The organism is Rhodovulum adriaticum (assembly GCF_004345735.1).
Lineage (GTDB): Bacteria > Pseudomonadota > Alphaproteobacteria > Rhodobacterales > Rhodobacteraceae > Rhodovulum > Rhodovulum adriaticum.
Genome location: NZ_SLXL01000006.1, coordinates 1 through 57,671, shown reverse-complemented (window position 1 = coordinate 57,671; position 57,671 = coordinate 1). Strand labels below are relative to the sequence as shown.

Below are 57,671 nucleotides of genomic sequence, written 5' to 3'. Positions count from 1 at the left end.
TGTCGAACACGTCCTGCTGCTCGGCAAAGCTCATCTCCATGTCGAGCTGGTAGAAATCGGTGGGGCTGCGGTCGGCGCGGGGGTCTTCGTCGCGGAAACAGGGCGCGATCTGGAAGTAGCGGTCAAAGCCCGACACCATGATAAGCTGCTTGAAGATCTGCGGCGCCTGCGGCAGCGCATAGAACCGGCCCGGATGCAGGCGCGAGGGCACCAGAAAATCGCGCGCGCCCTCGGGGCTGGAGGCGGTGATGATCGGCGTCTGGTATTCGCGGAACCCCTTGTCCCACATGCGCCGGCGGATGCTGGCCACCACGTCGGAACGCAGTTTCATGTTGTCCTGCATCACCTCGCGGCGCAGGTCCAGGTAGCGATAGCGCAGGCGGGTTTCCTCGGGGTATTCCTGGTCGCCGAAGACCATCAGAGGCAGTTCCTCGGCCGCGCCCAGAACCTCGATCTCGCGAATGAAAACCTCGATCTCGCCGGTGGGCAGCTTGGGGTTGATCAGGCTTTCATCGCGGGCCTTCACCTCGCCGTCGATGCGGATGCACCATTCCGAACGCACCTTTTCAACCTCGGCAAAGGCGGGGCTGTCGGGGTCGGCCAGAACCTGCGTCATACCGTAATGGTCGCGCAGGTCGATGAACAGGATGCCGCCATGGTCGCGCACGCGGTGGACCCAGCCCGACAGGCGGACGGTGTCACCGACATGGGATTTGTTCAGATCGGCGCAGGTGTGGCTGCGGTAGGCATGCATCGGGCGATCCTCTGGCGCTTGGGTGGGTCCGGTCCGCGCCGATACACCCTTGATGGCCCCCGGTGTCAAGGGAGGGGGGCGCGGCGGATTTGAGAGAATCCCGATTCTGGGATAGGATGTCACGCGATCGAGGTCAGGCAACACGGCAATCCACGCGGGGTTTGCGATGTGGCAGGGACTGGTTCACGCGATGCTGGCCCGTTTCGTGCGGGTGGGCTGCCTGGAGGTCACGTTTCCCGACGGCACGATGCGGCGCTACGGTCGGGACGCGTCAGACCCCCTGTGCCTGCACCTGCGCGACACGGCGTTGCTGCGCGCATTGGTGCGCGATCCAGAGATGGCCCTGGGCGAGGGCTATATGGATGGGCGCCTGACCATCGGGGGCGACCGGCTGCACGATTTCCTGACGCTGGTGCTGCGCAACCGGCAGGCGGGCGGTTTGCCGGCCTGGGCGCGGGGGGCAGACGTGATACGCTTTGCCCTGCGCGACTGGGTGCAGCGCAACACGCCGGGCAAGGCGCGCATGAACGTCGCCCATCACTACGACCTGTCCAACGATCTTTATCGCCGCTTTCTGGATACGGACATGCAGTATAGCTGCGCCTATTTTGCGCGGCCCGACATGACCCTGGAACAGGCGCAGGCCGCGAAAAAGGCCCATATCGCGGCCAAGCTGCTGTTGCAGCCGGATATGCATGTTCTGGATATCGGCTGCGGCTGGGGCGGCATGGCGATCACGCTGGCGCGCGATTACGGGGTGCGGGTTACGGCCGTAACGCTGTCGGCCAACCAGTTGGAACTGGGCCGCGCGCGTGTGGCCCAGGCCGGGCTGTCGGACCGGGTGGACCTGCGGCTGATGGATTACCGCAAGCTGACCGGCCCGTATGACCGGATCGTCAGCATCGGCATGTTCGAGCATGTCGGCCTGCCGCAATATCAGACCTATTTCGGCAAGCTGCGCGACCTGCTGACGCCTGACGGCGTGGCGCTGATCCATACCATCGGGCGGGTGGATCGGCCTCACCGCCCCTCGGGCTGGCTGACGCGCTACATCTTTCCGGGGGGCTACGTGCCCTCGCTGGCCGAGGTGGCGGGGCCGGTCGAACGGTCCGGGCTGTGGCTGACCGACCTGGAGGTCTGGCGACTGCATTATGCGCGCACCCTGGCCGAATGGCTGAAACGGTTCGAGGCGGAGCTGGACGCGGTACGCGCCACCCATGACGAACGGTTCATCCGCATGTGGCGGTATTACCTGACCGCCTGCCAGGCCACGTTCGAGGTGGACCGGCAGGGCGTTTTTCAGGTGCAGCTTGCGCGGCGGGCCGATGCGGTGCCGCTGACCCGCGACTACATCGCCCGGCTATCGGCCACCGGACCGGTCGCCGCGCAATAGACGGGATCAGTCGCGCGTGATCTCGAACCGGCAGACGCCACTGCCGCTGGCCGTGCATTTGGTTTCGCGGGTGCGCAACCGCTTGTCCACCAGCGTCTGGAACAGCGTGTCGAACACTGCCTCGTGCCAGCCGCAAATCGGGTGCGGTGCGCTTTCGCCCCGGATCAGGGGGTTGTCTGTCAACTCGAACACCAGCGGGCGGGTAGAGATGACGCGGAATTCACCGGACCCGGCAAAGGTCCAACTGTTCTTTTCGATCGCCTTGGCCAGCACGGGCGCGGCCAGGGCGGGGGGCAGCAGTTTCAGCACCTTTTGCGCCGGGCCGGGGATGCGGTGGGCCAGGATATAGTCCCCGGTCCGCGCACCCGCCTCTCGCAAAAGGTCGGGCGCGCGGCCGGGTAGGCGGGCGCGCAGTGCGCGGTGCATGGCGGCGGCCGGTCCCTCGTCCATAAGGCCGGTGTCCGACGGGGGTTCGTTCAATCCCGCCGCCTGCAACAGCTCGTCGCGCAGCGCAGCCCCACCTGCCGCCTCCAGCACAGGGAGAAGCTGGAGAACGGCATTCGGTCCGATCCGGCCCGACTGGCCGGATTGGGTGTCTTTCATCAGGCGTCTTCCATCTGTTGGTCGCCCCCGCCGCAGACGCGCGCTGCGGCGGCCGCCTGTTTGCCAGCGGCCTCTTCAGGCGGCATCTTGAAGCTGTTGTCCTTCGACTGCCGCTTGGCCTTGGCCTGTGCGGCGCGGTCGGCTGCGGATTCCCAGTCCTCGATCACGGCCTGAGCGGGTTTGCGGTCCATGTCGAAGTCGAACTTGACCTTGTCCTTGGACTGCGGGCCCCAGTAGTTGTTCTTGCCCAGATCGTAGAAGGTCCGGCCGACACCGGCCTTGAGGAACGCCTTGAGGCAGCCCAGCAGATACCGGCGGCGGAACCCGGTGCCGCGCCAGGGGTAGTGGAAGAACGCCTTGCGCATGTAGAACCGGCGATAGTTGTGCATTACGCGGTCCAGCAACTCGGCGCGGTCCATCGCCTCGGGCTTCATGATCGGGTTCACGAAGTTGTAGCGGCTGTAGTCGAACACCTCGACCTTGTTGTGCAGCTCTTCGAAGAGCGGCGTGAACGGCCAGGGCGTGTACATGGCCCAGTTTGCCAGGTCAGGCTGCCAGTCCCAGCACAGCTGGAAGGTTTCTTCCAGCGTTTCGGGGGTTTCGTTGTCCAGACCCACGATGAACTGCGCCTCGGTCAGGATATCGGCGTCGCGCAGCAGCTGGATCGCGCGCTTGTTGTCGTCGACGCGGGTTTCCTTGTTGAACTGGTCCAGCTTCAGCTGCGCCGCGGCCTCGGTGCCCAGACTGATGTGGACAAGCCCCGCCTTGCGATAGAAGGGTAGCAACTCTTCGTCGCGCAGGATGTCGGTCACGCGGGTGTTGATACCCCATTTGACCTTTTTCGGCAGGTCGCGGTCGATCAGTTCCTGACAGAAGGCGATGAACTTCTTGCGGTTGATGGTCGGTTCCTCGTCCGCAAGGATGAAGAAGCCGACATCGTGCTTCTCGACCAGTTCCTCGATCTCGTCGACCACCAGCTTGGGGTCGCGGATGCGGTAGTCGCGCCAGAATTTCCACTGCGAGCAGAACGAGCAGGTGAAGGGACAGCCGCGGGCCATGTTGGGGATGGCGACCCGGCAGTTGAGCGGCTCGTAGATATACTTCTTCCACTCAAGGATGTCCCAGTCGGGCTTGATCTTGTCGATGTCGCGGATGGTGGGCGCGGCAGCGGTGGCGACGATTTCATCGCCATCCAGGAAGGCCAGGCCCTTGATGTCGCGGCGGTTTTCCGGCCATTTGCCGTCGCGGATCGCGTCCATCAGCTCGACGATGATCTCTTCGCCTTCGCCGCGGCAGATCACGTCGACCCAGGGGGCCTCGCTCAGCACCTGCTTGAACATAAAGGTGGCGTGGATGCCGCCCAGGACGCGCACCGCGTTCGGCACCTCTTCCTTGGCGATCTCCAGCAGGCGTTCGGCGGCGTAGATCGACGGCGTGATCGAGGTCGAGGCCACGACATCGGGTTGCAGCGCCTTGAGCTGCTTGCGCAGATCGTCCTCGGACAGGTTGTCCGTCATCGCGTCGATGAAGGTGATGTCCTCATAGCCGGCCTGGCGCAGCGCGCCGGTCAGGTAGGCAACCCAAGCCGGCGGCCAGGTGCCGGCAATCTCGGCCCCGCCAGAGCGGTAGTTGGGATGGATGAAGCAAATTCGCATGGATCGACTCCCCGTGTTTCGTCGGCGAACATGGCACATCGTCTGTCAATCAGAATTGACACATGTCAAATCGGTGTCAGGTTGTTTTGCGGCTGACGCGCCGGGGGTCAGAACGGGCGCTGGATATTGCCCGAATAGAAGAACATCCCAAGCCCCAGCGTGAAAACGATCCAGCCGGCAAGGGCATGCAGAACCACGGCCATTGGGAAATTTCCCCTGGAATCATAGGCCCACGCAAAGGCCAGCCCGCCGCAGAAGGTCATCGCGGCGACAAGGCCGTTCCAGTAGAACAGGTGGGCCAGCGAAAACAGCGCCGCGTTCAGCACCAGCGCCCAGGGCCGCCCCGGCAACAGCCTGCCATAGCGCCGGAAGAACAGCGGACGGAACACGATCTCTTGCGGCAGGGCCGACAGCGGCGGGTAAAGCAGCAGGATTGCCAGCCACAGAATCGGCTGTTCGCGCGGCAGCACCAGAAACGCCCCCGGCGCAGTGACCAGCACCGCGCAGGTGGCCACCGTCAGCGTCGCGACGGTGAACAGCGCGACGGGGCGCCATGCAATCCGCCGCGTCCCCCGTCCCAGTTCGGCCCAGTCGAAACCGGGCGTAAGGTGCAAGAGCACAAGACCAAGCGCCGTCAGGGCAAAAAGCCCCGGAAACAGCGCGTCGGGTGGCAGGACAAAGGCCATCGCCAGCGGCGTGATCAGGTAGAAGGCCAGGAATTCGCCCCACAGCCGCAGCGCGGATGTCGGTCGGATCTCGCCCTGAAATTCCTTCGCCTGCATTTGGTGCCCCATGTCGTTGGCGCTATCGGCCCCTGCCGTACCCAGTTTCACCTAGTCGTGCGGCGAAGATCGGCCAGCTTTGCGCCCCCGCTGGCCCGGTGTGTTTCACTAGGTCTTGCGCCTGCAACTTGCTTGTCTATAACCCCCATCAATTTGCCAATCCGGGGGACGGGCCATGCCGAAAAGAACCGATATCAAGTCCATCATGATCATCGGCGCGGGGCCCATCGTCATCGGGCAAGCCTGCGAATTCGACTATTCCGGCGCCCAGGCGTGCAAGGCCCTGCGCGAAGAGGGGTACCGGGTGATCCTGGTGAACTCCAACCCCGCCACGATCATGACCGATCCGGGGCTGGCCGATGCCACTTATATCGAGCCGATCACCCCCGAGATCGTCGCCAAGATCATCGAGAAGGAGCGCCCCGACGCGCTGCTGCCCACCATGGGCGGGCAAACGGGGCTGAACACCTCGCTGAAACTGGCGGACATGGGGGTGCTGCACAAATACGGCGTGGAACTGATCGGCGCCAACCGCGCCGCCATCGAGATGGCTGAGGACCGCAAGCTGTTCCGCGAGGCGATGGACCGGATCGGGCTGGAAAACCCCAAGGCCACCATCGCCAACAACATGGAAGAGTGCATGGCCGCACTGGAACATGTGGGCCTGCCCGCGATCATCCGCCCGGCCTTTACCCTGGGCGGCACCGGCGGCGGCGTTGCCTATAACCGTGAAGAGTTCGAGCATTATTGCAAGACCGGGCTCGATGCCTCTCCGGTCAACCAGATCCTGATCGACGAAAGCCTGCTGGGCTGGAAGGAATACGAGATGGAGGTTGTCCGCGACAAGGCGGACAACGCGATCATCGTCTGTTCGATCGAGAACGTGGACCCGATGGGCGTACACACCGGCGATTCCATCACCGTGGCGCCTGCGCTGACGCTGACCGACAAGGAATACCAGATCATGCGCAACGGCAGTATTGCCGTGCTGCGCGAGATCGGGGTCGAAACCGGCGGCTCCAACGTGCAATGGGCGGTCAACCCCGAGGACGGCCGCATGGTCGTGATCGAGATGAACCCGCGGGTCTCGCGCTCCTCGGCGCTGGCGTCCAAGGCGACGGGCTTCCCCATCGCCAAGATCGCCGCAAAACTGGCCGTGGGATATACGCTGGACGAGCTGGACAACGACATCACCAAGGTCACGCCGGCCAGCTTTGAGCCCACCATCGATTATGTCGTGACCAAAATCCCGCGCTTTGCCTTTGAAAAGTTCCCGGGCGCCAAGCCGGAACTGACCACCGCGATGAAATCCGTGGGCGAGGCGATGGCTATCGGCCGCACGATCCATGAATCCCTGCAAAAGGCGCTGGCCTCGATGGAAACCGGCCTGACCGGGTTTGACGAAATTGCCATCGAGGGCGCCCCCGACCACGCCCAGATCGTTGCCGCGCTGTCGAAACAGACCCCCGACCGCCTGCGGATCATCGCCCAGGCGATGCGCCACGGGCTGACCGATGACGACATTCAGGCCGTTACCCAGTTCGATCCCTGGTTCCTGGCCCGCATCCGCGAAATCGTCGAGGCCGAGGAAGAGGTGCGCAAATCCGGCCTGCCGATGACCGAGGACGGCCTGCGCGAGTTGAAGATGCTGGGCTTTACCGATGCCCGACTGGCCAACCTGACCGGCCGGGACGAGGCACAGGTGCGGCGCGCGCGCCAAAACCTGGGCGTCACCGCGGTTTTCAAGCGGATCGATACCTGCGCGGCCGAGTTCGAGGCCCAGACGCCGTACATGTATTCCACCTACGAAACCCCCGTGATGGGCGACGTGGAATGCGAGGCGCGCGCCAGCGACCGCAAGAAGGTGGTGATCCTGGGCGGCGGTCCGAACCGGATCGGGCAGGGGATCGAGTTCGATTATTGCTGCTGTCACGCCTGTTTCGCGCTAACCGATGCGGGCTATGAAACGGTGATGATCAACTGCAACCCCGAGACCGTGTCGACCGACTATGACACCTCGGACCGGCTGTATTTCGAACCGCTGACCTTTGAACATGTGATGGAAATCCTGCGGGTCGAACAGTCCCGCGGCACCCTGCACGGCGTCATCGTGCAGTTCGGCGGTCAGACGCCGCTGAAACTGGCCAACGACCTAGAGGCCGAGGGCATCCCGATCCTGGGCACCTCGCCCGATGCCATCGACCTGGCCGAGGACCGCGAGCGGTTCCAGGCGCTGGTGCACAAGCTGGACCTGAAACAGCCCAAGAACGCGATTGCCGCCTCGGATGCCGCCGCGATGCAGGCGGCCGAGGAAATCGGCTATCCGCTGGTTATCCGCCCCTCTTACGTGCTGGGTGGCCGCGCGATGGAAATCGTGCGCGATACCGCACATCTGGAACGCTACATTTCCGAGGCGGTGGTCGTGTCGGGCAAGTCGCCCGTCCTGCTGGACAGCTACCTGTCGGGCGCCACGGAAATCGACGTTGACGCGCTGTGCGATGGCACCGATGTGCATGTCGCCGGTATCATGCAGCATATCGAGGAGGCGGGCGTGCATTCCGGCGACAGCGCCTGTTCGCTGCCGCCCTATTCGCTGCCCGCCGACATCATCGATGAGCTGAAGACCCAGACCCGCGCGCTGGCGCTGGAGCTGGGCGTCGTCGGTCTGATGAACGTGCAATTCGCGGTCAAGGACGGCGAGGTTTACCTGATCGAGGTGAACCCGCGCGCCTCGCGCACCGTGCCCTTCGTTGCCAAGGCGGTGAATTCGCCCATCGCCTCGATCGCCGCGCGTGTCATGGCGGGTGAAAAACTGGCCGCGTTCGACCTTGTCGATCCGCAGATCGAGGGGTTCGCGGTGAAAGAGGCGGTGCTGCCCTTTGCCCGCTTCCCCGGCGTCGATACGTTGCTGGGGCCTGAAATGCGCTCCACCGGCGAGGTGATGGGCTTTGACCACAGCTTCCCCCGTGCCTTCCTGAAGGCGCAGATGGGTGCGGGCAGCGATCTGCCGCATGAGGGGACGGTCTTCTTCTCGATCAAGGACGCGGACAAAACCCCGCAACTGGTGGAAACCGCGCAAATCCTGATCGGGCTGGGCTTTGACATTCTCGCCACGCGCGGCACGGCAAAATTCCTGGCCGAAAACGGGATCGAGGCGCAGACGGTGAACAAGGCCTATGAGGGCGGGCGCACCATCGTCGACGTGATGAAGGACGGGCTGGTGCATCTGGTGATGAACACCACCGAGGGCAAGCAAGCGGTGTCCGACTCGCGCTCGATGCGGACGGTCGCGCTGATGGATCGCATCCCCTATTTCACCACCGCCGCCGCCAGCCATGCGGCCGCGCTGGCCATGAAGTCGCGAGAGGCGGGGGAATTGCAGGTGCGGCGATTGCAGGACTGAGGCCGGCTCAGCCCTCGCGTTCGCGCGGGGGGCGGGCCAGCCCGCCATAGACGCGCGCGGCCATCTCTCGCGTCAGCTTGCGGCGCATGGCCCGTTCGAAATCGGTGAAATCCCGGGCGGTTTCGACAAAGGCGCCGGGGCCGCGGATCACCTGTTCCCGGTAAAAGCGAAAGACCTGGGCGTCATCCTCTGTTGCGCCGCCGATGGCCAGCCCGTTCACCGTGATCCCGGCCAGCGGAAAGTTGCGGTAGGCCAGGTCGGGACCGAAGCCGTCGTTGTTGATCCCGTCGCCCGAGATATCCAGCGTTTGAAACAGGCAGGGCGGGGCGCGCTGGAACACGCCCGCCGCATAACCGATGCCAAAGCCCATCGCTGTCGGAAACTCCGCGTAGCGACGGCGCGAGTTGGCGATGTCCGCCGCGGCGCCGGCGATGGCGGCAGGGCTGTCCAGCAGGCGCCAGTCCAGCACCATGTCCTGCTGGTATCGGCCGCTCCATTCATAGACGGCCAGGGCCACCGGGGCGCCGGGCACCGACAGGATTTCCTGTTGCACCTCTGGCGCGGTCAGGGCTGCCGCCAGCCCGGCGCGTTGCAGCCTGTCCTCTTCCGCGTTGACCGAAGAGGAGATGTCCAGCGCCACGACCAGGGCCAGCCGACAGGCCGCTTGGGCCTGTGTGGCTAGCGCAATCAGGCCGGCGGCAAGGGGGGCGAGGGCGGCAAGGCGGCGCATGGGGCCGCTTACCAATGCCCGGTATTGCCCATGCTGGCCCAGGGCTCGGCCGGGGGCAGGGGATCGCCCATTTGCAGCAATTCGACGGAAATGTTGTCGGGGCTGCGCACGAAGGCCATGCGCCCGTCACGCGGCGGGCGGTTGATGGTCACGCCGTTGCGCATCAGATGAGCGCAGAGGTCATAGATGTTTTCCACCGCATAGGCCAGGTGGCCGAAATGTCGGCTGTCCGAGGGCAGGCCGTCATCCCCGTCCCAGTTCCAGGTCAGTTCTACCGGGCATTCTTCCTGCCCCTCGGGCGCCATGAAAACCAGCGTAAAACGGCCCTTGTCGCTCTCGGTCCGGCGCGTTTCCTTCAGGCCCAGCAGTTCGTAAAAGGCAATGGATTTTTCCAGATCCGCGACGCGGACCATGGTGTGCAGATAGCGGATTTGCATGGTCACCCTCCTTTCCCTTTCACCTAATGCGCACGTGCGCGATGGCGAGGGGCGCGCGTTCAGAAGGTCGAGCGGAACCCAAGCGTAAGACCCAGCTCCTCGCTGCGGTAAAGCGGCTGGTTGGAATTGACGCGCTGTGCCTGCAGGCCGACTTCCGGGGCAAAGCCGTAATAGGACACCTCCGGCAGGAAGACCGACGCGCCCAAACTGATGCGGTCGTCGGTACGGGGGGCGGCGCCGAACAGGCCCCGATCGTAATCGCGGTGCTCATACGCGGCGCTCAGGCTCAGCCTTGCGCCCAGGACTGGTTTGGCAAGCTGATAATCCACGCCGAACGCTGCCGCCTCATGGGCGATTGTGGCGCTGTCGCTGGTCGTGTCGCTGAGTTCCAGTGACAGGTTGACCATGTCGCCGTTTTCGCGCCGCCGGATGATCTCGGCCGTGCCGCCGGTCACGGTCGCGTCGTTGATCGTCGCATCGTGGCGCCACTGTTCCTCCAGCGCGCCGGACAGGCGCAGGATCGTGCCGGGCGCCAGCGCAAAGCGTTTGGACAGGTCCAGCCGTGCGTAGTCGGCCAGCGGATCGCCGCCGTAATAGCTCTTGCCGAAGGTCAGCTCGGCGCCGAAGGGCCCCGCGCCCGGGGACGCGGCCCAGTACCCGCCAACCGCCACCTCTGCGGCCTGCCAGGCCAGATCGCCGTTTTGCAGCCCCGGCGCGCGGGCGCGTGCCCCGTCCGACAGCCGGTAGGCGCGCGCCTCCATGTGGCCCTCGACATGCAGTTGCAGTGTCTCGCTGGGGCGCAGGCGATAGCGCAATTCCGCCTCGCCGGTTATCTCGGTGCCCGACAGGGCGCGCGCCGAGGGCGACAGCACGAAGGGCAGGCCGCCGATGTTGATGCGGTCGGCGCTGGACCCGCCATTGACGTTAGAGGACGGCGTGACCCCGAACCCCAGATGCGCCGACCACGGGTTGCGGCTGCGGACATATCGGAAATCGCGGGCGGCGCGGGCGCGCGCCGCGGGTGTGGGGGCGTTCTGCCCCGCGCGGCGCAACCAGAACTGTGCCGAGGTATGCCGCCCCATCGACGACAGCGCCTGTGCCGTCAGCAGGGCCGCCGCATAGCGTTCCGCATCGGTATCCGCCTGCGCCCAGGCCGTTCGCGCTGCGGCGCGGGCCTCATCCGGGCGGCCAAGATTGCGCAGCGCCCGCGCCCGCGCGGCAAGGGCCTGCCCGTCCTGGGGATCGCGCACCAGCAGGGCCTCGGCCAGGCGCAGCGCCATCTGGTGGTCCCCGACGGTCAATGCGTGGGCCGTGGCCGCGTGCATTTCAGCCGGTGTCAGCGTGACCTTTTCGCCGGCCCAGCCAGCGATTCCAGCCATCAGGCCGGTGGCTAGCGCCCCGGCCCCTGCAAGATGCCGCATGGCCCCCGCACGGCGCATGGATCAGGGCGCCGGGCGGTGCAGGATGAAGCCGCCGGTTTCACGCACTGTGACGCCTTCGATTGCGGGGTGGCTTGATTCCACCGTCAGCACGCCGACAATTTCGTTCGCGGGCTCGCCCGAAACAATCGCGTAGTAGGTGCCGGATTCCACCTGCTGTATCTCGCCCGCCCCGGTCAGGATGTTGCTGTCCACCTGGCCGATGATCTCGCCATTGGCGTCGGCCACCCCGTCCGAGATCACGAAGCGCAGCACCTGCAGGGCCTCGTAGGTGCCCTCGTATTGGGTCTGGAAGGCGTTGATATACTCGACCGTCAGGTCGTTGCCGTCCTGGTCGAAGATGCGCCGGTTCTCGACATAGCCCGCCACGCCCGAGCCGGTGTTGAAATCCTCGAAGTCGATGGAAACCGACATGTCGCCGATGACGTATTCCAGCCCGCCCTTGCCCTCGAAATCGCGCAGGCCGGCATATTCCCCGTTGAAATTGGCCTGCCCGGTTTCGGGCAAGGTGACGCTGCCGTTGCGCTGGTAGATGAAGCCGCCATAGCCGTAGCCGACGTAAGACCCGGTGCGCACGATCGCGAATTCCGTGGTCGGGCGGCCGTCTTCCATCTGGTTGTGGGACACGCCGTAAAGCGCCCGGTAGTTGAACTGGCCGATGGGGTCGCCCGTTACCGGGTCGCTGACCTCGCTGTCGCCCTCATACAGGGCATAGCGCGTCGCGCCGGTGGACAGGGTGCCGACCACGTCGTCGCGGGAATAGGTGTTGTCCCCGTCGAAGGCCAGGTTGTCCACGGTGAACTCGTCCGTGTCGGAATTGTAGGCGAACCCGGTGGCAAAGCCGTTGGTGTCGTCCTCTGGCTCGCGCCGGACGATGGCCCGGTTCGGCTTGGGCAGGGGGGTGCCGGGGGGCATCTCGTCGACCGAGGTGATCCCGCCCTCATTCCCGGTGTCGGACCCGTCCTCGACGCCGCCAGAGTTGTTGATCGGATTGGTTCCGTCGCCGCCAGAACATGCGGCTACCGCCAGCAGTGCTGCCAGCAGAATTCGATTATGCGCCATGGACCTGCTCGATCATGTGTTTTTGTGGCTATTTCGGTCAGGGTCCGGAAAAAGCGCCGGAAAGTCAATTTCTTTCGCGACGCGCGAACAACTTCGGCGCGACCGTTGCAGCTGGGTCGTTTGGCGGATGCGGCCGGATTTCACAGTATCTGGGTGTTCCACGCGCGCGGGCGCATAGATATAGTGCGGGTGACTCGTATTCATCCGACAGGAGCGCCCGAATGCCGCTTTCCCCCGACCAAGCCGCAGAGATCACCGCCCAACGTGCCCAGACCACGCCCACCCGTCGCGTCACCTCGCCCGGGATGGAAGAGCGGCTGTATACCGCCCACCCGGTGCTGGATCACGGTTTCGTCCGGGTGATCGACTACATGGGCGACGATGCCGCCATCTGCCAGGCGGCCCGCGTCAGCTATGGCAAGGGCACCAAATCGGTCAGCAACGACGAGGGGTTGATCCGCTACCTGATGCGGCACTGGCACTCTACCCCGTTCGAGATGTGCGAGATCAAGCTGCACGTCAAACTGCCCGTCTTCGTCGCGCGCCAGTGGATCCGCCACCGCACCGCTAACGTGAACGAATACTCGGCCCGCTATTCGATCCTGGACCGCGAATTCTACATCCCCGCGCCCGACGCGCTGGCCGCGCAATCCACCGTCAACAATCAGGGCCGGGGCGAGCTGCTGGAGGGCGAAGAGGCCGCGCGCGTGCTGGAAATGCTGAAATCGGATGCCATGCGCGCCTATGACCATTACGAGGCGATGCTGTCCACCGAGGGGCAAAAGGGTCTGGCCCGCGAACTGGCCCGCATGAACCTGCCCGCCAATATCTACACCCAATGGTACTGGAAGGTTGATCTGCACAACCTCTTCCACTTCCTGCGGCTGCGCGCGGACGTGCACGCCCAGTACGAAATCCGCGTCTACGCCGAAACCATCTGCGAGATCGTGGCCGACTGGGTGCCGGCGGCGTTCAAGGCGTTCGAGGATTACCGGATGGGGGGTGTCAATCTGTCAGCGACCGCCCTGGATTGTATCCGTCGCATGCTGAAGGGCGAAGAGGTGACGCAGGAAAACTCTGGCATGTCCAAGGGGGAATGGCGGGAGTTTGAGGGAGTTTTGGGAGGGTAATTATGAGGATTTATGGAGAGGAGGCAATTTCACGCTATACGAGCGCCTCCTCTCGCAACCTTCTCCTGTTTTCTGGGGCACTCATCGTCGTAACGCGATTCAATCTGACTGTTGACACGGCGAATGTTCTGGGTGTCGGAATCAAAGGATTGACCGAGAAGGATTTTTTCATAGTCTCGCTTGTTGTTTTGCTTGTTCTATTGGTTTCGCATGTCGTGCATTGGTGGGCTGACTATGTGAGTTATTCAAAATGGTTTGGTCAGCGTGTTGTGCCAAGGGGAACATTGATGGGAATGAGCAGCCCTGCCGATAATGAGCATGTTGTCGAAAGGTTGAACGACATCACTCAGAAACTCCAGGCGGCATATGAAGAAGCATCCACGCATCTTCTGCACTGCGATAATACATCGTCAAATAAAAAATCGCAGCTGGAGGAAAATTTAAGAGAAATCTCGTCAACGATTGGAAAAATAGACCGGGAATTAGTGCGATCAGGTGAGATCTTTGACTTGATCGGCCCGGGTTTTTCAAAAATGAAATGGACTTCCCGGTTTGTTGTTTTTTTCTGGTATCTTTCTTTTCCTGTTGCCGCATCTGGGATTGCAGCATTTTCCGTTCTTGAGAAGATCTGCCTATCTTGACCAAGCACCCGTAGGGTGGGTGCCAACCCACCACTCCGCTAACCGCTCTTCCTCCCTCACACGCCCCCGTCCCGGCCGCCCGCTGGGGCAGCTTTCTTGGCGCGATCACGTCCTCTCCGGCGCCTTGACCCGGAATACGGCCAGATACAGCGCGGGCACGAACAGCAGGGTAATCAGCGTGCCCGCGATGATGCCGCCCATCATCGCATAGGCCATCGGCCCCCAGAAGATTTGCCGTGATATCGGGATCAGCGCCAGGCTGGCCGCCGCCGCCGTCAGCAGGATCGGCCGGGCGCGGCTGTCGCTGGCCTGATAGACGGCCTCCCACGCGGCGACGCCGCGGTTGCGCAGCACCTCGATCTCGCTGACCAGGATGATGGAATTGCGGATCAGGATGCCGGCCAGCGCCAGCACGCCCAGGATCGCGACAAATCCCAGCGGCGCCCCCGAGGGCACCAGCGCGGCCACCACCCCGATCAGGCCCAGGGGCGCGGCGCACAGCACCACAAAGGACAGCCGGAACCCCTGCATCTGGATCATGATCAGCGTCAGCATCACCAGCAGCATGATCGGCACCACCGCCGCGATGGGGCCTTGGCTGGCGGCGCTTTCCTCGACCGCGCCGCCCAGGTCCACCGAATATCCGGGCGGCAACTGCCGGGCAAAGGCGTCGATGTCGTCGGCCAGCGCAGCCACCACCGTCGCGGGTTGGTCGTCGGTGACCACGGCGGCCTCTACCGTGATGGTGGGCATGCGGTCGCGCTGGTGCACCTCGGGCTGCTCGGTGCCGTAATCGAAGGTTGCCACCGCGCGCAGCGGGATCGTGACGCCAGAGGCGGTGCCGATCTGCAGGTTTTCCAGCTTTTCGACGGACTGCCGCGCCTCGGCGTCGCCACGGGCAAGGATGTCGATCAGGTAGTCCGCATCGCGCAGTTCGGTGACCTGCGCGCCGTCATAGATCTGGTCCAGCGCGGTGGCGATGTCACTGGAGGTGACGCCCAACTGCCGCGCCTTGTCCTGCAACAGGTTCACGCGGATCACGCGGGCGGGCTCGTTCCAGTTCAGCACCATATAGTCCAGCCGGGGATCGGTTGCGACCACGGCGGCCAGTTGGCGGCCCAGCTCGGGCAGGCGGTCGATGTCGGGCCCGGACAGGCGGTATTGCACGGGCCGGCCCACGGGCGGGCCGATTTCCAGCAGTTTCACATAGGCGTCCACGCCGGGGAATTCGGTGTGTACCAGTGCCTCCAGCTCGCGCCGCAGGGCGTCGCGCGCCTGGACCGAGGGCGTCTGGATCACGATTTGCCCGACATTCGGCCCCGGTGTCGTGATGTCATAGGACAGGATAAAGCGCGGCGCGCCACGGCCCACGTAAGAGGACCAGAACAGCACGTTTTCATGGTCTTGCAGGTGCGCCTCCAGCCGGTCCATCTCGGCCCGCGTCGCCTGGATAGAGGCATTGCGCGGCATGGCGATGTCCACGATCAGTTCCGGCCGGTCCGAATTGGGGAAGAACTGCTGTTCGACGAAGCGCATCCCCCAGATCGAGGTGGCGAACACCGCCAGCGTCACCGCGATGGTCAGCCAGCGCGCCCGCATCGCGGCCCGCAGGACGATGCGAAAGGCCCGGCGCGGCAGGCCGCCGGCCTCGTCATGGGGCTTCATCCGCTTGGGCAGCAGCGTGACCCCGATCAGGGGCGTGAACAGCACCGCGACGATCCAGGACACGGTCAGCGACACCGCGATCACCACGAACAGCGAAAAGGTGAATTCCCCCGCCGCCGAACTGTTGAACCCGATGGGAATGAACCCCGCCACCGTGACCAGGGTGCCCGACAGCATCGGAAAGGCGATAGAGGTCCAGGCAAACGATGCCGCCTTGGGCAGGTCGTCGCCCCGTTCCAGCCGCGAGATCATGGTTTCGATGGCGATCATCGCGTCATCGACCAACAGCCCCAGCGAGATGATAAGCGCCCCCAGAGAGATGCGTTGCAGCGTGATCCCGTAGAGGTGCATCACCAGGAACGTGATCGCCAGCACCAGCGGGACCGCCAGCGTGACCACCATCCCCGCGCGCAGACCAAGGCTGACGAAGCTGACGGCCAGCACGATCAAGATCGCCTCGACCAGGGCCTTGATGAAATGGCCGACGGCATCCTCTACCGCGTAGGGCTGGTCGGCGACCTGATGGATTTCCAGCCCCACGGGCAGGTCGGCTTGCACTCGCTCCATCAGTGCGGCCAGCTCTTCACCGAACTCCAGGATGTTGGCGCCCTGGCGCATGCCGATGGCCATGCCCACGGCCTCTTGCGCGTTGTAACGGAAGATGCTGGTCGGCGGGTCGACATAGGCGCGGCGGATTTCAGCCAGGTCGCTGAGCCGGAAGAACCGGTCGCCGACGCGCAGGTTGATCTGTTGCAGGCTGCCCGTCCCGGTAAAGGCGCCACCCACGCGGACCAGCACCCGTTCGGGGCCGGCCTGGATCTCGCCCGAGGGCAGGATGGCGTTTTGCGCGGCCAGGGTGGCCTGCACCTGCTGCTGGTTCAGGCCCAGGGCCGCCAGCCGGTCGGTGTCGAATTCCAGATAGATCGCTTCGTCCCGGGTGCCGAACAGGTCGACCTTGCCGGCATCCTCCAGCCGTTGCACCAGGCGGCGGACCTCTTCGGCGGTATCGCGCAGCTCGCGCGGGGTGAACCCGTCGGCGGTAAAGGCATAGATGTTGCCGAACACGTCGCCGAAATCATCGTTGAAGGTGAAGCCCGCAAATTCCTGCGGGAAATCCCCGCGAATGTCGGACATCATGTTGCGCACATCCTGCCAGATGCGCGGCAGTTGATCGGGGTCGGTGTTGTCGCGCAGCTCGACATAGACGATCGACTCGCCCGGCCGTGTGATGGATCGGGTGAAATCTATTTCCGGCAGTTCGGCCAGCTTTTTCTCGATCCGGTCGGTGACCTGTTCCAGCGTCTGTTCCACGTCGGCGCCGGGCAGGGCGGCGGAGACGATCATCGTCTTGATGGAAAAGCTGGGGTCTTCTTCGCGGCCGAGGTCCAGATAGGCCAGCGCGCCCGCGATTAGCGACACGATCATCAGGAACCAGACAAAGGACCGGTGCCGGAGCGCCCAGTCGGACAGGTTGAAACGGCTCATGGCTGCACCTGCGGGCCGACGCGCTGCCCGTCCTTGAGTGAATGAATACCTTTCAGCACGACTTCCTCACCGGGGGCCAGGCCGCCGGTGATCTGCACCTGTGCCCCCAGCCGCGCGCCCAGTGTCACCGCGCGGCGCGCGACCGTATCGGTTTCACGATCCACCACCCAGACCGCGGGCGCGCTGTCGGGCGACAGGACCGCCGTATAGGGCAGGCTGACACCCGAGGCCGCGTCGCGGGCCGGGCGGACACCGACAAGGGCGCCCAGGCGAAAGCCGCCGGGCGGGGTGTCCAGCGCCAGGTGAACCCGCCGGGTGCGGGTGCTGCGGTCGGCCTCGGGATCAATGCGGTCCAGGGTGGCGCGCGCGGTCAGGTCGGGTTGGGCGATCAGGGACACCTCGAAGGGCGTGCCGGGGCTGAGTCGGGCAAGATCGCGTTCGGTCACGTCAATCTCGACCTCCAGCCGGTCGGTCGCGGCCAGATGCAAGACGGGTTCGCCCGCCGAGATGGTCGCGCCTGGTTCGGCATAGACCTCGGTGATGACGCCCTCATGGGGCGCGGTCAGGGTGGTGTCCTTCAGCCGGTCGCGGGCCTGGGCCAATGCGGCGCGGGCCTGTTCCATCTGCGCCTCTGCCCCGGCCAACGTGCGTTCGGCATCCTCCAGCCGGCTTTCGCTGTCCACGTCGCGGGCGACCAGCGCCTGCGCGCGGTCGCGGGCATCGCGGGCGGAACGCAACTGTGCCTCGGCAACGATGATCCCGGCCTCTGCGGCGCGCAGGTCGGCCTCCATGTCCTCGGGGTCCAGCCGGGCCAGCATGTCGCCAGCGGCGACCAGATCGCCCTGGTCCACCGGGCGGGTGGCGATCGTGCCCAGCAGGGGAAAGCCAAGATCGGCTTCGATACGCGCGGTCACGGTGCCGACATAGCCGGTCGCATCGCCGCGCCGCAGGTCGACCACCTCGGACACGACGGGGCGCGGCGCCGGGGCGTCGGTGTTCGCCCAGGCGGGCGCCGCAGCCAGCAGCAGGATATACAGCAGATGTTTCATCGGGGTGCCTCCGCCGGCTGCACGATACGGCCCGGAAACAGCAGATGCGCGCCCCGCGCGACAACCTGCGTCCCCGGGTCCAGCCCGTTGTCCAGCACGATACGTCCGGTTTCGAACCGCGCGACGGTGATCGGGGTCAGCGATACCGCCATCGTATCGGGGTCCACGACCCAGACGGCGGGGCCGGTTTCGGTGGCCGTGATGGCGCTGTGGGGCAGCACGATCTGCGCGTCGCCGGGAAAGCGGACCGTGCCCACCACCGCATCGCCGAACCCGGCCACATCCGGCGGGTCCAGAACCGAGACCGTGACGGCAACCGTTCCCCGCGCGGTATCGACCAGGGGCGAGATTTCGCGCACCGCGCCGGTAAAGGCCCGGTCGGGGTGGTCGATCAGTTTCAAATGAACTTTCGACGGGGGCGCGTTGGACACCAGCATCGCCTCGGGCACGTCGAACAGGGCATCCAGCGCGTCGCCCACCGCCAGCCGGATCACGGGCTGCGCGGCGCCGATCACTTCGCCCGGTTCGCCCAGCCGCTCGACCACGGTGGCCGCGTCCGTGGCTGTCAGCACCGTGTCGGCGACGGCCTTGCGCGCCAGGTCCAGTTCGGCCTGGGCCTGGGCGAGGCTGCCTTGCGCGATGTTCAGCGCATCCTCGGCGTTATCCCGGGCGATCCGGGTGGTGGCACCGCGTTCCAGCAGCCGTTCCTGCCGCTCGAAATCCTCTTTCGCCTGGCGGAAATCGGCCTGGGCGCTGGCCAGTGCGGCCTGTGCCGCGCGCAGCGCCTGTTCCTGCTGGACGGCCTCAAGCCGCGCCAGCACCGTGCCCGCCGCGATGCGGTCCCCGGCCTGCACCGGCACCGCGGCCAGCCGACCACCCGTGGAAAAGGCCATGTCGACCGCGTCGCGTGCCACGATTTCCCCGGTCAGCGAGAATTCGCGCGGCTCTGTCTGCCGCTCGACCGTGACGATTTCAACGCTCAGCGGCGGGGCAGCCCATGCGGGCAGCGCAAGGCATAGCAGTATCGGGATCAGGCGGATCATGCGGAACCTCCGTCCACGCCGGGCAGGGCATCGATCAGCGCGTCGATCCGGTCGGCGATAACCAGACGCTCGGCCGGCGGCACCGGGCAGATGTCGAACAAGGTAAAGAACTGCAACCCCTCTATGGCGCACCAGATGGTCAGCGCCCCGGCGGGGTCGGTGGTTTCGGCCGCCACCGTTTCCCATTCCCGGGCAAACACCTCGCGCAGCTTGGCGTTCTCGGTGGGGTGTTCGGCATGGGCGGCGGTCAGGGCGATGCGTAACTGGTCGGGGCCCTGTAGCCGGGCGCGCATCGTCGCGTTCAACGCGCGCAGGGTCGGGTTCGCCTGGCCGCGAAAGCGGTCGAGATGGCCGTCGATCTCTGCCCGCACCATGTCGATGAACCGTTGCAGCATGCCGTCTAGCAGCGCCTGTTTCGATGGAAAATGATACAGCACACCCCCCTTGCTGAGCCCGGCCTCGCGCGCGGCGGCATCCAGCGTCAGGTGGCGCGCGCCCTCGCGCAGGGCCACCGCCTCGGCGGCGTCCAGAATCCGGCTGCGTGCGTTTCGTTCGGGGAGGGGCGCCATGGATTGCCTCATTTACTTTACCGTCCGGTCGGTATAGCTATCGGGCGAGCGAGTCAAGCCGCCCTGACGCGGATGCCCCGCTGTCGCATGGCGGGTTTCGCTGATGTGCAGGGGTGGGTTTCTTGCGGCTGCAGCATGGCGCTGCGATGAAGGTGGGGCGGCCCGGACCCGGGCGGAACGGATGGAATGGAGCGCGACATGCGGAAAAAGACGATTCTGGCGCTGGTGTTGGTTGTCCTGGCGGCGGGGGCCGGTCTGGTCACACTCTCCGGCGGGGGCAGCGACCTGCCCGACGGCCTGGCCTCGGGCAATGGGCGGATCGAGGCCGCGCAGGTCGATGTCGCCACCAAGATCGCCGGGCGCCTGTCCGAGGTCTTTGTCGCCGAGGGTGATCTGGTCCAGCCCGGCCAGGAACTGGCCCGCATCGATACCGCGCAACTGAACGCGCAACTGATGCGTGCCCAGGCCGATATCGCCAGCGCCGAAAGCCAGGTCGCCGCGGCCAAGGCCCAGGTCGAAGAGGCCAGGGCACGGCTGATCCTTGCCGAAAAGGAACTGGCCCGGGCCGAAAGCCTGGTGGATCAGGGCCACACCAGCGCCGAGGTCTACGATACGCGCCTGAGCGCGACCGCCGTTGCCCGCGCCAACCTGGCCGCCGCCGAGGCCAATCAGATCTCTGCCGAGCGTGCGGTAGACGCGGCCCGCGCTGCCGCGCAAGAGGTGCAGAGCACGATCGACGATGCGGTGCTGAACGCGCCTGCGGTGGGGCGGGTGCTGTACCAGCTGGCCGAACCGGGCGAGGTGCTGGGCAGCGGCGGCAAGGTGCTGACGTTGGTCGATCTGTCCGATGTCTACATGGAGATTTTCCTGCCCTCGTCACAGGCGCACCGGGTCGGCATCGGCACCGAGGCCCGCGTGGTTCTGGATATTCTGGACGACATCGCCATTCCGGCGACGGTCAGCTTCGTTTCACCGGAATCCCAGTTCACCCCGAAAGAGGTCGAGACACGCGAAGAGCGCGACAAGCTGATGTTCCGGGTCAAGCTGCGCATCCCGCAAGCGCTGGTCATGGACTATGTCGAGCAGGTAAAGACCGGCATTCGCGGCGTAGGCTATGTGCGGCTGGCTGGCGAAACGCAGCCCGACTGGCCCGACGCGTTGCAGGCCCTGCCGCCCCAGGCGTTGAACTGATCGGCGCAGGAAAGCGATATGTCCGATACCCCCGAACCGATCGCCCGGGCTGTGGGCCTCTCGCACGGCTACGGCGATGTGCGGGCGCTTGACGCCGTCACCCTGGACATTCCGGCGGGCCGCATGGTGGGCGTGCTGGGCCCGGATGGCGTGGGCAAATCCACCCTGCTGGCGCTGGTTTCGGGGGCGCGCAAGCTGCAGACCGGCAGCTTGACCGTTCTGGGTGGCGACATGGCCGACGCCCGCCACCGCACTGCGGTCGGGCCGCGCATCGCCTACATGCCCCAGGGGCTGGGCAAGAACCTTTATACCGATCTCAGCGTGCGCGAGAATCTGGATTTCTTCGGCCGGTTGTTCGGACAGGGCAGGGCGGAACGGGCGGCGCGCATCGCGCGGCTGACCCAGGCGACGGCGCTGGATGCCTTTCTGAACCGCCCGGCGGGCAAGCTGTCGGGCGGGATGAAGCAGAAACTGGGCCTGTGCTGCGCGCTGATCCATGACCCCGACCTGTTGATCCTGGATGAACCCACCACCGGCGTCGATCCGTTGTCGCGCCGTCAGTTCTGGCAACTGATCGACGCGATCCGCGCCGAGCGGCCGGGGATGAGCGTTCTGGTCTCCACCGCTTATATGGACGAGGCCGAGCGCTTTGACTGGCTGGTGGCGATGGATGGGGGCCGGGTGCTGGACACCGGCACCCCGGCCGACCTGAAGGCCAGGACCGTCAGCGATAACCTGGAGGCCGCCTTCGTCCGGCTGTTGCCCGAGGATCGGCGCGGCAGCGGGGGCGAACTGACCATTCCGCCCCGCCCGCAGGATGGCGACGACGGCCCTGCCATCGTGGCACGGGGCCTGACCCGGCGTTTTGGCGATTTCACCGCGGTCGATCATGTCAGTTTTGAAATCCAGCGGGGCGAGATATTCGGCTTTCTCGGCTCCAACGGCTGCGGCAAGACCACCACGATGAAGATGCTGACCGGGCTGCTGGAGGCCACCGAGGGGGAGGCGTTCCTGTTCGGCCACCCCGTCGATGCGGACGATCTGGCGACACGCAAGCGCGTGGGCTTCATGAGTCAGGCTTTCTCGCTTTATGGCGAGTTGACGGTCATGCAGAACCTGAAATTGCACGCGCGCCTGTTCCACCTGTCGCCGGAAAGGACCGCGTCCCGGATTTCGGAATTGCTGATCCGGTTCGGCCTGACCGACCAGGCCGATGCGCGCGCAGGCGCCCTGCCGCTGGGCATCCGACAGCGCCTGTCGCTGGCCGTGGCGGTGTTGCACGAACCGGATATGCTGATCCTGGACGAACCGACCTCGGGCGTCGATCCAGTGGCGCGGGACGAATTTTGGGAACTGTTGGTCGAACTGTCGCGCCGCGACCGGGTGACGATCTTCATTTCCACCCATTTCATGAACGAGGCGCTGCGCTGCGATCGCATCTCGCTGATGCATGCGGGGCAGGTGCTGGTCTATGACGCGCCCGACGCGCTGGTTGCCGCCAAGGGGGCGGCGACGCTGGAAGAGGCGTTCATTTCCTATATCGAGGACGCTGTCGGAACAGACGGCGATGCCGCGCCGGACCGCAAGGCTCTGGCCGATACCCCACCGGGGGCGGCCGGGGGCAAACCCCTGTCGCGTTTCAGCCCCGGCCGACTGCTGGCCTACAGCATGCGCGAGTTCATGGAGGTCATGCGCGACCCGGTGCGGCTGGCCTTTGCCTTTCTCGGCAGTTCGATCCTGCTGCTGGTGATTGCCTATGGCGTTTCGCTGGATGTCGAGGACATGCGCTATGCCGCGCTGGACCTGGACCAGACGCCGCAAAGCCGGGCCTACCTGCGCAATTTCGAAGGGTCGCGTTATTTTCTGGAAACCGAACCCCTGGGCAGCGTGGCAGAGATGGAGCGGCGCCTGCGCGCGGGCGACATCACCCTGGCGATCGAGATACCCCCGGGGTTCGGCCGCGATCTGCTGAAGGGCAACACGCCCGGCGTTTCGGCCTGGATCGACGGGGCGAACACCATCCGCGCGGGCACGATCGAGGGCTACGTGGCGGGCGCGCATTACAGCTATCTGGCCGATCTTGCCCGCGGCGCGGGCATCGACCCAGAAGCCCAGCAGGCCGCTACCGTCGAGCCGCGCTATCGCTTCAATCCCAGTTTCGAGAGCATCTATGCCATCGGCCCCAAGGCCCCTGCGATGCTGTTGCTGTTCTTTCCGGCGGTGCTGATGGCGGTCAGCATGGCGCGCGAAAAGGAAATCGGCACGATTACCAATTTCTACGTTACGCCGACCAACCGTCTGGAATTCCTGGTGGGCAAGCAGTTGCCCTATATCGCCATCGGCTTCGTGAATTTCATACTGCTGACATTCCTGGTGGTCGTGGTGATGGGTGTCCCGCTGAAGGGCAGCCTGCTGGCCCTGTCGCTGGGCGCGGTCCTTTATGCGGTGGCGGCCAGCGGGTTCGGCCTGATGATCTCGTCCATGACCCGCACGCAGGTTGCTGCGGTCTTTGCCACCACGATCCTGGCGATGCTGCCCACGCAACAGTTCTCGGGGATGTTGCAGCCGGTTTCCACGCTAGAGGGCGGCGGCCGCTTCATCGGACAGGTCTGGCCCGCGACCTATTACATGCATCTCAGCGTCGGCGCCTTCACCAAGGGGCTGGAGTTTCGCGACCTGACCCGCGACCTGATCGCGCTGGCCTGGTTCAGCCCCGTCTTCGTCGCCGTCGCCGCGCTGTTCCTGAAAAAGCAGGAGAAGTAGATGCAAAGCCTGCTGAACATATTCTGGTTGGGCATCAAGGAATTGCGCAGCGTCTTTAGCGACATGCTGCTGGTTGCGCTGATCGTCTATTCCTTCAGCTTTGCCATCTACTCGCAGGCCAACGCCGTGTCCGAGACCGTGCATAATGCCTCTGTCGGGGTGGTTGACGAGGACGACTCGACCCTGTCGCGCAGCATCCGCAGTGCGTTGATGCCGCCCTATTTCCAGACCCCGGAACAGATCGCGGCGCGCGAGGTCGACCGGGCGATGGAACAGGACCGGTTCATGTTCGTCCTGTCGATCCCGCCGGGGTTCGAAGAGGACGTGCGCGCCGGCCGTCAGCCCGCCTTGCAGATCGACATCGACGCGACCGCCGTGTCCCAGGCCAGCCTGGGTGCAGGCTATATCCAAAGCATCGCGCTGGCCGAGGTGAACCGCTACGCCGCGCGGGCGGATGTGGAAACCGAGTATCCGGTGGTGCTGGTCAATCGCCGCGCCTTCAACCCCAACGGCACCCAAAGCTGGTTCGCCGCCATCGTGTCGCTGCTGGACCAGCTGTCGATGCTGACCATCATCCTGACCGGCGCAGCGCTGTTGCGCGAGCGCGAGCACGGCACGATCGAACACCTGCTGGTCATGCCGCTGCGCGCGGTCGAGATTGCGCTGGCCAAGGTCTGGGCGAACGGATTGATCATCCTGGTCGCCTTCACGCTGTCGGTGCTGATCGTGGTCGAGGGGCTGATGCAGGTGCCGGTCGCAGGCTCGCACCTGCTGCTGATCGCGGGGACCACCGTGTACCTGTTCGCCGCGGCGGCCATAGGCATCTTTCTGGGCACCGTCGCACGGACCATGGCGCAGTTTTCCCTGCTGATCATGATGACGATCATCCCGATGATGATGCTGTCAGGCGGCATGACCCCGATCGAGAGCCAGCCCGCCGCGATCCAGCCCTTCACCTGGTTCCTGCCCTCGCGCCACTACATGGCATTCGCCCAGGCGGTGGTGTTTCGCGGCGCCGGGTTTGAAATCGTCTGGCCGCAATTCCTGACCGTCGCGGGGCTGGGCTGGGTGTTCCTGGCCGCAAGCCTTGCGCTGTTCCGGCGCTCTGTTTCGACCAGTCGCTAGGGCGTCCCACCGGGGCGCCATGGGCAAGTGCGCGTCTTATAGCGGCCCGGGCTTGCCCAAAAGGTACCCCTGCGCCAGGTCGCATCCGGTCTTGTGCAGGAAGTCCAGCTGGCCCTGGGTTTCGACCCCCTCGGCGACAACTTGCATGTCCAATGCATGCGCCAGATCGATCATGCTGCGAAAGATCGTGTCCCAGCGGGCGCTTCCGCAATGCCGTAGGAATTCGGCATCGATCTTGAGGTAGTCCGCCGGAATACGGGCCAGGTAGTCCATGTTGGCGAAGTTCTTTCCAAAGTCGTCGATGGCAAGGCGAAAGCCGTTGGCGCGCAACTCTTCCAGCCGCTCGAACTGGCGCATGTCGCGAAACCTGGTGTGCTCGGTGACCTCCAGGACGATGGACGCACGTCTTTCCCGCGTATCGAAAGCAGCAAGCAATCCGTCGACGGCGGAATCCGTCGCGACCTGTTCCGGTGACAGGTTGAGCGAGATCGGCGCAAGATCCGCGCCGTGACGGGCCTGGATGTCCCGTATGGCCTGCACCACGAAGCGATGAAGCCTGTCGCTTGCGAGGTTCTTTTCGGCCAGACGCACGAACGTTGCGGTGTCGGGCGTTGCCGCGTTGGGGCGGCGCCATCGAAGCAACGCTTCTTGAAACTCTACCTGGCCGGTGTCCAGCCGTTGCACCGGCTGAAAGTGAACCGTCAGCTCATCGCGTGCCGCGGCTGCGTGAAGATCGGATAGCAGCCGGTCATGCTGCCTGGAGATCGCGTCGAGCGTCGGGGCGAACTTGACCAGGCCGCCGCCCATGTCCTGCGCATAATCCAGCGCCTGCTGCGCTGCGGTCAGCAATGCCTTGGCCGTGACGCCATCGTTCGGGGAAAGGGAGACGCCGATGCTGGGGCTGGCGGTCGGTTTTTCGTCCGCGGCGCTGAGCCCCCGTTCGATATCGGCGTTCACGTCGCGCGCCACAAGCTTGGCGGCGCGGGGGCTGGGAAGCTGGCGACAGAGGATTGCAAAAAGATCGTCGCCGATTGGAAACAAGGCCTCTCCCCGGGGGAAATGCCGGGCCAACTCTCCTTGAACCATCCCAAGGGAGGCGGGCTGCGCGGGAATGGAGATCAGCAACAGCGCATCGATCGGGCCGGCCAGGGGGCTGGCGTCGATTGCGGCCTGTATGGTGCCAATAGCACAGTCGAGGGAGTTTGTAGAATTCATGGTTTCTCGTCTAAGCTTTGGGCCGTAAGCTGATACTATACGTCACTTTTCCGCCGTTATCGTATGCAAGTAAATGATTAACGGAAAAATATGCGATAACGGACGTGGCGTCAGGCAAGGCAGGCAAGAGCGAAGATCCGAATTATGAGGGACAGGCTTTTCTCCAATTCCATCGGCAGGCATGTGGTTTTGGCGTGCCTTGCGGCACTTTGTGCAAGCGTTTCGGCATGCAACCTACCCGCCGAAAATGGCGGGACCGTGGCCGCAAGCGGTTCGCTTGCGCATGTGCCCTACGTTCAACGCCCGCTGTCAGAGTCCTGGGTATATGCCAAGGATGCACGGTTGTTGGTCGAGCGTGCCACGACCCGCGTGCGCGAGCAACGTATCCTGTTGCGGAACCGAACCTCTCTGCGCGGGGACAACTTCATTTTCCTGCGCACCGTCGATCTGCCGAGATACGGGGTGGCGCCGCGGCTTGCGCAGGATGATCTGATTGCACATGCGGGCGGGCGTCCGCCGCCCTTTGACCGGGTGGACGCCAAGCTGGTGAACAGCCTGAACGATAGTATCGGGGCGGTCACCTGGGCCGAATGGACGGACGGGGCAGGAACATTCTGCGTTCTCGCTGTTCGCCGTCTGGACGACACAGCAAGAGTTCTGACGTACGGAGCCGACGTTATGGACGTGTTGATGCGGAATTGCAGCGGCGGCAGCTTCGATGCCGCGCTTGCCCCGATCATGGACGCGGCAATCGCCTTCCCGCCGGCCAGCGGGGCACGGGGCGCCGGGCCGCGTAATCTTTCACCCCTTGCTGCACCGATGCCATGATGGTGACAAAACGCTGGGAAAGAGCCTCGACCAAGCCGGGCGTTGCCGCACTCTTTGGGCTGTGGATCGTCATTTTCGTGCCGATCGCGGTGCTGGCCACCACCCCGACATCGACCAACGTTCAGGCGCTGCTGGGGATTGTCGCGGTCGCGCTGATCTGGGGGCTGAAGCCCTTTGCCGACAAGCTGGTGCCACGCGTCGCCCTGTTGGCCGTGGCCAGCGTCGTGGTGCTGCGCTACTGGGTCTGGCGCCTGGCCGAAACCCTGCCGGGGCCCGAAGATCCCTTTTCGTTGGCTGCGGCCCTTGTCCTGTTCGGGGTGGAAACCTATGCAATTGCGGTTTTTTTCCTGAACAGCCTGATCACGGCTGACCCGTGCCGCCGTGGCTTGCCCCCGCGCGTGGCCGAGGACGATCTACCCACCGTGGATGTGCTTGTCCCATCCTATAACGAACCCACCGAGATGCTGAGCGCGACACTGTCGGCGGCGAAGCACATCATCTACCCGCAGGACAAGCTGACCGTGGTCCTGTGCGATGATGGCGGGACCGACCAGCGCTGCAATCATGCCGACCTGGAACTGGCCAAGGCATCGCGCCAGAGGCGGGCGGACCTGCAGAAACTGTGCGCCGATCTTGGTGTCGTCTATTCCACCCGCGCCCGGAACGAGCATGCCAAGGCCGGCAACATGAGCGCCGCGCTGGAAAAACTGGACGGCGACCTGGTTGTCGTCTTCGATGCCGACCACGTGCCCAGCCGCGATTTCCTGGCCCGCACCGTGGGCTACTTCGTTCAGAACCCCCGACTGTTTCTGGTGCAGACCCCGCATTTCTTCATCAACAAGGATCCCATCGAACGGAATCTGGGCTTCCATGAGAAATGCCCGCCCGAGAACGAGATGTTCTACAGCGTCATCCACCGTGGCCTGGACCGCTGGGGCGGTGCGTTCTTCTGCGGTTCTGCGGCCGTTCTGCGCCGCGAGGCATTGGACGAGGCTGGCGGCTTTTCGGGTGAAACGATCACCGAGGACGCCGAGACAGCGCTGGATATCCATGCGCGCGGGTGGGAAAGCCTGTATCTAGACCATGCGATGATCGCCGGGCTTCAGCCCGAAACCTTCGCCAGCTTCATCCTGCAGCGCGGCCGCTGGGCGACCGGGATGCTGCAGATGCTGCTGCTCAAGAACCCGATCTTCCGCCCCGGTCTCACCCTGTTTCAGCGGTTTTGTTACCTCAACTCGATGAGTTTCTGGCTGTTCCCGGTGATCCGCTTGTCGTTCCTGCTGATCCCGCTGATCTACCTGTTCTTCGGGCTGGAAATCTTCGTCGCGACCTACCAAGAGGTGCTGGCGTTTGCGATCACCTATCTTCTGACCAGCTACCTGGTGCAGAATGCCCTGTATTCCAGGGTTCGATGGCCCATGCTGTCCGAGGTCTATGAGGTTGCCCAAACGCCATATCTGGTGATGTCCATCATCCAGACCCTGCTGCGCCCGCGCGCGGCGACCTTCAAGGTCACGGCCAAGGACGAAACCCTCGACACGGATTATATTTCGCCGATCTTCCGACCGCTGTTCTACCTGTTCCTGTTGATGGCGGCCGGTGTGGTCGCGTTCATCGCCCGGTGGTTTGCCTTTCCCGGCGACCGAGAGGTGCTGATGGTTGTCGGCGGGTGGGGGATCTTCAATTTCCTTCTCGTCGGGATTTCGTTGCGCGCGGTCTCGGAGAAGCAGCAGCGCCGGGGGGCGCCCCGCGTGAACATGGCCAAGCAGGCGGTGGTGCGCCTGGGCGGACGGCTGGATCCGTCGGACAGCGCGCCCGTTCTGGCGGCGACGATCACCGATGCCTCGACCAGCGGGGTCAGGCTGGAGATCAAGCGACCGCCTGCCGGCTCTCCGGCGCAACAGGATCTTGCCGCGATGACGCAGGGCGCGCGCATCTGTTTCCGCCCCCGTTTTCCCGAGGCCCAGCATCTGGAAACCTTCGTCGAGGCCGAGGTGCAGGCCGCGTTTTCCAGCGGACCGGACGCGGTGCTGGGTGTCCGCCTGGTGCCCGATCAGCCGCTGTCCACGCGCGAGGCCGTCGCCTATCTGATCTTCGGAGACAGCGAAAACTGGCGCAGGATGCGGCGAGACGAAAAGCAACCCCGCGGTTTCCTGCGCGGAATGGCGTATTTCCTGGGCCTCTGCATCACGGGTATCCCGCGCACGATCGTGGATCTGGCCCGCGAACCCGCAAGATTGCGCCGTGAACGTCTGAGCGGGCGCGTCCACGAGGCGCCCGTGCATCTGCTGGCCTTCGGGGCGGATTTCAGCTCCAGTGCCTCGCCCGCGCGCGACCGGGATCCCGACACGCTAGACGGGCTGGATTTCATCGCGGAGAAGCGAAGATGATCCGGCGCCTGGCTTTCCAGATCCGCGTGCTTGTGGTCGCGCTGCTGGCGGTTCTGCCGGTCTGTAGCATCGCGGTGGCGCAGGTGATCGAGCTGGAGCCGATCACGCCTGCGCCGGACAGCGGCAGCCAGGTGCTGCCCGTCCTGCCCGCGCAGCGCGGCCATGACGTGCCGTCGGTGCCCGAGGCCGCGCCGGCAACGGCTGAATTGCTGGCGCCCCTCAGGCCGTTGCAGATGAACGCCGCGGTCGATGGCGTGGCCCGGCTGCGGGGCGAAGAGGATGTGATCCGCTTTTCCTTGCTGGTGCCGGAAGAGGCGACACGGCAACCGGCGCTGTTCAGGCTGCTGTATCGGACGGGTATCGATGCCCTGCCGGAGCGGTCGTTCATTCAGGTGTCCCTGAACGGAACCGACATCGCGCGCATTTCCGCGGACAGTTTCGACAGTTTCGCGGCGGAAGAGATCGAATTGCCAGCCGGCCTGCTGGTCGCGGGGCAGAACATCGTGACCGTGCATGCGGTTCACACGCATCGTGTGTTCTGCGGCCCCGAGGCGACCTTCGCGCTGTGGAGCGAGGTTGACATCCGCCGCAGCGGTGTCGTCCTCCCTTCGTCCGGGTTCCCCACCTCGTCCGAGGGGTTTCTGGCCGCGCTGGCCGCCCAGGCCGCACTGGGCCGCAGCGTGACCGTAAGCAGCCAGGAGGGCGGCCCCGAAAGCCTGCGACCGCTTTCCGATGTCTTCGGTCAGATTGTCCGTTTCCTGGGGGGATTGCCCCCGGTTTTCGATGCGCAAAGCTATTGGCGGATCGCCGAGCAGCCCGAACTTGCCCGGATCGTGATCCTGCCCGAGACCGCACCGGCCCGCCAGGGGCCGCAATTCGTGCGGGGCGGTGACGGCGCGGTTGTCCTGCTGCTGGATCGCGGCGCCACGTCCGCTGACCTGCTGGCAGAATTCGACACGGGCAGCGTGTCCCCCACGGCCAGCCATTCGCCCGCCGTTGTCCCCGGGCAGCCGGCGGCGCTTGGTGCACTTGGCTGGGACGGGATTGATCTGTCGGGCCGCTACGCGCTGCGGGCGGTGCCGTTCCGCCTGCCCGAAGACTGGCTGCTGCTTGCCTCGCAAAAGGCGCGTATCGACCTGGACTATTCTTTTGCGCCCGATGTGCCCCAGGGGGCGCTTTTGGTGGTCAAGGTCAATGACCAGGCCGTTCGCCTGCTGCCGCTGGACCGGGGCGACGGGTCCGCGCTGCCGACCCTGCCGGTCAAGTTCGAGGCCCGGCTGCTGCGACCTGGCGAAAACAGGATCGCGTTCGAAACGATCATTCCCAGCAGCCGGCCCGATAGCGCCTGCCCCGAGCACGAGGGCCCCTTTGCGCAGATCGCCGCTACGACGGTGTTGAACGTGCCGGAATCGCCCAGGATGCTGTTGCCCAGTATCGCCTCGGCCTTTGCGAATATCGGCCCCGACGACGTTCAGCTGTCTGAAAGCGGTGAACGGTTGCTGCCGGCGGCGCTGTCGCCGCTGATCAAGGGGGCTTTTGCCCAACAGCCGCAGGACAGCCCCCCCGCACGCCTGATGATCGGAACGGTTGCCGATATCGAACTTTTGCTTGGTTCTCCGCTGTCGGAGGCCGCGCCGCTGTTGGAGCAGGCCTTGCTGGGCCGCGCGCAGGGCGAGGCGGCCGGGCAAGAGGGCGCGCCGGCCCAACCGACCCCGCGTGATGTTCAATGGATCCGCCTGCCCGACGTTTCGGGCGCGCTCGACCGGGTCAGGGCGCAGCTGGCCGGGTTGGCCGGTCTGGATGCGCCGACGGCCGCGGCCTGGTTGCAGGGGAAAAGCGCAGAAGCTGTGATCCTGCAACCGGATCCTGCGGACCCAGACAAGATCCTGTTCCTGATGCGGCCGTCCCTGGAACCCGTGCGCGCCGCCGTGGCGCTGAGCCATGTCCTGCAAGGGGCCAGCGCGGCGCGGGGGCAGATTGCCCTGCTGACGCCCGAGGGCGAATGGCAGGGATGGGAAAACCCGGATCGGCCGCTGATGCTGCTTGAACCCATGCGGTTTGAAACGATCCGCCCCGTTCTGGGCAACTACGCGACACATCGGCCGCTGCGATTTGTTGCCATCTTTCTGGGCCTGACCTTGTTGTCGGCCAGTGTGGCGATCCTGATATTGCTCATGACGCGGAGGGATTGATGAACAGGAGGGAAGCCCTGCACGGCATGGCCGCACTGGCCGGTGGTCTCTTCGCCGGGCAATCGGTCGCGCACGCCTCTACCCCGGCGCTGATGCCCGCCTGGCGTGCCTGGGCGCAGCAATACATCGAATATTCCGGGCGGGTCGTGGACACGCTGCAACTGGGGGCAAGCCATTCCGAAAGCCAGGGCTACGGCCTTTTGCTTGCGGCCAGTATGGGGGATCGTGTCCGCTTCGATGCCATCGACGGCTGGACGCAGCGCAACCTGGCAATTCGCGACGATGCGCTGCTTGCCTGGCGGTGGCTGCCGAACCAGAGGGTGCATGTTCCGGACATCAACAATGCCAGCGACGGCGATCTGTTCTACGCTTGGGCCTTGTTGCGCGCATCGCGTCGTTTCGACGATGGCGCCTTGGCGCACAGGGCCGCGCGGATTGTCGAGGATCTGGTCGGCACATGTTGTGCCGAACGGCCGGATCGCCCCGGTCAATTGCTTCTTCTGCCCGCGGAAAAGGGGTTTTCCGGCCCGGGTCGCGTCGTCTTTAACGCCTCTTATGTGATGCCGCTTGCGATGCGCGAACTGGCGGCTGCAACGGGCAATGCACGCCTTGCCCAGGCTGCGACGGACAGCCTTTCCCTGATGGCCGAAATCGCCCGCAACGGGCCAGTCCCCGATTGGGTGGATGTCAGCACCCGCGGTGTCACCCCCCCGCGTGAGTTCGAACACAAGGTCGGATACGAAGCGTTGCGGGTGCCGCTGTTCCTGATCTGGTCGTCGCTTGCCGATCACCCGGCGGCACGGCAGGCCCGCGCGCTGCACGCGGGAACGGATGGGCGCGGGACGGTCTTTGCCGCGGCAGGGGGCGCACGCCTGCAATCGAGCCACGATCCCGGCTACCGTGCGATTTCCGCCCTGCTGGAGTGCAGCGGCACGGCCGATTGGGGGGCTGCCATCCCGCCCTTTTCGACCTCTCAGCCGTATTACCCCGCCACGCTGCATCTTTTTGCAATGCTGGCCCAGATGGAGGCGCTTCCGCGATGTGTGCCGCTTTGATCCCGAGGACAACCATTCTTGCTGCGCTGCTTGCGGTCGCGCTGCCTGCGGTCGCACAGGAAAACGTGGCGGTTCCAAGCGACGACGACCTGCGTGCCTTGCGGTTCTACCAGGCCCAGGGGCAAGAGGCGGCCGCCGAACTGGAGTTGCGCAGGCTGCAGAGGGAATTCCCCGGCTGGGCGCCGCCCGAAGACATCGCTGCGCAGGATCGCGAACGGGCACAGACCGAGGATGAAATCTACCGGATGATCGCGACGGGCGAACTGGACGCGGCGCGCCGGTTGATCGCCCAAAGGCAAGCGCAGGATCGCGACTGGTTTCCGGAACCGGACATGATGCGCCTGTTGGAACTGGCCGAAGCGCAGCGCGAGTTGGACGCCGCGTTTTCCGAGGACCGCCTTTCGGATGCGATCGCGATTGCCAGGATCACACCGGACCTGCTGACCTGTCAGCGCATCAACAATGCCTGGCGCCTGGCAGACGCGTATCAGGCAACCGGAGAGGCGGACCGGGCGCTGTCGATCTACAAGGGGGTGCTGGCCAAGTGCACGGCCCTGGATCAGGTGACGGCCACAATGGAAAAGGCGGATGCACTCGCATCGCCCGAACAGTTGGGCGATCTGACGATGCTTGCGATTGCGCAAGCCCCCACCCAGACCGAGGCCCTGCAGCGGCTGGAAGATCGCCTGCGTGCCGGGCGCGGGCTGGAGCCGCGCTGGTCCGCGCGCAGCGCTTTCGCCGGTGCGGTGACCGTCACCGCGGCGCAAGCCGGGCCCGATCAGATCCGGCCGCGCGCCCGTCCAGACAAGGATGCGCAAGCCCGCCCTGCGGTCGCCGCCCCTGCCCAATCGCAACCCATGGTGCAGGGCGGGGCCGGGATGTCGCGGGTTCGTGCGCTTGCGCAGGTCGGGAACTGGCGGGGCTGCCTGGCCGCGACCTCTGGCGCCTCTTCGTCGGCGCTGCTTTTTGAGCGTGGATGGTGTGCCTACAATGCCAAGCGCCCGATGGAGGCGCTGGACGCGTTCAGCCGGGCCGAGAAGCGGCCGGCGAACAACACCATGCGGCGCGATGCGCGCTTCGGCATGATGCTGGCCTATCTCGACATGCAGATGACCGAAAACGCGGCGGCCCTGGCCGCGCGGACCGAGCTGACCCGCGATCAGCGTATTCAGGTCGAGAGCGGGATCCTGGATCAACGCGGGGTGCGTGCCTATCAGCGCGGGGATTTCCGCAGCGCGATCGGCTATTTCGATGCGCTGGAGGATCTTACCGGGAAAATCCGGCGCGACCTGGCGCTGCTGAAGGGCTATGCGTATCTGAATTCGGGCAAGAGGGCGAAGGCCCGCGAGATTTTCCTGCGCCTCAACAATGAACTGGTGACACCGGAAACCCGCAACGCCCTGCGCGCGGTGCGTTGACGGCCATCGACCCGATCTTGCCAGGTCGCAGCCCGGCAGGGGGTGTGGGCGCCGCGTCAGCGCGCCGCTGAAACAACCGCGCCCCCGATCGCCTGTTGCGATCAGGGGCGCGGGCAGCGCGTCAATTGCACGGCCATGTCCGTTTACACGAGGCGGCGCTGGTGTGTCGTGTCATTCAGCGAGCTGCCGTGCGTAATCGAAGGGTGGCACGCATCTTCCTGATGGTACTTGTACCCGACGCCGTAGACGGCCTCGATGCAATCGAAGTTCGGATCGACGGTGCGCAGTTTCTGGCGAATGCGCTTGATATGGCTGTCGACCGTCCGGTCATCGGCAAAGGGTTCGTGGCCGTAGGCCTCGTCCATGATCTGTTCGCGGCTTTTCACATGGCCCGGGATCCGTGCCAGCGCATAAAGCACCCGCAATTCGCGCGCGGTCAGCGAAACCGCTTTGCCGCGCCAACGCACCAGCCAGTCGCTGAACGAGATTTCCAAGTCGCCGCGAACCTCGGTGCGGCCGGCCGGTTCGACCGTTTCCGGCAGTCGGTGTTCGCGGGACATGGTCGCGGCATGCCGCAGCCGTTCGAACAGGATCCGGGAGGACGCCGTTTCAGACACGAAATCGTCTGCGCCCATGCGCAGCGCGATCACTTCCTGCAACTCGTCATCACCGTCGCCGATCATGACAACCGGCGCCTGCGAACCGGATTTGACCTTGGAATACCATTCGGATTCCAGGATCTCGCTCGGCTGCAGCAGAACGGCCACGACATCGGTTTTGTTGTTCCTCAGCGCAGACAGCACGCTGGCGTTGTTCGTGTAGCCACGCACCTCGGCGTTCGCCCCCTCCAGTTTCGTCCGGATATGGGAAAGCGCCTGAAGGTCGCTGGCGATCAAGGTAATATTCAACATCTGAGCCCCCATTCATCTGAAGTTGACGTCCAATGAAACTCGGCTCATCGGGCGATACCTTGAATCTTAGGGGATGATTGTGGGCCGGATGTTCGGCTCGTGTGCGAAATCTTGCCGTTTTCTTGCCGTCGTTTCCAAAGGGCGTCGAACACCCGTTCGACGCACCTTGCCACCACTTTGGCGAAATCCTGCCGGAAGATCCTGACGGTCGTTCGCGGGGCTGCTGTCAGCCCGGGCTGGTCCTGCTCTCCATCATCTCGGCGGCGCGGCGCATGGTTTCCACCAGGGCCTGCGGGCTGGGAACCTCGCGCGTTCCGTCCGGTCCCGGCGACAGTTGCGCGCTGAGTTGCTGCGCGAACAGGTGAAGGGTGCCTGCCAGACCCTGCAAGGCCTCAATCGTGGGGTCGTCCGCATCCAGCAGGATGGCCGAGCGCCCGGCGGTGGAATCCGGCCTGCGCCGCGTGGTTGCCGCCGTTTCGTCCGCAAGGGCGTATTGCGCGTTCTTCTCGGCGAAGACCGAAACCTTTTCCCCCGACTTCGTTATATGCGTGCACCCTTTCCGCCCCTGGGTGGATTGCGCGACCCGCAGCGGGGAGATCGCCAGGTCGAACCCGATATGCTCGACACCGTTCGAAAGACGGCTGAGGCTGCGTGTGCGAACGGCGATGGCCGGCGCCCATTCCTGTCTGTGCTCTTCGCTGCACAGCTGCGCCAGGTCTTCCCGGACGGTTTGTTCCAGCCGCCCAAGATCGTGATCGACCCATGTCAGGCCATGCGTTAGCGGATGCCGGGACCGCGCCTGATAGCGCCGGACGCCGGTTTCCTCGTCCGTAACGCGGCGGATTTCGACCCGGATGGGCGGCATGCCCTCGTTCGCGACGGGCAGTTCCCAGACCGTATAAAGTTCTGGTGCCTCGACGCGCGCGGGCGCAACGAACCCGGTCATGTGTTTCATGGTCCTCTCCTCTCTTTCGTTCCCTGAGGGGCGTACAGGGCCACTGGGTCGCGGTTTGTCTTGGCGCAATGAGAACGCTGACCGATGGCAGGAAAATGGAGGAACCGGGCGAAATTCGGCCTGACCCCAGTTCGGATGCCCGGGGAACCTTATGGCACAGTTTGGGCACGAACTACTAAACTTCACCATATTTCTGCCTTCAACGGGGTCGATCCTTGGCGATGGAAAGAGTCGGCACATGGAGGGCAGGTCAATGAACACGCGAGTCGTCATTTCTGCGTCCGAAAGGAAAAAGGGTGTTACGGCCAGGAAACGTCCGATGAAACCGAGTGAATGGCATCCTGAAATCGGCGACATCGTCCCCGATTTTTCCGCGCAGGCAACGTTCGGGCCATTGCAGTTCCATGAGTGGAGCCGCGGAAGCTGGGTTTATTTCTGTTCGCATCCGGCGGCTTTTACGCCGATCTGCACGACGGAAATGGTCAGCCTGGCCAAGCATCAGGCCGAATTTGATCGCCGGGGCATCAAGGTGTTGGCGCTGTCGGCGGACACGGCCGAGGATCAGTGGCGCTGGATGCAGGAGATGGAATCCACCTTCGGTACGCATTTCAGCTTTCCGCTGGTGGCGGATCCCGAGCTGAGCCTCTCGAAACGCTTTGGCATGTATCACCGCAAGGAGTCGTCTGAACGACCGATCCGCCGGTCCTTCTTCATCGATCCGACGCTGCGCTTGCGCATGATGTTCGATTACCCAATGAACATCGGTCGCAAGACGGATGAGGTCTTGCGCGTCTTCGACGCCCTTATCGCGGCCGATCGCCTGGAGTTGGGAACGCCCGCCGACTGGGAGGATGGCGAACCCTACGTCGTGCTGCCGGACGAAACCGACGAGCACGCGACCCAGCGTCTGCATACGCGTCTGGCCAGGCTGATGTCCTATCTCAGGTTGGTATCGCCGGGGAAAAACGCGGCGTGAAACCGTTCCGGTCAGCTTTCGTCTGACAGAAGGTAGCCGACACCACGCACCGTCTGGATCAGCTGAGGATCAAGGCCGGCTTCGCCCAGATGGGCGCGAAGCCGGCTGATGATTCCGTCGATCACGCGATCATAGCTGGCCCAATCCTGCCCCTTCACGTGATTCATGATCTGCTCGCGCGACATGACGTGGTTCGCGTTGCCCGCAAGCGTTGCCAGGACATCGAATTCCGAGGTCGTCAGCACGATCTTGCGGCCATCGGCGGTCTTGAAGCTGCGCGCCGCCAGGTTCAGCGTGGCCGTCCCGACGTAAAGGCATTCGTCGGCTGCGGCTGCGGGTGTGGGTTTGACCGGGGCCGCGGGCCGGGCTGGGGCGGGGTTGGCCGCGGTCGTGTAGCTGTAACCCTCTGTGCGACGTAGTACCGCACCGACCCGCGCGCGCAACTCACGGATGCGAAACGGCTTGGCCACGTAGTCGTCTGCGCCCACCTCTAACCCGACCACCTGGTCCAGTTCTGCGGACTGCCCGGTCAGCATGATGATCCCCACCTTGGAGTCGGATCGAATCGCCTTTGCGACCTGCAATCCGTTCCCATCGGGCAGCAGCAAATCGAGGATGAAAAGGTCCACGGAATGCGTTTCGAGCGCCGTGTTCAGGTCCGCGACCCTGTGAACCTGGACGACGTGATGCCCGTCCAGGGTCAGCGCTTCCGCAACCATTTCAGTGATTTCCGGCTGGTCGTCGAGAACCAGGATCGTGCGTTCCGTTGCAGCTGCGTTCAGCGCGGCCATTGCTTTATCACCCAATCGTCGCTTGCGGTTCCGGTCCGTGCGGTCGGTGGCAGTTTTAGATGCATGATGCCCGAGGATGCTGAATACGGGAAACGCTGTCCAGACCAAAGGCGCCGTTTCTGGAAACCCTCTTGCAGTATTCGCTTACGTTGAGTGCCGGAGAGGCACCTATACCAAAAGGCAGGTTGTCTTACGCACCCGTTCCGGTGAAGTGACTGGATACCTTCTAAACGGAATCGCGCTGCGGGATTCAGCGGACCGTGGTAGTTTTTGAGTGTAAGCAGTCATGGTTTTTTTTGATAAGATGAACAGACGAGTTTTACGCGCGGCGGGCGTCTTTTCGTTTTTCGCGCTGGTAATTGTTATCGCATTCCCGCTGAATTCCGAAGAATATCAGGACGTGCCGCTGCGTGTGGCGAGCGTTCCGGTCATCGGCGACATGCAGCGCGCCGTGGCGACGAAAGCCGATCTTTACGATAATACACCGGCCTTCGTCAGCTACCCGGATGTTCGCGGCGTGCTTGACGCGCTGCATGCCGAAGAGGTCGATGTCGTGTCCTCTGGCCCGCTCTGGTTTGTCCGCCATGTCCTGCGCACACATGGCGACGGGACGGGGGATCTGCCGGTCATCCTGGCGACCAATTTCAATTCCTTCTCGGTTCATGCGCTCTTGGTGCGGCAGTCGGACGGGATCAAGACGCTTGCCGATCTGGAGGGCGCGCGCGTTGCGCGAACCTTGGGGGTGGCAACCGAATATCTGGTCGCCCAAATGGCTGCCACGACAGACCTGAACCCCGAGACGCTTGTTTTTGTGGATATGGATATTTCCGAGGCCCGGTTCGCCCTGTCCGATGGGCGGGTCGATGCGGTGCTGACCTGGGAACCGATCACCTCGGCCTGGTTGCAGGACGAAACGCTGGGGTTCCAGCGGGCCGAGGGCGCGGGCGATGCCGAGGTAAGCTGGTTTCTGATGACGCGGCGGTCGGTTCTGGAGGCCCGGCGAGAGGCGCTTGTCGCCTATCTGACTGCTCTGGAAAAGGCTGAAACGCGTTACTACGCAGACCCCGTGCAGGCACTTGGCATGATCGAGGATGAATTCGACCTGCTGCCTGACAGCGCATCCGCGGTTTACGACAACTTCGATTTCAATCTCTCGCTATCGCCGACGATCCTGATCGCCCTGCAGGCCGCCGAGGCCTGGTTGTGCCAGCGCGAGGCCCTGCCGGGCTGCGGCAAGGTGCAATGGGTGCAGTTCGTCGAGCCGGACCTTGTGAGACAGGTCTTGCCGATGGGGACGGTCAGGTTCCGCTCGGCGACGCCATAGACAACACGCTTTCGCGGGCCTGCCCGATACGTAAGGGGCCGTGCAGAAAGGGCAAACTGAAGCATGCCGACTTACTCCCTTCCGGGGGGCGGGGGATCATGGTACAGTTTGGCTTACCTTTTTTGATCTCCGTGGGGGGGAGGTCGCATTCGCGCCAGTGCAAGCAAAGCACGGCGTGCCTTGAGGCCGTATAGGCGTTCAAGGCTCCCGTAGGGAGGGATTGTGAATGTGGCTCGCACGCAGCTTCGCCGCTCTGTTATGCAGAGGGCGTTGGACGGGGGCGAAACGTGCTGTTCTGACCGCTGTGGCCTGCGTTGGTCTGGCTGTAGGGATGGCGCAGGCCGATCCCGTGGGCAGCCCCCATCCAGAGAAACCGCTGCACATTGCGGTGGCCCGATACACCGGGGATATACACAACATCGTCGCCAACACGCTGAACCTGTACGAGGGCGACTGGCCGCAGCCGATTGTCATGGAAACGATACACGGGCAGGAGGGTGTTACCGCCCTTGACGAGGGGCGGGCCGAACTGGCAACCGTGCCGATCCTGACGTACATAAAGACCGCCCTGCAACAGCAGCGCGACGCGGTGCCCGAGGATGAACAAATGGTCGTCGTGGCGCGCCTGTCCTACGTCGCCGGCCTGAACATCATCGTTGCCGACAGGGAACAGGGGATCGAAACCCACGCGGACATCGTTTCGCGGCCCGTCGGTACGCCACCCGGCACCGTAACAGAGCTATTGCTGAGCCTTATCCTGCAGGGCCGGAACCTGGACGATAGCGACTTGTCGTTTGTTCCCGTTGAGCCCGCGGAAATGGAGGCCGCCCTGCGGGACGGCCGCATCGCGACGGCCCTGGTGTGGACGCCGTTCCTGGATCAGATCGTTGCGTCCGACCCCGAACGGTTCCACATCCTACCATCGGGCGATACGTTCACCGGGGCAATGCTGCTGGTTTCGCAGAACCGATATCTGAAACAGCACCGCGCGCAGATCCGGGCCTATCTTGCGGGGCTCCTGGCTGCCGAGGACTTGTACTTCGCCCGCCCCGAGGATGTGATTGCCCTTGTCGCAAGCAATCAGGGCGTGTCAGAGGCGGCGGTCAGGCGGACCTTTCTGCACAGTTCCTACGCGCTGCAGGTGGAAACCTTCCCGCCCTATCTGTACCAGCCCATCGCCCGCTGGTGGTGTGACAAGAACGGTCTTTCGGACTGTGTCATTCGCCCGGGTACGTTTCGGGCAAGTTACATATTGCGAGAGGTCGAAAGGGATGGACAGTATTTTAGTCCCTGATCGGTTGCCGGAGAACCACGAATGACCCTTGTTCGTGCTGCCCTGTTCATCCTGTTCCTTACGACGGTCTTTCTGTTGGGGTCCACGGCGTTGCAGCGCCATCTGGAAAGCTCGCGCTTGGACGCGTTTGCCGATGTTGTCGTCGTCGAGCGGATGCTGTCGGACATGTTCGCCATCAGCGTTGTCGTGACATCCGATCCCAATCTCTCGACAGAGCCGGTTTCGCTGGCCCGCCGCCGGGCCGAGTTCGTCCATGAGCAGTTGCAGAGCGCATCCGCTGCTTCGAAATACGCCGTGACCGCCGACCGGCGTCTGACGCGGTTGATACGGTCGCTTTCCGAATTCGAACGGCGCGACGACACCATGTCCGACGGCCAACGCGAACTTGTTGCGCGGCAGGTGTCGGTCCACACATTCGAGACGATATCCGCGCTGAGCCTGCTGCTGGGCGAAATGATCGAAGCCCGCCAGGAACAGGACAGGGTGGATGCGCGGCTGACCCAAGGTCTGTTTTTGGGGCAATTCGGGCTGTTTGTAGCGGTCAACCTTGCATTGTTCGTGTTGATCGTTCGGCCAATGCGACGGCTTGCCATGATGGACCTTGAGGCCGTTGAGGATATTCGTTCGCAAAAGCCGTTCCTGATCGACGACCTCAACCGTATCGCCAGGCACACCGCCAATCTGGTTGAGCGGGTCAAGAAGGAAGAGCAGAAGTCCGCCACGTTCTTTGGCAACGTCCCGTTGCCCTTGCTTCACTTGAACCCGGAAACGCGCGAGATCCGCCACAACAGGGCCTATGACGAATGGCTTGCCCTGACGCGCGAGGAAGAGGCCGAGGTGCTGGCCCTGGCCCTGCGCGAGGATGAGGCCGATCAAGCGACCAAGACCTATCCCATCGAACGGGGCGGTCAGCAGCGCACGCTGGAAATCAGGACGCTTCCCCAAGATGTCGCGGTTTCGGGGGTTTTCGTCGCTGTCGATGACGTGACCGACCGGGTCGAACGCCAGCGCCGCGAACGTCAGCGCGACCGGCTGGAGATGACCGGGATGCTGACCGGCGGCATCGCGCATGACTTCAGGAACCTGTTGACCATCATCGTCGGCAATGCCGAATTGCTGGAAGACGATCCCGCCGTTCCGTCCGGTGCGCGGGAAAGGGCCGCCAAGATCCTGACCGCGGCGGATCGCGGCGCAGATATGACAACGCGCCTTCTGGCCTTTGCCAGGCGGCAGCCGCTTGCCCCGAAACCCACCCGGATCGGAGATTTGATCGCGGACATCGAACCGCTGCTTAAGGATGCCACGACCGAGGATGTCGAGATCCGAACCCATGTCGCCGATCCCGCCTCGGTGATCAATGTCGATCCCGGCCAGTTGGAGGCCGCGCTGATGAACCTGGTCGTCAACGCGCAATCCGCGATGCCCAAGGGCGGGCGGCTGATGATCGAGGCCCGCAAGGTTTGGTACACCGAGGGCGACTCGCGCAAGGATCCCGGCGTGGCCGCAGGCGAGTATGCGGTGATCGACGTATCCGATACGGGCGTCGGGATGTCCCCCGAGGTGGTGCAGCGGGCGTTCGAACCGTTCTTTACAACGAAAGAGACGGGCGGCGGCAGCGGAATGGGGTTGGCGATGGTCTATGGCTTTACCCTGCAATCGGGCGGGTTCAGCCGCATCTATTCGCGTCCGGGCGAAGGGACGACCGTGCGTCTGTGCCTGCCATGCGCAGGGGAGGGCGCGCATGTCGATACGGCCAAGGCAGGGGCATGCGAAAGCAACCATGCCGGGGCATCCGGAGATGGCGAAACCATCCTCGTCGCCGAGGATGACATCCTCTTGCGCGAGAGCGTGACGGAATTCCTTGAGAAATCCGGCTACAACGTGGTGACCGCCTCAAACGCCACCGAGGCGCTGCAAATCCTGCGGGGCGACACCCATGTCGATCTGCTGTTCAGCGATGTCATCATGCCCGGTCCGATGAACGGCCGGGAACTGGGGGACAAGGCGCGCGAGCTTTTGCCCGATCTCAAGATCGTTCTCACCTCTGGCTACACCACCGACACGGTCGTACAGGAGGGGCGCCTGGCGCACGGCGTCCGGTTCCTTCCGAAGCCCTACAGGCGGCGGCAGCTTGTCCAGTTGCTGGCAGAGGTGCTGGCCGAGCCGGGGACAGGAGCGCGCTCTTGACAGGCCAGTGGTGCCGGTTGGTCCTGCTGATGGCCGCGCAATCGGCGCGGTCGGGGGCCAGATGTGCTGACATGTGCGACTTCTTGCACGTGTCGAAAAGGCACCTTTACTTGCCCGTCCCAGTGGTATTCCGTTCTATATAATGGCTCTAGGTAGACGCATGTCTGAGCGCACCTCCATTGACGCGGAGAAACCGCAGCGGGATCAACCGCACACCACACCGGGCCTGATCGTGGCCTTGGGCGCGTCGGCTGGTGGGCTGGACGCGTTGGATCGTTTCTTCTCTGCCATCTCGCCGATGCCCGATGCCGCGTTCGTGGTGATTCAGCACCTTGCGCCAGAGCACAAGACGATGATGGACACGTTGCTGGCCCGGCACACGGAAATGCAGGTGCGCGTGGCCAGCAATGGCGAAAAACTTGTCGGTGGAAAGGTTTACGTGATCCCGCCGGGGGCGGTGATGACCATCAAGTCGGGCGAGCTGTGTCTGGTTCCGCGCCCGGCAACCGGGATCACGCTGCCGATCGACACATTCTTTGAAAGCCTTGCAACCCATGTCGGTCCACGCGCCGTGGGGATCATCCTGTCGGGGACCGGGTCGGACGGGGCCTTGGGGTCGCGCAAGCTGGCCGCTGCGGGGGCGTGGATCATGGCGCAGGATCCCGATACCGCGCGTTTCGACGGTATGCCGCGCAACGTCATCATGGCCGGTGTGATCGACCATATCCTGCCACCCGAAGATATCGCCAAAGAGGTGATGTCGATCGGGCAAAGCGGGGCGCAACCGCAACGCGCCCCCGACAACACGCCCTTGCCCGCGGATGAGGTCGAACTGGGCGCCAAGATCGTGCGGCTGCTGCACGGGATCATCCCGATCGCCTTTGAAAATTACAAGCCGGGCACCATCGTGCGCCGCGTCTTGCGCCGGATGAACGCAACCAGCTGCGAAACCGTGGAAGACTATGCCAAGTATCTGTCTTCTCATGCCGGTGAAGTCAAAAAACTGCGCCATGAACTGCTGATCCCGGTCACAAGCTTTTTCCGGGATTCCGACGCCTTCGAGGCGCTGAACGAAAAGGTCATCAAGCGGCTTGTTTCCAGGCGCGCGGCTGAAGATGCGGACACCCCGCTTCGCGTGTGGGTAACGGCCTGCGCCACCGGCGAAGAGGCCTATTCGCTGGCCATCCTGCTGCACGAGGCAATGCAGGCCGCCGGACAGCGCTGTCCGCTGAAGATGTTCGCCACGGATGTCGAACCGGATTATGTGGCGGCCGCATCGGCAGGCAGATACGATCCCGGCAAGCTGTCCGAGCTTGACCAGGACCTGCGCGAGCGCTGGTTCGAGAGGATGGAAGACGGCAGTTGGCGCGTCCTTCCCAAACTGCGCAACAGTATCGTGTTCTCGCGCCACGACGTGCTGAACGACGCGCCGTTCACGCAGATGGATCTGATTACCTGCCGCAATCTGCTGATCTACATGCGGCCGGAGGCGCAGAACCGTATCCTGCGTCGCCTCTCCTACAGTCTGAAGGATGGCGGTGTCCTGTTCCTGGGCAGTAGCGAGTCGCTGGACGAAACGGCCGACAACTTTGCCACGCTGGATGCCCGGAACAAGCTGTTCAGGTTGCAGGGCGATCCCGTGCGTCTGACCGCGATGGATTTGCTGGGGCGGACCGCCCGCGACCGGCCGGCCCCCGGCTATCGCACGGCGAAATGGCATAGCAAGGCAAGCGCCGGTGCCAATGCCGCGAAGAAGGCACTGGTCGATGCCTATGCGCCGCCATCGGTGCTGGTGGACATGAACCGCAACGTTCTGCACACCTTCGGAAATACCGAACACCTTGTCCGCCTGCCCATGGGGACCGCGACGCTGGACGTTCTGCAACTGGTTCCGCCCGCGCTGTCCCCTGTTCTTTCGACGCTCTTGCACAGCGCCTCCCGCGAGAAGAGCGTTCAGCGCTCGGCGCCGATCGGAATTGCCCAGGACGGCGGAGCCGAGGAATTCGTCAAGCTGTCCGTCACGCCGTTGGACAACGAGGATCTCCACGATCCCTTGCTGTTGGTGGTGTTCGAACCGCCCGCCGCCGCCCATCGCGAAGAGCCGCTGGACAGCGGTGCCCTGGCGCAGATGAGCACATGGCAGGCGGCCGAGCTTGAGCGCGAACTGGAAATGACGCGCACCAACCTGCAAGAGACGATCCAGGACTTCGGGACCGTGAACGAAGAGTTGCAGGCCACGAACGAAGAGTTGATGGCCTCCAACGAAGAGTTGCAGAGCACCAACGAAGAACTGCAATCCGTGAACGAGGAACTGCACACGGTCAACGTGGAATACCAGGCGCGGATCGCAGAGTTGAATGAACTCAACGCCGATCTGGAGGGGCTGACCCGCGCGGCGCGCATTCCGCTGGTTTTCCTGGATGGCGAGTTGAATATCACGCGCTTTACCCCGCAGTCGCTTGATCTGTTCAACCTGCGCGAAGGCGATGTCGGCCGCCCGCTTTCGGACATCACGCAGCGGCTTGATTTCACGGACCTCCTTGAACGGACAGAAGAGGCGCACCAGAACCAGCAAAGCTATCAGCGGACCGTCAACGACGACACCGGCGGTAGCTGGCTGGTGACGATCCAGCCTTACAGCAGCCGCAGCCTGGAACATACGCGCATCGTGATTTCCTGCGTGGATGTTTCCAGCGTGCGCGATGCGCAGCGTCTGCAATCGATCATTGACGCCACGCCCGGCAATCTGGCTGTGATCGACCAAGAGGGCAGGCTGACGGCGGTCAACCGTGCATGGACCTTTTTTCGAAACGAAAACGGCGGCGGCCGCGCCTGCGGCGTGGGCAGCAATTACCTGGCCGAGTGTCAGCGCTGCGCCGAAGATGACATCAGCAGCCGCCGTGCCCTGCATGGGCTGGAGGAGGTGCTGAGCGGTCGGCGGCAGTCGTTTTCCATGCTCTACCCCTGCCATTCGCCAACCGTGGAGCGTTGGTTCGTGTTGAACGCCGCAGCCCTGCCAGAGGGGGGCGCTGTGGTTGCGCATGTCGATCTGACCCATTGGATCGACCCTTTGCGGGCAGAAGAGCTGGCCGGAGGTGATGAATGAGCGAGCCAGAGCAGAAGGTGAACAGCAACCAACGTGACGCAGGCATTCGCGCACAGGCACTCAGCGCCCTGCGGCAGGGGAAGTTCGAACATGCCACGGCGCTGTTGGAAAACGACAACATCACGATCAGCGAACTGACCCAGGAACTGCTGGTTCACCAGACGGAGCTGGAACTCCAGGCAGAGGAACTGCGGGATACCGCGCTGCGCCATGACCTGGCGCGCCATCGGTTCGAGGCGCTGTTCGAAACCCTGCCGCAGGCCGCGTTCCTGGTCGATGCGGCCAGCGGCAGCCTCGTTCAGCAAAACAACATCGCCCGCACCGCGTTCGGGCACCTGCGGCCATCGGGGGTTGCCGCGTTCCCTTTGCGCCGTATCGGCGCCAACCGATCGGACGAGGATCTGCTGGCGAGCGCCCTGGCTGACGCCGCACGCAATGGAGAGGCCCTGTTGACGCGGGTGTTCCTGCATCGCGAACAGGGCGAACCGATCCCGGCCCGGGTCCAGTTCGTCCAGATTGCGCAAGAACAATGCGACGCGGGCCATGTGCTGGTGCTGTGCATCGACGAAACAGAGCAGGTTCGCGCCACAGCCGCCCTGGAAGAGAGCGAAAAGCGCTTTCGTGAAATCGCCGAAACGATCGAGGATGTCTTTTATACCTGCACGCTGAAGGGCGATGCGCGGTGGGTTTGCACCTATTTCAGCCCCGGGGCCCAGCGGATCTGGGGCAGGGCGTCGACAGCGGATACCGAGAGCTTTTCACCGCTTTTCACAAACGTCCACCCGCGCGACCGCGAGGTCGTTCGCCGCGCCCTGCACGCGACCCCCGCCTGGGAATTTTCGATCGAGTACCGGATCGTCCAGCCCGATGGCCAAGTGCGCTGGATCGAGAACAAGGGTGTCTTCCTTGACGATTGCAGCAGGCTGATCGGCGCGGTCCGCGACATCACCAAGATCAAGATCACCGAAAAACGGTTGAAGCTGCGCGTGCGCCAGATCGAGGCGGTGTCACGCCTGTTGGCGCATTGCGCCCGCCGCGACCTGGGGCGCGAAGAGCTGTTGAGCGGCATTCCGCAATTCCTGGTCGATGCGCTGAACCACCCAAAGCTGGGCGTGGCCCGCATCGTTGTCGAGGGCAAGGCGTATGACAGCGCAGGCTGGACCCCCCCCAGCCTGAAGCTGCGCGCGCCGCTGCGGACCCCCCTGGTCACCAGCGGCTATATGGAACTGGGCTATCGCGAAGTGCCCCCCAGGGCAGAAGAGGTCGGCGCCGACAGCCTGCGGCCCCCAGGCGATTTCCTGTTGAGCGAGCGCGAAGTCTTTGCCGCCGCTTTGCGGCAGGTCGATGCCGTGGTCGATTGGCAGAAGATCAGCGAACAGCTGACCGAGGCAGAGCGGCGAAACGCGATCGTGGATGTGACCAGTGGGCTGGTACACGAGTTGAACACGCTCTTGACCGTCATCATCGGCCAGGCCGAGGACATGAGCGACGGCTTCGTTCCCACCGCCTTTGTGGAACGCAATTCCCGCCGGATCCTTGAGGCCGCAAGCCGCGCCGCCGATCTGACGGACCATTTGCAGAGCTTTGCGGCCTCTCAATCGCTGCATGCCGAAAAGCTGGATCTGAACGCGATCCTGCGAAAGATGCGCCCGGTTTTTCGGCGGATGCTGGGGGCCGATGTTGCGCTGGTCTACGACCTGGCCGAAGGTCTGTGGCCGGTTTTCCTGGATAACGCGCGTCTGGAAAGCGCGCTGCAAGAGCTGTGCGCAAACGCGGCCTACGCCCTGGAAGGCAAGGGCGAATTGCACATCAGCACCCGCAACGTGGCAGAAAACGGGGCCGAGAACCCGTTGGGGCAGGGCCCCTGGGTGATCGTCGAGCTGAAGGACAACGGGCCGGGCATGGACGACGCGGTTCTTGGGGCCGCGACCGAACCCTTCTTCTCGACGCACAGGCAAGCCGGAAGGGGGCTGGGCCTGAGTGTCGTGCAAGGGTTCACGCGGCAATCCGGGGGGCGGATGGCCTTGGCGTCGCAGCAGGGGCAGGGCACGACAGTCGTGCTGGGATACCGCCCCGAGGTTCAATCCGCGGCGGTTCAACGGGGTGCGGATGCGCCTTTGTCCGGGGATTCTGCGGCCAGTCCGTGAAAGAAGGCCCGGCAAGGGGGCCTTTGGTGTGACCGGGACGCGAAATGTTGCCGGTTTTTTGTGGAAAGTTGTCAGCCGCCGGTTTTTTGCCGCCCGCGACGAACCCCACACGTTCCAGACAACACCGGCAAGTTCCTTCGACAAACCCTCAAGGAGGTGCCAAACGCACCGATACTCTCTTGGGTAGAGTTGGCTCATCAGAAGGGAAACGGGTCGCTGGACCCCCCGGCAAGGATCAGAGCCATGACAACGCAGTTGATCAAAATCGAAAGCAACGTGATAGGCTGGGACGCCGAGGGTTATGACATGATCCACGCGCCGTTCAGCAGATTGCCCATGTCGGTCGCGCATTACTACGAGGCGCCGAACTGCTCGATGTTCCTGGAACAGGATAACCTCTTCCCGCCGCGGTTCGAGTTGGACCTGGTCGGTGTGAAGGTTGGTTACGAGCCGATCGTCGCCTGGAATTGCCCGTCCGATGGCCGTTCCACGGCGGCCGATGAACACGCCGAGGCGGAACGCGAAGACGAACAAGCCCGGATCGACGAGATCACCATGGCGCTGATGCCCGGTTGGGTTCCCCCCGGCGGGCGGCGCATGGTCCACGGCTACAAGAAGTTCTGGGCCGGCGTATACGATGTGCATAAAAAAGTGTACTATATCGATACGACGGAATACCCGGACGACAAGGCGGCCGGTCTGGCAGCGACGAAAATCGCTGACTCGCTGGTGCGGCAAGTGGCCCGCAAGAGCATCGAACAAGGTGTTCCCATCGGGGCTGGTGGTCAGATGCAACCCAGGCAGGCCAATTTCGGGGCCGCCGCCTCTGCCATGCAGGCGCCGCAGATGGCCCAAGCCAACGTGGTGATGCACGAAAAGGCTTGAGCCGCCAGAACGAGGCAAGGGCAGTCCGCGTCAGGGGCACGGACTGCCGCCCAAATGACCGAAAGGCCGCATTCGCCGCCGCCCCGGGTGGCGGCGTTTTGCATTAGGGAGCTGCACCATGTTTGTCTATGACGCGAATGGCACGACCATAACCTTGCAGCCGACCGCCGAGACGGAGCAGCAGGTGCAAACCGTCAGCGCCGACATGTTCGGCGCAATCCAGACGGGTTTTCAGAATTTCTCGGGCTTCGAGGAACAGTCCGAAACCCTGGGCGTGACGCATGTCCGCTGGCCGGGTGGGACGCTGTCCGAGGCACAGGAAGATGTCTACGGGCTGGATGTTCCCGGAATCTTCGACGGCACCAAGCTGTATAACGAAGACCCGGATCGCGACCGCCCCGATCTGTCGGACATGTTGTCCTCGGTGACCGAGAACGGGCAAAGCTTCTCGATGATTATTCCGACTGTGCGCTATGCGGATGACATCGAAACCGGGCAGGCCGATCTGGAAACCTTCCTCACCGATCTGCTGGCCGGGGAATACGGGACGCTGCCCGAGGATTTCACGATCGAAATCGGTAACGAATACAAGAATTTCGACATCTTCGCGGACGATCCGGGCCTGTACGGCCAGGTGGCCAACGCGTTGGTGGAAACGGCCGCAGGGGTTCTGAACGATCCCGAACTGAACCCCCAGGGGCACGACATCAACATCGCGGTTCAGATGGGATACAACCACAGCGACGATGTCGCGATCCGCGATGCGTTTTCCCAGGATGCGCTGGCGGCGGTCGATACGCTTGTCGTGCACTCCTTGCCGATCGGGCTGCAAAACCTGACCCGCGTTGAAACCGGCGAGGATCCCGAGGACGAGGGCGAAACGATCTTCGAAAGCACCGAAGATTACCTGGCGGCCTGGAGCGCCGCCATCGAGGACGCCGGGGGCACCGCCGATCCCGAACTGTACCTGTCCGCCTGGACGGTCGGCGGGTCCGGCATGTCCGCCGATGGTCTGGACCTGGACTATTACGACTACGGGTTGGCCGGTGCCTCGACCGCGCTGGAACTGTTCAGCGGTTTCACCTCTATCGGTGTGGACGCGGCGGCCCTGTGGGGGGTCGATGTCGACAACCTGAACCATTTCATCAACGACCAAGGCGGCGTGATCGAGACTTCACCAGCCGGTGCGATGGTTCAGATGATGTCCGAAACGCTGATCGGGGCAGAGCTTTTGGGCTCGTATACCCCTGCCAGCCGCGACGACACCTTCATCATGCACGCCTACCAGACCTCGGACGAGTTGATCGTCTATCTGGGCGCCAATGACGCGGACGTGCTGAGCACGACCCTGGATTTCAGCGTGTTCGAGGATGCCGAGGTCACCTCGCTGCGCATTCTCAGTTCCGAGTTGCCCGCCGACGACGCGCAATATGCAGGCACCGCGGCCGAAGAACTGCATGAAGAGGCGGTCATCCGAACCGTTACCCCGCAAGTCGCGGACGGTGCCCTGGGTCTGACCTTCGATAAACAATACGAGGTCGCGGAAATCAGGCTGTCGGTCAGCGATGCTGATCTGGCTGCGGTGGCCGCGGAATATGGGATCGCCCCGGTAGAGCCCGTTGAACCCGAGATCATGGCGAAACCGACCAGCGGCGCCGATACCCTGCTGGGGACGGAGGGGAACGATGAGATTTCCGGCTGGGCCGGTGATGACACGCTCATGGGGAATGCCGGTGACGACAACCTGTCGGGCAATGCCGGTAACGACACCCTCGACGGTGGTCTGGGCGACGATTTCCTGACCGGCGGGTCGGGCGATGACATCTTCATCTATGGGGGCGATGCGGGCATCGACGTGGTGCGCGATTACAACCCCGCCGAAGACAGCATTCGCCTCGGGTCCGACCTGTTGCAGCCCGGCGAAACGCTGGACGACCTGCTGGCGCGCGTTGCCGGGGAATGGGAAGGCAATGTCGTCATGCGTTTCGACGACGCCAACCGGCTGATTGTCAAGAATGCCAACCTGGACGACCTGCGGGTTGAATTGGCTGACAGCGAAGATGACGCCGACGAAGCCGACAGCACCGCGCCTGTCCAAAGTGGCGGTGTTTCGAACGATACCAACGAAAGCAGCGAGACCGAGGTTGTCGAGGAAGCGCCTGCCGAGCCGGTCGAGGCCTCCTCTGCGGTCGCCCCCGATATGTGGGCCGCCTCGTCAAGCTTCTGGGCCGCGTTCGACGGCTCCGGCGTCGCCGCCTCTTCGTCCTCCTCTGAACAAGAGGAAGAGGCAACGCCTGAACCGCAGGCGCAGGTGGCAACCGGGCCCAGCGACGGCGACGATATCCTGGCCGGGACGGACGCCGATGACGCGATTTCCGGCTGGGCAGGGGATGACGTTCTCTCGGGTGGTGAGGGGAACGACGCTCTTTATGGCAACAAGGGCGCTGACCAGCTGCATGGCGGCGGCGGTGACGATGCCCTGAGGGGCGGCGCGCATAACGACCAGCTGTTCGGCGACGCGGGGCAGGATTCCCTTGTCGGTGGCGGCGGTGACGATGTGATCTACGGCGGCGCGGACGATGATACCCTGGAGGGCTGGGGGGGCGCCGACGTGCTGATGGGCGACGCGGGCGATGACCGGCTGTCTGGCAATGCGGGCGACGACATCCTGAACGGTGGTGCGGGCAACGACTTCCTGACCGGCGGGACGGGCAATGACGTCTTCATCTACGGTGCCGACGCGGGGATCGACGTGGTGCGCGACTACAACGCGGCCGAGGATCGAGTGCTGTTGGAATCAGCCCTGCTGCAAGATGGCGAGTCGCTGGATGACCTGCTCAGCCGCGCCGCCAGCGAATGGCAAGGCAACGTCGTGCTGAACTTCGGCGAGGATCACCGGCTTATCGTTCAAGGCACGGAACTGGACGATCTGCAGGTGGACATCGGGGCCGACGACGACGATGCGGACGTCTCCTGACGCGTGATGGCCCGCGTGCGGTAGCTGCCAGCGCCCTGGCGGGCCATGATCGAATTGGGGATACCCCGCGCCTAGCCTTCCTGCACGATACGGTTCCGGCCTTTTTCTTTTGCCGTGTACAGGTGTTCGTCCGCCTTGGCGTAAAGCGCGTCGAGCGTTTCGCCATCCGCAGGGAAGGACGCCACTCCGCCGGAAAACGTGACCGGCGGGACATCGGTGCGGCGCATCAGGGGATCTTTGTCCAGCGCCTCGCGCAAGCGGTTCAGGTCCTGGACGACCTCTGCCACCGTGGCGGCGCGATGAAGCACTACGAATTCCTCGCCACCCACGCGAAAGCAGATGGCATCCTCGGGCAAGATGCTTTCCATCATCTGCGCGAACCCCTTCAGGACCCTGTCGCCGACAACATGGCCGAAACGGTCATTGATCGACTTGAAATGATCGAGGTCGAGCACGCAGAGCACGACGATCTTGTTGTCGTCGCGTTCTTCGGCAAGTTGCTTGAAACTCTCGTCCAGTCGTCTGCGGTTCAGCAGGCCGGTCAGCCAGTCACGATCCGCCAGACGCTCGGCTTCTTCGCGCAGGGTCTGAATCTCTTCAAGCTGCCTGCGGTTCTGGTTCAGCGTGTTATTCATCACATCGACCGCGCTGGCCAGCGCGCGACCCCGCGAATACAGATCCGTGACATCGGTTAGCAGGACGGTCGCGCCGATCAGTTCGTCAGTGTCGCCCACGGGCAGACCGATCGGGAACACATCGACATCGAAAAACTGTTCCCCGATCTGCAACCGTTCCGGCATGGCCTCGATAGAGGCCATGGTGAAGACCCCCTGGAAGTCTTGGAATGCCGGGATGCTGCTCAGGTGTTGGCCCACCTTGTTTTCCGCGTGCACGACCCCCTTTGCGGCCGTGTTCAGCCCGGTGATGATCCCCATCCGGTTCACCACGAAGACGGGGTTTGCCATGCGGTAGTACAGCACCTCGCGTCCCACGGCGACGATATCGAAAAAGCCCTTGTTGAAGATCAGCAGGCCCAGCCCCAGCAGGACGAAGGTAAAGACGAAGGGCGTCGGATCGAAGCCGAAAACCGTGAAGTCGAAAAGGGTATAGGCCGCGTTGGCCAGGATCGGGATCACCGTGATCAACAGGAAGAACGCGAAATACCGCCTGTAAACCTTCGAGGTCCGGCGCATGACGAGCAGCACGATCAGGAAGGCGGCCAGGACGGCACAGTAGTTCATGAAGACCGCAAGGTAGAACAGCGGGCCGTGTTCGAACTGCGCCGAAAGGCGCCCGGCCGTTTCGACCAGTCGGACCTCGTCGGTGTAAAACAGCCCGTGAAGCGGGTTGGTCCAGGCCGCCACCGTTCCGATCAGAACGAAACACGCGATCACGACGAGATCGCGCCTTAGGTGATTCTGATCGGCGCGCAGCGCAAAGGAGCTGATGAACGCCAGCCACGAAACCGAGATCAACATGATGCCCGGCCAGGCCGCCATGGCAAAGAGGGTCTTGCAGGACGCAGTGGTCGACTGCAATTCGAGCCCGGCCGTCAGCAGCCACCACGCCAAGCCGATATTCGTCAGCCGGAACTGGGCTTTCCCAACGAAATCAGGTTGTTTGCTGACCCAATGCGTGAACGCGACCAGGATAAGAAGGTTCATCGCCACCAGGGCGACCGGGCCATCGGGCGGCACCTCTAGAAGGCAGTTGAGACCGCCGGGTTGGAGGAATGCGAACAAATCTATTTGACCGGTCATGATGAGGTTCGGCGATAACGCTCCGCAGTGTAGCACATGCTTGGCATTCGATTACGTGCGCATTTCGTAGTTGGTTTTGTTGACTATTCCGTGTGGCTGTTCAACTCTTGCCACCCGACCTGAGACGATGTGCACATATCGGAAGTGCGGGCGCGTTCACCACAACGGATACGCCCAGACCGTATACATGCGTCATACACGGGCCGCCACTGGCAAGAGGGGGCAACAAGGGCTGAACCCGACATCTGCTGCCCAACCCTGACCCGGGTCGCCTTGGGCACGGCCTGGTTCGTGCAGTTCGGCGGGATAGGCCGGCATGTATCCCTGATTTGTCACAGGGCTTATCCTTTCATTCCGCGGGCGCAGGGATTGCGGGGCTTTGCATGCGGCGTCCGGCGTGCCCCTCGTGCATCAGGGGCGCTATCCGACGCAGGCGCAGGGCGTTCGTCAGCACGAAGACCGACGACAGCGCCATCGCCCCGGCCGCGAGGATCGGCGAGAGCAGCACACCGAGTGCGGGGTACAGCACACCCGCCGCCACCGGGATCAGCGCCGTGTTGTAGCCGAAGGCCCAGAACAGGTTTTGCCGGATGTTGCGCATCGTGCGGCGCGAGACCTCGACCGCGTTGACCACGCCGCGCAAGTCGCCCGACATCAGCACCACATCGGCGGATTCGATGGCCACATCGGTTCCGGTGCCGATGGCGATGCCCACATCGGCGTGCGCAAGCGCCGGGGCGTCGTTGATGCCATCGCCGACAAAGGCCACGCGACCTTGCGCTCGCAGGTCGTCCAGTGCTGCCACCTTGCCATCGGGCAGCACCCCGGCAACCACATGGTCAATGCCGGTTTCGCGCGCGATGGCCTCGGCGGTCTCGCGCTTGTCCCCGGTGATCATCGCGACCTTGTGCCCCAGCTCGTGCAGCGCGGCGATGGCCGCGGCACTGAACGGCTTTACCGGGTCGGCCACGCCGATCACCGCCGCGATGCGCCCGTCGATGGCCGCGAAAAGCGCGGTCCGCCCGCGGCGGGCGATATCCGCCTCGGCGTCGGCCAGCATCGCCAGGTCAATGCCCTGGCGCTGCATCAGCCGGTCAGAGCCGATCAGCACGTCATGGCCCGCCACTCGTGCGCGAACGCCCTGACCCGTGATCGACTCGAAGCTTTCTGCCCTCTCGTGCGCCACACCTTCCGCATGGGCTGCACGGACGATGGCACGGGCGATGGGATGTTCCGAGTTTTCCTCGGCTGCTGCCACAAGCGCCAGAACAGTTGCACGCGCCCCCCCGTCTGCGGGCTCCAGGTCGGTCAGTTCCGGCTGCCCCTCGGTCACGGTTCCGGTCTTGTCCAGCGCCACGACATCGACCGCGCCAAGCGCCTGCAACGCGTCGCCCTTGCGGAACAGCACGCCCATCTCGGCCGCCCGCCCGGTGCCCACCATGATTGATGTCGGCGTGGCCAGCCCCATCGCGCACGGGCAGGCGATGATCAGGACAGAGACACCCGCGACCAGAGCCAGTGTCAGCGCGGGCGAGGGGCCGAAAACCAACCAGGACAGGCAGGTGAGTGCCGCCACGCCCATGACCGCCGGGACGAACCACAGCGTGATGCGGTCCACCATCGACTGGATCGGCAGCTTGGCGCCCTGCGCCTCTTCGACCATGCGGATGATCTGGGCCAGCGTGGTTTCCGCGCCCACCCGCGTCGCGCGGAACCGGAAACTGCCGGTGCCGTTGACCGTGCCGCCGGTGACCGGGTCGCCCGCCGCCTTGGCCACCGGCATCGGTTCGCCGGTGATCATGCTTTCGTCGACGCGCGAGGTGCCCTCTGTCACCTCGCCATCGGTGGCGATGCGTTCGCCCGGACGCACGATCAGGATGTCGCCCGCCACGATCTGGTCGATGGGCAGTTCGACCGTCTCACCATCGCGCAGCACCCGCGCGGTGCGCGCTTGCAACCCGATCAGCTTGCGGATCGCGGCCCCGGTGCGGCCCTTGGCGCGGGCCTCAAGGAACCGGCCCAGCAGGATCAGCACGACGATGACGGCCGCCGCCTCGAAATAGACGGCGCGCACCGCATCCGGCAAAAGCCCGGGCAGGAAGGTTGCCACGACCGAATAGCCATAGGCGGCGCCTGTGCCCACGGCGACCAGGCTGTTCATGTCGGGCGCCCCCTTCAGCAGCGCCGGAATCCCCTTGGCATAGAACATCCGCCCCGGACCGATCAGCACGGCGGTCGTCAGCGCGAACTGCACGATCCAGCTGGCCTGCAATCCGATGGTGTCGGCGATCAGGGCGTGGACGCCCGGGATCAGGTGGCTGCCCATCTCCAGCGCGAAGACCGGAAGGGCAAGGATGGCGGCCAGCGCCAGGCGCCGGGCAAGACCGCGCGCCTCGGCATCCTTGCGGGCCGAGCGGTCCTCGGGGGCATCGCTGTCGGGTATTTCGGCGGGATAGCCCGCCGCCGTCGCGGCGGCGGCCAGCGCGGCAGGGTCGGTCGCGCCGTCCAGATAGGTCACCGACGCGGTTTCCGAGGCGAGGTTCACGTTGACCTCCAGCACCCCCGGCACGGCCGACAGCGCCCGGTCCACCCGCCCGACGCAAGACGCGCAAGACATCGCCTCTACGTTCAGCGTGACCGAGGCCCGGCGCGCCGGATACCCGAGATCGTCGAGCCTGTCGGCGGCCAGCGCGATCCGCTCCGGCCCGTCCACCGCGAAACGCGCCGTTTCCGAGGCAAGGTTGACCGACACATCGCCGACACCGTCCAATGCCGCCAGCGCGCGATCCACGCGCCCCACGCAGGATGCGCAGGACATCCCCTCGACAGACAGGGTGACATGGGCCTGGTCGCGCATTTCCGCCTCCTTCGGTTCGGTATGGTTCGAAGATGGGGGTTGCAGTTACTGGAAGGTCAAGCCGCGCCGCGTAGGTTTTCGCGAGGCCCGTTCCGGCGGTTGACCTTCCAGTTGGTGGAGGCTGCAATTCTTATCTGAAAAGCGAAAAGGAGATCCGCGATGAAATTCAATGTCCCCGACATGAGCTGTGGCCATTGCACCGCCGCCATCGAGAAAGCCATCAAGGCGCAAGACCCTGGCGCCGCGATCGATTGCGACCTCGACAGCCGCACCGTTTCGGCAGAAACCTCGCTGTCCGAGGCCGCCCTTTCCGCTGCGCTGGAACAGGCCGGCTACGCGGTGAAGCCCCTGCTTGCGGAAAGCTGAGTTAAGGCGCGCGGGCGGATTACGAGGCGCAGCAGGCCCTGCTTGAACTCTTCCGCCCGCTTCTTTGCCATCGTCCGTGCCCTCGATCACATGTCATGCCCTCAAGAACCCGGCGCTTTTCCAACGCAAGTCCAACAGCCGTGTATGACACATCGGTTCAGGCACCGGTGCAGGTCTGGCTATTTCCGTTCTATATCAATGACTTAATGTGGGATTTGGCTGGGGTGGTAGGATAATCACCCAAGTGCAAGCCTAGATTAAGCAATTGATAATTATGGATTAATTTCAGGGCATTCCTGCTGTGTTACAACTGTGTGCCACGATACGTTGAGCTTTCGGCATATGCAATGCTCCGTCTTAGGCCTTGCTTGGTTCTTGCGTTTCCAGTGCGGTTGTTAGAGTTACGCTGTAGCGAACTGACCGAAACGCGCTGCACCAAGCTTGCCTGAAACGTGCTTCGGGCCGCCCCGTCCCTAGGTGTTTGATCCAATGGTTTGATGGTGCGATCCCTTCTCAGGGATAGAAGGAAGCACTATGGGACAAGTTCGTCACGGGAGCGCCACGACCACGCACGCCGTCAGAGCTGCAATACAGCGATCGCAAGCTTCTCTCTCGGAGCTGAGCCGGGAGTTCGGGATCAACCCCAAGACGGTCACGAAGTAGCAGAAGCGTCAGACGGTTGGGTTTGTCGGGCAGTTTGATGTTCTGGATGAGCCGACAGGGCGGCGGAGCTGGCCGGACGAGGTCAAGGCGCAGATTGTCATGGAGAGCTTTGCGCCCGGGGCGCGTGTGGGCGATGCCGCCCGGCGGCATCGGCTGCTGCCGTCGCAACTGATGACGTGGCTGCGGCAGGCCCGGGAGGGACGGATTGCCCTTCCGGTGGATGCGCCGGGCTTGCCGACACCGGCGGAGTTCGTGCCGCTGGTCGTTGACGCGCCGGACCCCACGCCGAGTTCCGACAGGGGCCGGGACCGGATCGAGATCGAGGCGGGTGGCATGGTGATCCGGCTGCCTGGCACGGTCTGGACCTGTCACGGTTTGGTGCCGCCCCTTTGATCACGTAATGTGCAGCAAAGGAGATGAACCATGGGCACAGTCAGGACGGATGAATTTCGCAA

General features: G+C 64.1%; 39 protein-coding genes and 1 pseudogene (1 of these 40 running past the window's edge). 22 read left to right on the top strand and 18 right to left on the bottom strand.

What is annotated here, in order from left to right; all coding sequences use genetic code 11:
* On the bottom strand, window positions 1-754 hold the 5' end (the start) of the coding sequence (gene aspS, locus EV656_RS09975) for an aspartate--tRNA ligase (RefSeq protein WP_132603137.1). 1,025 nt of this gene lie to the left of the window's left edge; only the first 754 of its 1,779 coding nucleotides appear in the window; its start codon is at window positions 752-754; its stop codon lies beyond the left edge, outside the window.
* 166 nt (window positions 755-920) lie between these two features.
* Between aspS and EV656_RS09970 the strand changes: the two genes are divergently transcribed.
* The gene (locus EV656_RS09970; RefSeq protein ID WP_132603134.1) at window positions 921-2,147 is read left to right on the top strand and encodes an SAM-dependent methyltransferase; all 1,227 of its coding nucleotides are present in this window, start codon (window positions 921-923) and stop codon (window positions 2,145-2,147) included.
* A gap of 6 nt (window positions 2,148-2,153) precedes the next feature.
* On the opposite strand, the gene bchJ is transcribed toward EV656_RS09970, so the two are convergent.
* The 3 genes from bchJ to EV656_RS09955 form a co-directional block, all read right to left on the bottom strand.
* On the bottom strand, window positions 2,154-2,750 hold the full coding sequence (gene bchJ / locus EV656_RS09965; RefSeq protein ID WP_132603131.1) for a bacteriochlorophyll 4-vinyl reductase: 597 nt from the start codon (window positions 2,748-2,750) through the stop codon (window positions 2,154-2,156).
* On the bottom strand, window positions 2,750-4,405 hold the full coding sequence (gene bchE / locus EV656_RS09960) for a magnesium-protoporphyrin IX monomethyl ester anaerobic oxidative cyclase (RefSeq protein ID WP_132603128.1): 1,656 nt from the start codon (window positions 4,403-4,405) through the stop codon (window positions 2,750-2,752). Before bchE ends, bchJ begins: the two co-directional genes overlap by 1 nt.
* A 107-nt stretch (window positions 4,406-4,512) precedes the next feature.
* On the bottom strand, window positions 4,513-5,187 hold the full coding sequence (locus EV656_RS09955) for a CPBP family intramembrane glutamic endopeptidase (RefSeq protein ID WP_132603125.1): 675 nt from the start codon (window positions 5,185-5,187) through the stop codon (window positions 4,513-4,515).
* A gap of 175 nt (window positions 5,188-5,362) precedes the next feature.
* On the opposite strand from EV656_RS09955, the gene carB reads away from it, so the two are divergent.
* On the top strand, window positions 5,363-8,590 hold the full coding sequence (gene carB / locus EV656_RS09950; protein ID WP_132603122.1) for a carbamoyl-phosphate synthase large subunit: 3,228 nt from the start codon (window positions 5,363-5,365) through the stop codon (window positions 8,588-8,590).
* A gap of 7 nt (window positions 8,591-8,597) precedes the next feature.
* On the opposite strand, the gene EV656_RS09945 is transcribed toward carB, so the two are convergent.
* The 4 genes from EV656_RS09945 to EV656_RS09930 all read right to left on the bottom strand — a co-directional run bounded on the left by EV656_RS09945 (window position 8,598) and on the right by EV656_RS09930 (window position 12,258).
* Window positions 8,598-9,320 (bottom strand): DUF1194 domain-containing protein, encoded by a 723-nt coding sequence (locus EV656_RS09945; protein ID WP_132603119.1) that lies wholly within the window; start codon window positions 9,318-9,320, stop codon window positions 8,598-8,600.
* 8 nt (window positions 9,321-9,328) lie between these two features.
* The gene (locus EV656_RS09940) at window positions 9,329-9,757 is read right to left on the bottom strand and encodes a VOC family protein (protein ID WP_132603116.1); all 429 of its coding nucleotides are present in this window, start codon (window positions 9,755-9,757) and stop codon (window positions 9,329-9,331) included.
* A gap of 59 nt (window positions 9,758-9,816) precedes the next feature.
* Window positions 9,817-11,136: a surface lipoprotein assembly modifier gene (locus tag EV656_RS09935; protein WP_132603113.1), complete on the bottom strand. Its 1,320-nt coding sequence runs from the start codon at window positions 11,134-11,136 to the stop codon at window positions 9,817-9,819.
* Between the two features lie 63 nt (window positions 11,137-11,199).
* A complete protein-coding gene (locus EV656_RS09930; RefSeq protein WP_132603111.1) occupies window positions 11,200-12,258 on the bottom strand; it encodes a hypothetical protein in 1,059 nt (352 codons plus the stop codon).
* A 221-nt stretch (window positions 12,259-12,479) separates the two neighbouring features.
* On the opposite strand from EV656_RS09930, the gene thyX reads away from it, so the two are divergent.
* Both thyX and EV656_RS09920 read left to right on the top strand, forming a co-directional pair.
* Complete coding sequence (gene thyX, locus EV656_RS09925) at window positions 12,480-13,388, top strand: FAD-dependent thymidylate synthase (protein ID WP_132603109.1); 909 nt, start codon at window positions 12,480-12,482, stop codon at window positions 13,386-13,388.
* Between the two features lie 2 nt (window positions 13,389-13,390).
* The gene (locus EV656_RS09920; protein ID WP_132603106.1) at window positions 13,391-14,029 is read left to right on the top strand and encodes a hypothetical protein; all 639 of its coding nucleotides are present in this window, start codon (window positions 13,391-13,393) and stop codon (window positions 14,027-14,029) included.
* 105 nt (window positions 14,030-14,134) lie between these two features.
* Here the strand turns inward: EV656_RS09920 and EV656_RS09915 are convergent, their stop codons facing one another.
* The 4 genes from EV656_RS09915 to EV656_RS09900 are packed head-to-tail and all read right to left on the bottom strand — an operon-like array spanning window position 14,135 to window position 19,840.
* Window positions 14,135-17,179, bottom strand: coding sequence for an efflux RND transporter permease subunit (locus EV656_RS09915; RefSeq protein WP_132603103.1), 3,045 nt, complete (start codon window positions 17,177-17,179; stop codon window positions 14,135-14,137).
* Entirely contained in the window at window positions 17,176-18,228 is a 1,053-nt protein-coding gene (locus tag EV656_RS09910) for an efflux RND transporter periplasmic adaptor subunit (protein WP_132603100.1), read from the bottom strand. Before EV656_RS09910 ends, EV656_RS09915 begins: the two co-directional genes overlap by 4 nt.
* Window positions 18,225-19,271, bottom strand: a complete 1,047-nt coding sequence (locus EV656_RS09905) for an efflux RND transporter periplasmic adaptor subunit (protein ID WP_165918989.1) — start codon at window positions 19,269-19,271, stop codon at window positions 18,225-18,227. The genes EV656_RS09910 and EV656_RS09905 overlap by 4 nt, the downstream gene beginning before the upstream one ends.
* Window positions 19,268-19,840, bottom strand: coding sequence for a TetR/AcrR family transcriptional regulator (locus tag EV656_RS09900; RefSeq protein ID WP_165918988.1), 573 nt, complete (start codon window positions 19,838-19,840; stop codon window positions 19,268-19,270). Before EV656_RS09900 ends, EV656_RS09905 begins: the two co-directional genes overlap by 4 nt.
* A 198-nt stretch (window positions 19,841-20,038) precedes the next feature.
* On the opposite strand from EV656_RS09900, the gene EV656_RS09895 reads away from it, so the two are divergent.
* The 3 genes from EV656_RS09895 to EV656_RS09885 are packed head-to-tail and all read left to right on the top strand — an operon-like array spanning window position 20,039 to window position 24,919.
* Complete coding sequence (locus EV656_RS09895; protein ID WP_132603091.1) at window positions 20,039-21,031, top strand: HlyD family secretion protein; 993 nt, start codon at window positions 20,039-20,041, stop codon at window positions 21,029-21,031.
* A gap of 18 nt (window positions 21,032-21,049) precedes the next feature.
* Window positions 21,050-23,794: a ribosome-associated ATPase/putative transporter RbbA gene (rbbA, locus tag EV656_RS09890; protein WP_132603088.1), complete on the top strand. Its 2,745-nt coding sequence runs from the start codon at window positions 21,050-21,052 to the stop codon at window positions 23,792-23,794.
* On the top strand, window positions 23,795-24,919 hold the full coding sequence (locus tag EV656_RS09885; RefSeq protein WP_132603085.1) for an ABC transporter permease: 1,125 nt from the start codon (window positions 23,795-23,797) through the stop codon (window positions 24,917-24,919).
* A gap of 36 nt (window positions 24,920-24,955) precedes the next feature.
* Here the strand turns inward: EV656_RS09885 and EV656_RS09880 are convergent, their stop codons facing one another.
* Window positions 24,956-26,134 carry a GGDEF domain-containing phosphodiesterase gene (locus tag EV656_RS09880; RefSeq protein WP_132603082.1) on the bottom strand — a complete coding sequence of 393 codons (1,179 nt, stop codon included), beginning with the start codon at window positions 26,132-26,134 and terminating at the stop codon, window positions 24,956-24,958.
* Window positions 26,135-26,419: 285 nt separating this feature from the next.
* On the opposite strand from EV656_RS09880, the gene EV656_RS09875 reads away from it, so the two are divergent.
* The 5 genes from EV656_RS09875 to EV656_RS09855 all read left to right on the top strand — a co-directional run bounded on the left by EV656_RS09875 (window position 26,420) and on the right by EV656_RS09855 (window position 34,017).
* Window positions 26,420-26,962, top strand: a complete 543-nt coding sequence (locus tag EV656_RS09875) for a hypothetical protein (RefSeq protein ID WP_207287097.1) — start codon at window positions 26,420-26,422, stop codon at window positions 26,960-26,962.
* Window positions 26,962-29,352, top strand: coding sequence for a UDP-forming cellulose synthase catalytic subunit (gene bcsA / locus EV656_RS09870; protein ID WP_132603321.1), 2,391 nt, complete (start codon window positions 26,962-26,964; stop codon window positions 29,350-29,352). The genes EV656_RS09875 and bcsA overlap by 1 nt, the downstream gene beginning before the upstream one ends.
* Window positions 29,349-31,544: a cellulose biosynthesis cyclic di-GMP-binding regulatory protein BcsB gene (locus EV656_RS09865; RefSeq protein ID WP_132603076.1), complete on the top strand. Its 2,196-nt coding sequence runs from the start codon at window positions 29,349-29,351 to the stop codon at window positions 31,542-31,544. Before bcsA ends, EV656_RS09865 begins: the two co-directional genes overlap by 4 nt.
* Complete coding sequence (locus EV656_RS09860; protein WP_132603073.1) at window positions 31,544-32,599, top strand: family 8 glycosyl hydrolase; 1,056 nt, start codon at window positions 31,544-31,546, stop codon at window positions 32,597-32,599. Before EV656_RS09865 ends, EV656_RS09860 begins: the two co-directional genes overlap by 1 nt.
* Before the next feature lie 65 nt (window positions 32,600-32,664).
* On the top strand, window positions 32,665-34,017 hold the full coding sequence (locus tag EV656_RS09855; protein ID WP_132603070.1) for a hypothetical protein: 1,353 nt from the start codon (window positions 32,665-32,667) through the stop codon (window positions 34,015-34,017).
* A gap of 143 nt (window positions 34,018-34,160) precedes the next feature.
* On the opposite strand, the gene EV656_RS09850 is transcribed toward EV656_RS09855, so the two are convergent.
* Together EV656_RS09850 and EV656_RS09845 are read right to left on the bottom strand one after the other, a co-directional pair.
* Window positions 34,161-34,940, bottom strand: a complete 780-nt coding sequence (locus tag EV656_RS09850; RefSeq protein ID WP_132603067.1) for a response regulator transcription factor — start codon at window positions 34,938-34,940, stop codon at window positions 34,161-34,163.
* A 214-nt stretch (window positions 34,941-35,154) separates the two neighbouring features.
* On the bottom strand, window positions 35,155-35,883 hold the full coding sequence (locus EV656_RS09845; RefSeq protein WP_132603064.1) for a hypothetical protein: 729 nt from the start codon (window positions 35,881-35,883) through the stop codon (window positions 35,155-35,157).
* A 319-nt stretch (window positions 35,884-36,202) separates the two neighbouring features.
* Between EV656_RS09845 and EV656_RS09840 the strand changes: the two genes are divergently transcribed.
* Complete coding sequence (locus EV656_RS09840; protein WP_165918987.1) at window positions 36,203-36,859, top strand: redoxin domain-containing protein; 657 nt, start codon at window positions 36,203-36,205, stop codon at window positions 36,857-36,859.
* Window positions 36,860-36,870: 11 nt separating this feature from the next.
* Here EV656_RS09840 and EV656_RS09835 read toward each other — a convergent pair whose 3' ends face one another.
* A complete protein-coding gene (locus EV656_RS09835; RefSeq protein ID WP_165918986.1) occupies window positions 36,871-37,650 on the bottom strand; it encodes a response regulator transcription factor in 780 nt (259 codons plus the stop codon).
* A gap of 304 nt (window positions 37,651-37,954) precedes the next feature.
* On the opposite strand from EV656_RS09835, the gene EV656_RS09830 reads away from it, so the two are divergent.
* The 7 genes from EV656_RS09830 to EV656_RS09800 all read left to right on the top strand — a co-directional run bounded on the left by EV656_RS09830 (window position 37,955) and on the right by EV656_RS09800 (window position 51,570).
* Complete coding sequence (locus tag EV656_RS09830) at window positions 37,955-38,974, top strand: ABC transporter substrate-binding protein (RefSeq protein ID WP_165918985.1); 1,020 nt, start codon at window positions 37,955-37,957, stop codon at window positions 38,972-38,974.
* A gap of 331 nt (window positions 38,975-39,305) precedes the next feature.
* On the top strand, window positions 39,306-40,268 hold the full coding sequence (locus EV656_RS09825; RefSeq protein WP_165918984.1) for an ABC transporter substrate-binding protein: 963 nt from the start codon (window positions 39,306-39,308) through the stop codon (window positions 40,266-40,268).
* 21 nt (window positions 40,269-40,289) lie between these two features.
* Entirely contained in the window at window positions 40,290-42,455 is a 2,166-nt protein-coding gene (locus EV656_RS09820; protein ID WP_132603049.1) for an ATP-binding protein, read from the top strand.
* A gap of 160 nt (window positions 42,456-42,615) precedes the next feature.
* Window positions 42,616-45,561 (top strand): chemotaxis protein CheB, encoded by a 2,946-nt coding sequence (locus EV656_RS09815; RefSeq protein WP_165918983.1) that lies wholly within the window; start codon window positions 42,616-42,618, stop codon window positions 45,559-45,561.
* Window positions 45,558-47,708 carry a hybrid sensor histidine kinase/response regulator gene (locus tag EV656_RS09810; protein ID WP_132603044.1) on the top strand — a complete coding sequence of 717 codons (2,151 nt, stop codon included), beginning with the start codon at window positions 45,558-45,560 and terminating at the stop codon, window positions 47,706-47,708. Before EV656_RS09815 ends, EV656_RS09810 begins: the two co-directional genes overlap by 4 nt.
* Window positions 47,709-47,951: 243 nt before the next feature.
* Window positions 47,952-48,593 (top strand): hypothetical protein, encoded by a 642-nt coding sequence (locus EV656_RS09805; RefSeq protein ID WP_132603042.1) that lies wholly within the window; start codon window positions 47,952-47,954, stop codon window positions 48,591-48,593.
* A gap of 118 nt (window positions 48,594-48,711) precedes the next feature.
* Window positions 48,712-51,570 carry a calcium-binding protein gene (locus EV656_RS09800; protein WP_132603040.1) on the top strand — a complete coding sequence of 953 codons (2,859 nt, stop codon included), beginning with the start codon at window positions 48,712-48,714 and terminating at the stop codon, window positions 51,568-51,570.
* A gap of 71 nt (window positions 51,571-51,641) precedes the next feature.
* Here the strand turns inward: EV656_RS09800 and EV656_RS09795 are convergent, their stop codons facing one another.
* The gene (locus EV656_RS09795) at window positions 51,642-53,234 is read right to left on the bottom strand and encodes a histidine kinase N-terminal 7TM domain-containing diguanylate cyclase (protein WP_165918982.1); all 1,593 of its coding nucleotides are present in this window, start codon (window positions 53,232-53,234) and stop codon (window positions 51,642-51,644) included.
* Window positions 53,235-53,679: 445 nt separating this feature from the next.
* Window positions 53,680-56,187: a heavy metal translocating P-type ATPase gene (locus EV656_RS09790; protein WP_132603036.1), complete on the bottom strand. Its 2,508-nt coding sequence runs from the start codon at window positions 56,185-56,187 to the stop codon at window positions 53,680-53,682.
* 159 nt (window positions 56,188-56,346) lie between these two features.
* Between EV656_RS09790 and EV656_RS09785 the strand changes: the two genes are divergently transcribed.
* Window positions 56,347-56,553 (top strand): heavy-metal-associated domain-containing protein, encoded by a 207-nt coding sequence (locus EV656_RS09785; RefSeq protein ID WP_132603034.1) that lies wholly within the window; start codon window positions 56,347-56,349, stop codon window positions 56,551-56,553.
* A gap of 534 nt (window positions 56,554-57,087) precedes the next feature.
* Window positions 57,088-57,609: pseudogene (locus EV656_RS09775) on the top strand (transposase).
* Window positions 57,610-57,671 lie beyond the last annotated feature (62 nt).

What these genes read in the sequence shown, in the direction of transcription:
- bchJ (WP_132603131.1), bottom strand. Translation starts at nt 2,750, where the DNA reads ATGAAAGACACCCAATCCGGCCAGTCGGGCCGGATCGGACCGAATGCC.
- EV656_RS09970 (WP_132603134.1), top strand. Translation starts at nt 921, where the DNA reads ATGTGGCAGGGACTGGTTCACGCGATGCTGGCCCGTTTCGTGCGGGTG.
- EV656_RS09915 (WP_132603103.1), bottom strand. Translation starts at nt 17,179, where the DNA reads ATGAGCCGTTTCAACCTGTCCGACTGGGCGCTCCGGCACCGGTCCTTT.
- EV656_RS09825 (WP_165918984.1), top strand. Translation starts at nt 39,306, where the DNA reads ATGGCGCAGGCCGATCCCGTGGGCAGCCCCCATCCAGAGAAACCGCTG.
- EV656_RS09820 (WP_132603049.1), top strand. Translation starts at nt 40,290, where the DNA reads ATGACCCTTGTTCGTGCTGCCCTGTTCATCCTGTTCCTTACGACGGTC.
- EV656_RS09880 (WP_132603082.1), bottom strand. Translation starts at nt 26,134, where the DNA reads ATGAATTCTACAAACTCCCTCGACTGTGCTATTGGCACCATACAGGCC.
- EV656_RS09805 (WP_132603042.1), top strand. Translation starts at nt 47,952, where the DNA reads ATGACAACGCAGTTGATCAAAATCGAAAGCAACGTGATAGGCTGGGAC.
- EV656_RS09955 (WP_132603125.1), bottom strand. Translation starts at nt 5,187, where the DNA reads ATGCAGGCGAAGGAATTTCAGGGCGAGATCCGACCGACATCCGCGCTG.
- EV656_RS09790 (WP_132603036.1), bottom strand. Translation starts at nt 56,187, where the DNA reads ATGCGCGACCAGGCCCATGTCACCCTGTCTGTCGAGGGGATGTCCTGC.
- carB (WP_132603122.1), top strand. Translation starts at nt 5,363, where the DNA reads ATGCCGAAAAGAACCGATATCAAGTCCATCATGATCATCGGCGCGGGG.
- EV656_RS09850 (WP_132603067.1), bottom strand. Translation starts at nt 34,940, where the DNA reads ATGGGGGCTCAGATGTTGAATATTACCTTGATCGCCAGCGACCTTCAG.
- EV656_RS09800 (WP_132603040.1), top strand. Translation starts at nt 48,712, where the DNA reads ATGTTTGTCTATGACGCGAATGGCACGACCATAACCTTGCAGCCGACC.
- EV656_RS09865 (WP_132603076.1), top strand. Translation starts at nt 29,349, where the DNA reads ATGATCCGGCGCCTGGCTTTCCAGATCCGCGTGCTTGTGGTCGCGCTG.
- EV656_RS09945 (WP_132603119.1), bottom strand. Translation starts at nt 9,320, where the DNA reads ATGCGCCGCCTTGCCGCCCTCGCCCCCCTTGCCGCCGGCCTGATTGCG.
- EV656_RS09815 (WP_165918983.1), top strand. Translation starts at nt 42,616, where the DNA reads ATGTCTGAGCGCACCTCCATTGACGCGGAGAAACCGCAGCGGGATCAA.
- EV656_RS09895 (WP_132603091.1), top strand. Translation starts at nt 20,039, where the DNA reads ATGCGGAAAAAGACGATTCTGGCGCTGGTGTTGGTTGTCCTGGCGGCG.
- EV656_RS09845 (WP_132603064.1), bottom strand. Translation starts at nt 35,883, where the DNA reads ATGAAACACATGACCGGGTTCGTTGCGCCCGCGCGCGTCGAGGCACCA.
- EV656_RS09900 (WP_165918988.1), bottom strand. Translation starts at nt 19,840, where the DNA reads ATGGCGCCCCTCCCCGAACGAAACGCACGCAGCCGGATTCTGGACGCC.
- EV656_RS09860 (WP_132603073.1), top strand. Translation starts at nt 31,544, where the DNA reads ATGAACAGGAGGGAAGCCCTGCACGGCATGGCCGCACTGGCCGGTGGT.
- EV656_RS09885 (WP_132603085.1), top strand. Translation starts at nt 23,795, where the DNA reads ATGCAAAGCCTGCTGAACATATTCTGGTTGGGCATCAAGGAATTGCGC.
- EV656_RS09940 (WP_132603116.1), bottom strand. Translation starts at nt 9,757, where the DNA reads ATGCAAATCCGCTATCTGCACACCATGGTCCGCGTCGCGGATCTGGAA.
- EV656_RS09840 (WP_165918987.1), top strand. Translation starts at nt 36,203, where the DNA reads ATGAAACCGAGTGAATGGCATCCTGAAATCGGCGACATCGTCCCCGAT.
- EV656_RS09920 (WP_132603106.1), top strand. Translation starts at nt 13,391, where the DNA reads ATGAGGATTTATGGAGAGGAGGCAATTTCACGCTATACGAGCGCCTCC.
- EV656_RS09830 (WP_165918985.1), top strand. Translation starts at nt 37,955, where the DNA reads ATGAACAGACGAGTTTTACGCGCGGCGGGCGTCTTTTCGTTTTTCGCG.
- thyX (WP_132603109.1), top strand. Translation starts at nt 12,480, where the DNA reads ATGCCGCTTTCCCCCGACCAAGCCGCAGAGATCACCGCCCAACGTGCC.
- EV656_RS09810 (WP_132603044.1), top strand. Translation starts at nt 45,558, where the DNA reads ATGAGCGAGCCAGAGCAGAAGGTGAACAGCAACCAACGTGACGCAGGC.
- EV656_RS09930 (WP_132603111.1), bottom strand. Translation starts at nt 12,258, where the DNA reads ATGGCGCATAATCGAATTCTGCTGGCAGCACTGCTGGCGGTAGCCGCA.
- EV656_RS09905 (WP_165918989.1), bottom strand. Translation starts at nt 19,271, where the DNA reads ATGATCCGCCTGATCCCGATACTGCTATGCCTTGCGCTGCCCGCATGG.
- EV656_RS09785 (WP_132603034.1), top strand. Translation starts at nt 56,347, where the DNA reads ATGAAATTCAATGTCCCCGACATGAGCTGTGGCCATTGCACCGCCGCC.
- EV656_RS09910 (WP_132603100.1), bottom strand. Translation starts at nt 18,228, where the DNA reads ATGAAACATCTGCTGTATATCCTGCTGCTGGCTGCGGCGCCCGCCTGG.
- EV656_RS09935 (WP_132603113.1), bottom strand. Translation starts at nt 11,136, where the DNA reads ATGGCTGGAATCGCTGGCTGGGCCGGCGAAAAGGTCACGCTGACACCG.
- bchE (WP_132603128.1), bottom strand. Translation starts at nt 4,405, where the DNA reads ATGCGAATTTGCTTCATCCATCCCAACTACCGCTCTGGCGGGGCCGAG.
- EV656_RS09835 (WP_165918986.1), bottom strand. Translation starts at nt 37,650, where the DNA reads ATGGCCGCGCTGAACGCAGCTGCAACGGAACGCACGATCCTGGTTCTC.
- EV656_RS09795 (WP_165918982.1), bottom strand. Translation starts at nt 53,234, where the DNA reads ATGAACCTTCTTATCCTGGTCGCGTTCACGCATTGGGTCAGCAAACAA.
- rbbA (WP_132603088.1), top strand. Translation starts at nt 21,050, where the DNA reads ATGTCCGATACCCCCGAACCGATCGCCCGGGCTGTGGGCCTCTCGCAC.
- bcsA (WP_132603321.1), top strand. Translation starts at nt 26,962, where the DNA reads ATGGTGACAAAACGCTGGGAAAGAGCCTCGACCAAGCCGGGCGTTGCC.